Here is a 42017-nt window from a genome sequence, read left to right as displayed (position 1 = left end):
CGGCCCGGTGGGGGCCGGTCGGCGGTTTTCCCCACCCCGCCCCTTCCCGAAAGCCCTTGGCGGGCGGCCGGGTGCTTCGCCTGCGGGTGGATGGGAACTGCGCGAGCAACCCAGCACGGTCCGCAGACGAACCGCGGTGCAGGGGGCGCAGCCCCCGCAAAGGGGTCCGGGGGCCCCGTCCCCGGGAGACCGCCTCAACCCCCGCCCGCCCCCGGAGGGTTGCGCGGGGTGGGGGTTCTCACCGGGAGGGTGCGCATCGCAACCCGTAGCGCACCCGCGAACTCCTCGAACTCCTCCCCGCGCGCCGTACCCGTACGGACCGCGAGGGCGACGCGACGCGACGGCGCGGGGTCCGCGAAGTACCCCGTCGCCAGGCGGTCGTTGCGACCCGTCTCCACCTCCACGGCAGTACGCGGCAGCAGCGTCACCCCCAACCCCCCGGCCACCAGCTGGACCAGCGTGGAAAGACCCGCCGCCGTGGTGGTGACCGCCGCCCCCTCCTCCCGCCCCGCCTCCCGGCAGATGTCCAGCGCCTGGTCCCGCAGGCAGTGCCCCTCGTCGAGCAGCAGCAGATCCAGCTCGCGCAACGCCTCGCGCGGCACGTCGACGCGCCCGCCCAGCCAGTGCTCGCGCGGCATCACGAGCACGAAGTCCTCGTCGAAGAGGGGGAGTTCGGTGACCCCGGGCACCCCCAGCGGCACCGCGAGCAGCAGCACGTCCAGCCGCCCCGCCGCAAGACCGTCGAGCAGCGACGCCGTCTGCTCCTCGTGGACCTGGAGGTCGAGCGAGGGATACCGGTCGCGCACCAGCCGCAGCACGGTCGGCAGCAGATACGGCGCCACCGTCGGAATCACCCCGAGCCGCAGCACCCCGGTGAACGGGGCCCGTACCGCCTCGGCCTCCTCCAGGAGCTCACCCACCGCGTCCAGGACCACCTGCGCCCGGACCGCAAGCCGCTCCCCGGCCGGCGAGAGCAGCACCCGCCGGGTCGTACGCTCCAGGAGCTGCACCCCGAGCGTCTCCTCCAGGGCGGAGACGGCACCGGACAGCGCGGGCTGGCTCATCCCGATCGCGGCCGCCGCGTCCCGGAAGTGCAGATGCTCGGCCACGGCCGCGAACGCCCGCAGCTGCGCGAGGCTCGGCTGCTTGACGGGCCTGGCCACGGCCCGCACCCGATGGGCCCCGCCCACCGCGCCCCCACCGGCCGCGCCACCGCCGCCCACACCATTACTTACGGCCACTGATAACCACCTCCGATCACGATGACCGAGTCTAGCTATTTCACTGATCAATGCCTCCTGTGACACCATCCGTAATCCGTCCAACCCCCAGGGAAGACCCCAAAAGGGACCCTTCCCGATCGCAAGGAGTGCGCGTGCTCACTGTCGGTGACAAGTTCCCCGAGTTCGACCTGACCGCCTGCGTCTCACTGGAGAGCGGCCAGGAGTTCGAGCAGATCAACCACAAGACCTACGAGGGCAAGTGGAAGATCGTCTTCGCGTGGCCCAAGGACTTCACCTTCGTGTGCCCGACCGAGATCGCCGCGTTCGGCAAGCTGAACGAGGAGTTCGCCGACCGTGACGCCCAGGTCCTCGGCTTCTCCGGCGACTCCGAGTTCGTCCACCACGCCTGGCGCAAGGACCACGCCGACCTGCGTGACCTGCCCTTCCCGATGATGGCCGACTCGAAGCACGAGCTCATGCGCGACCTCGGCATCGAGGGCGAGGACGGCTTCGCCAAGCGCGCCGTCTTCATCGTCGACCAGAACAACGAGATCCAGTTCTCCATGGTGACCGCCGGTTCCGTCGGCCGTAACCCCAAGGAGGTCCTGCGGGTCCTCGACGCCCTGCAGACCGACGAGCTGTGCCCGTGCAACTGGTCCAAGGGCGACGACACCCTGGACCCGGTCAAGCTCCTCTCGGGCGAGTGAGCGGGAGCTGACCTGACATGGCTCTCGACGAACTCAAGTCCGCCCTGCCGGACTACGCCAAGGACCTCAAGCTGAACCTCGGCTCGGTGATCGGGAACAGCGAGCTCCCGGCCCAGCAGCTCTGGGGCACGGTCCTGGCCTGCGCGATCGCCTCGCGCTCGCCGAAGGTCCTGCGCGAGCTGGAGCCCGAGGCCAAGGCCAACCTCTCCGCCGAGGCGTACACCGCCGCCAAGGCCGCCGCGGCGATCATGGCGATGAACAACGTCTTCTACCGCACGCGCCACCTGCTCTCCGACCCGGAGTACGGGACGCTGCGCGCGGGTCTGCGGATGAACGTCATCGGCAACCCGGGTGTGGAGAAGATCGACTTCGAGCTGTGGTCGCTGGCCGTCTCCGCGGTCAACGGCTGCGGGCAGTGCCTCGACTCGCACGAGCAGGTGCTCCGCAAGGCGGACGTCTCCCGCGAGACGATCCAGGAGGCCGTCAAGATCGCCTCGGTCATCCAGGCGGTGGGCGTCACCCTGGACGCGGAAGCGGTGCTGGCCGAGTAGGTACGTGTTTGACTGCGGGCCGTCACTGGCTGGTCGCGCAGTTCCCCGCGCCCCTTAAAAAGCGGCACCACGTAGCACCGTACGTACGCAAAGGGCCCCGCCGACATCACCGTCGGCGGGGCCCTTTGCGTGCAAGCGAGCTACGTGATGCCCGCATTTAGGGGCGCGGGGAACTGCGCGAGCGACCCAGCACGGTCCGCAGCCGACAGAGCACCTACTCCGCCGGTGTCGTAGCCGCATCCGGTACTGGCTCCGGCGACAGCGGCGCCGCACTGCGCAGCGCGTTCTCCTTCGCGTACGCCCGCAGATAGCCCACCACCGTGTTCGTCACCGCGACCAGCGGGACCGCCACCACCGAGCCGCCGATGCCGCCGATCAGGCCGCCCGCGGCCACCGAGAGGACGACCGCCAGCGGGTGGACCCGTACCGCGCGGCCCAGGATGAAGGGCTGGAGCACATGGCCCTCTATCTGCTGCACGAGCAGCACCACGACCAGCACCATCACGGCCGTGAACACGCCCTCGGTGACCAGGGCGACCACCACCGCGAGCGCGCCCGAGATGACCGCGCCGACCAGCGGGATGAAGGCGAACAGGAAGATGAAGACGGAGAGCGGTACGGCCATCGGAACGTGCAGGAAGTAGATGCCGAGGCCGATGAAGATCGCGTCGATCATCGCCACTATCACCGTGCCCCGCACATACGCGGTGAGCGTGCGCCAGGCGCGCGGACCCGCTCCGGCCACACCCTCCCGGGCCTGGGCCGGGACCAGGTGCAGCACCCACTGCCAGATGCGCGGGCCGTCGTAGAGCAGGAACAGCGTCGAGAACATCGCGAGCAGGATGCCGGTGAGGACTTCCACCAGGACGGTCACGCCCTGGAGGCCCGCCGAGGTTATCTCGTTGGTGTTGTGGCCGATCGTGTCGCTGAGGTTCTTGGCGACCTGGTTGATCTGGTCCTCGGTCACATGGAACGGGCTGTTGAGCAGCCAGCGTTTGAGCTCCTCGATACCCGCTCTGACCTTGAGGGAGAGCAGGTCCAGGTTGTCCATGACCTGCCAGACCACGAACCAGCCGAGCAGGCCCATCACGATGAAGCCGGAGATCGCGGTCACGGCGGTCGCCAGACCGCGCGGCAGACCCATCCGCTTCAGACGGGACACCGTCGGCTGGAGCAGCGCGGTGATGAACAGCGCGGCCACGAACGCCAGGACCACCAGCCGTACGGCACTGATCACCCGCATCAGCACCCACAGCGTCCCCGCGAGCACCAGCAGCCGCCAGCCGATCTCGGCGGAGACCCGCATCCCCCACGGCACGGCGGCCACGGGGTCGGGGCGAGGGGCCACGGCGGGGGCGTAGGCGGGCGGCGCCGGGACGTGCTCGGGGACCGGCCGTCCGGGCGCGGCCCCGTTCGAGGAGGCCGCGGGGACGGCGCCGGCCGGTGTGGGTGTCGCGGCCCGGGCGGCCACGTCGTCGACCGCGGCCCGGGAGACGACGGCCGACACCCCGGCGGCGACGACCGGCGCCTCGGCCGGAACAGCCGCCTCCGGGACGGCGGACGCGGGCGTGGCGGACACGGTCACATCGGACACGGGAGCGGCGGACGTGGGGACTCCGGAAGCGGACACACCGGACACGCTCGTATCGGACGCGTCCGCGTCCTCGCGCGCCTCGGTCTCCGCCCGGCGCTCGTCCAGGCGTTGTCCCATCCTCGTGAGACTGGCGCCCAGCGCTCCGAGCAGTCCCGGCACTTTCGACATGATGCCGCCGCTTCCCTTTCCCCCGGCGATTCTCCCCACCACTCCCCCTGGAGTCGTCCCGCCTGACCGTACACGGGCGAAGCCCCTCACCGAAGGACGGTGAGGGGCTTCGAAAGGTTGACGTACACGAGGTAACGATCGTGACCGGAACCTCGCGCGCGGCCGCCTAGTACCAGCTGTTGGCCTGCCAGAACGACCAGGCACCACACGGGCTGTGGTAGCTGGAGTTCATGTAGTTCAGGCCCCACTTGATCTGGGTGGCCGGGTTGGTCCGCCAGTCCGAGCCGACGGACGACATCTTCGAGCCGGGGAGCGCCTGGACCAGGCCGTACGCGCCGGAGCTCGAATTGACCGCCAGGTAGTTCCAGGTCGACTCGTTGTTCACGATGTTGCTGAAGCACTGGAACTGGTCGGCGGGCACGATCTGCCGTGCGATCGCCTTGACCTGGTCCACCGTGTACGAGCTCTGGACGGGGAACGACGACGGGTCGCGGGTCGCGGAGCGGCTGGCGACCTGCTCCTGCTCGCGCGCCTTGGCCTTCTCGTCCGCCGATTCCTTCTTGGACTTGGCGTCCTTGGCGGCCTGGAGGCGTGCGGCCTCCTCGGCGGACTTCTTCGCCGCGGCGCTGGCCTGGGCCGACTGGGCGTCCGCCTGCTGCGTCAGGGACGCGGTCTGCACCTGGGCCTGCTGGCCCGCGGGGATGTCCGCAAGAAGCGTCGTGTCGGCAGCGGTCGCCTCGACGTTGTCGTTCGAAGCGGTCTGAGGCGCGCCCGAGGCAACACCGACGACGGCGCCGACAGTGGTGACCGCAGTGGCTGACGCCACCGCGAATCCCCGGACCGAGATCCGGCTCACACGGTTTCCTTCCAGCAGCGCCCGCACTGGTGACCTGACGGACGCAATCGTGCCCCTGGCTCTCTCCTCCCAACTGCTCAGGTCACGGGAGGAACTGACCCGGTGGGCAACTCCCTTGCGGGAGCGCCGCGTGGTGCTCGGGCGGCATACGGCGACGCTATTGAGTTACGAGGTACAGGTGTGCCGTATGCGGGGCCTGACGGATGCAAGACTCTGCCGGAGAGCGGCGCCGCAAGGCAATTATTCACCGGGTGTGAAACCTCACATCCCCTGCCACCCGGGTGTTTTGCCGAATCCCTCACACGAAGAGGCGCCGCCCGGCTAAGCTCAACAGCTTCGCGGGCGGCGCCAATTGGGACGTACAGGATCAGATCTGGCCGTCCTCCAGCATTTCGGTCACCAGTGCGGCGATCTGGGACCGCTCGGAGCGGGTCAGGGTGACGTGCGCGAAGAGCGGGTGGCCCTTCAGCTTCTCCACGACGGCCACCACGCCGTCGTACCGCCCGACCCGGAGGTTGTCCCGCTGGGCCACGTCATGCGTGAGCACCACGCGTGAGTTCGCCCCGATTCGGGACAACACGGTCAGCAGGACGTTCCGTTCGAGCGACTGGGCCTCGTCCACGATCACGAACGCGTCGTGCAGGGAGCGGCCGCGGATGTGGGTGAGCGGCAGGACCTCCAGCATGCCGCGCGACGTCACCTCCTCGATCACCTCGCGCGTGGTGACCGCCGACAGGGTGTCGAAGACCGCCTGCGCCCATGGGCCCATCTTCTCGGCCTCGGAGCCGGGCAGATAGCCGAGCTCCTGCCCGCCCACCGCGTACAGCGGGCGGAAGACCATCACCTTCTTGTGCTGGCGGCGCTCCAGGACGGCCTCCAGGCCCGCGCAGAGCGCGAGCGCGGACTTGCCGGTGCCGGCCCGGCCGCCCATCGACACGATGCCGACCTCGGGGTCGAGCAGCAGGTCGAGCGCGACGCGCTGCTCGGCGCTGCGGCCGCGCAGACCGAACGCCTCCCGGTCGCCGCGCACCAGACGGACGTTGCCGTCGGCGGTGACCCGGCCGAGCGCCTTGCCGCGCTCGGACTGGAGCACCAGGCCGTTGTGCACCGGGAGGTCGGCGGCCTCCGGCACGTACAGCGTCTCCTCCTCGAAGAGAAGGTCCACCTGCTCGCCCGAGAGCGACAGTTCGGACATTCCGGTGAAGCCCGAGTCGGTGATGGCCAGTTCCGCCCGGTACTCCTCGGCGAGCAGGCCGACCGACGACGCCTTGATCCGCAGCGGCAGGTCCTTGGAGACGACGGTGACGTCGTACCCCTCGGCCTGGAGATTGCGGGCGACGGCGAGGATCCTTGAGTCGTTGTCCCCCAACCTGTAGCCGGCGGGCAGCACGCCGGGATCGGAATGGTTGAGCTCGACGCGGAGCGTGCCGCCGAGGTCGCCCAGCGGGATGGGGGCGTCGAGGCGTCCGTACCGGACCCGGAAGTCGTCGAGCAGGCGCAGGGCCTGACGGGCGAAATAGCCGAGTTCCGGATGGTGCCTCTTGGCCTCCAGTTCCGTGACCACGACGATCGGGAGCACCACTTCGTGCTCGTCGAACCGGGTCATGGCGCTGGGGTCGGCCAGCAGGACGCTGGTGTCGAGGACGTAGGTGCGCCGGTCGGGCATGCGGCGCTTCGTGCTGGTCACCACGGAAGGACGTACCCCCTCAGAAGAGGTCGGGGTGCGACGGCGTCGCGGGGGTGGGGGCCGGGCTGTGGCCGCGGTGCGCGGGCCGAGCTCCGGCCCTCCGCTCCGTCCGTGCTCAGCGCACGTGCGTCGTGGTGCAAAGGGCCTCCCGGGTGAGTGGCCATTTCGAGCCGCTCAACTGGGAGTGGTATTCCCTCGAACAAGCGCAGCCATGCACGGGCATATGCGCTTGGTGGGGACCAAACGGGTTGACCCCAGGTCAGGACCGGTCGGCTCCGGTCAGGTTCCGTAACGCCGGTGGCGCGCCGCGTAGTCGCGCAGCGCACGCAGGAAGTCCACCTTGCGGAACGCGGGCCAGAAGACTTCACAGAAGTAGTACTCGGAGTGAGCGGACTGCCACAGCATGAAGCCGGACAGGCGCTGTTCGCCGCTGGTGCGGATCACCAGGTCCGGGTCGGGCTGGCCGCGCGTGTACAGGTGCTCCGAGATGTGGTCGACGTCGACGATTTCGGCCAGTTCCTCGAAGCTCGTCCCCTTGGACGCGGCGTCGAGGATCAGGGAGCGGACCGCGTCCGCGATCTCCTGGCGGCCGCCGTAGCCGACGGCGACGTTGACGAGTATGCCGCCGACGTCGTGGGTGGCCTGCTCGGCCTCCTTGAGCACCGACTGGGTGCGCCCGGGCAGCAGGTCCATCGTGCCGACGTGGTTGACGCGCCAGCGGCCGTCCGCCGCCAGATCGCGCACCACGCCCTCGATGATGCCGAGGAGCGGGACCAGCTCGTTGTCCGGCCGGTCCAGGTTGTCCGTGGACAGCATCCAGAGCGTCACGACCTCGACGTCCGTCTCGGCACACCAGCCGAGCAGCTCGTGGATCTTGCTGGCACCCGCCTGGTGCCCCTGCTCGGGGCTGCCGCCGGACGCCTTGGCCCAGCGCCGGTTGCCGTCCAGGATGACGCCGATGTGCTTGGGCACCTGGTCGTGGTCGAGGCGTCCTTCCACCCGGCGTGCGTAGAGCCCGTACACCAGGTCGCGCAAGTTCACCGATTCCACCCTCTCGTTGCCTTCCGGGGGCCGCCGCGGCGCCGTATACGGCCCGCCGCCGGCCTGCCCCAGGGAAGGCACAGTACTGCGGACGGGTCACAGCGGCCCAACTCGGTCGGTCACAAGTCCGTGATAAGCAGGGAAACGTGACTGAATCCCTCCCCCTGAACTACCTCGCCGCCACCGACCGGTACGACTCCATGGAGTACCGGCGGACCGGCCGCAGCGGCCTGAAGCTGCCCGCGCTCTCCCTCGGCCTGTGGCACAACTTCGGCGACGACCGGGCGCTGAACACCCAGCGCGCGATCCTGCGCCGCGCCTTCGACCTGGGCGTCACCCACTTCGATCTGGCCAACAACTACGGCCCCCCGCCCGGCTCCGCCGAGCTGAACTTCGGGAAGATTTTCGGCCAGGACTTCCGGGCATACCGGGACGAGCTGATCATCTCCACCAAGGCGGGCTACGAGATGCACCCCGGCCCGTACGGCGAGTGGGGCTCGCGCAAGTACCTGCTGTCGTCGCTGGACGCCTCGCTCGGCCGGATGGGCCTCGACTACGTCGACATCTTCTACTCGCACCGCTTCGACCCGCACACCCCCCTTGAGGAGACGATGGGCGCGCTGGCGTCCGCCGTCCAGCAGGGCAAGGCGCTGTACGTGGGTGTGTCGTCGTACAACAGCGAGCAGACGGACCAGGCGGCGCGGCTGCTGCGCGAGATGGGGGTGCCGGCCCTGATCCACCAGCCGTCGTACTCCATGATCAACCGCTGGACCGAGGACGACGGCCTGCTCGACACGCTGGAGACAGCCGGGATGGGCTGCATCTCCTTCGTGCCGCTGGCGCAGGGCCTGCTCACCGACAAGTACCTCAAGGGCATCCCGGAGGGCTCCCGGGCCACCCAGGGCAAGTCGCTCGACCCGAACCTGCTCAGCGACGAGGTGGTGCGGCGGCTCAACGGGCTGAACGGCATCGCCGCCCGGCGCGGCCAGTCGCTGGCCCAGCTGGCGATCTCCTGGGTGCTGCGCGACCCCCGGATGACCTCCGCGCTGATCGGCGCGTCCAGTGTGCGGCAGCTGGAGGAGAACGTGGCGGCGCTCGCCGGACCGCCGCTCACCGCCGAGGAGTTGAAGGAGATCGACACCTTCGCCGTGGACACCGCGGGCACCAACATCTGGGCCGGGCGCGGCTGATCACTTCGGTGATCGCCAACTCACGGCGCGCGCACAGAAACCGGGGCACAAAAAAACGGGCCGGTCCGTGGGGGGGATACGGACCGGCCCGAGGGGGGGTTTCCACCATAACCCTTCGTAAGTGATGGTGGGGCCCACGGCGTGCCGGAATTACGCTCCGAAACCGCCGGGACACTGCGACGGACCGCCCACCGGATACCCTCCAAGGGGTACCCGGTGGCCGAACGCTTCTTTGACCGTGCAGGTCAGGGGTGCACCGGCGCCGCCTCGGCCGGGCCGCGCTGCTGGATCTTGAGATCCAGAATGCGGTCCATATGTGCTTCACCCCACTCACCCAATGGTGCGAGTGCCGTGTTCAGGGCCTCACCCTGCGCGGTCAACGAGTACTCCACCCGGGGCGGCACCTCCCGGTAGACCTCGCGGTGGACGATCCCGTCCGCCTCCAGCTCGCGCAGCTGCTGGATGAGCACCTTCTCGGTGACCCCGCCCACCTGACGCCTGAGCTCGCCGAAGCGGTGCGTGCCGGCGTGCAGCGCCCACAGGATCAGCGGCTTCCACTTCCCGCCGACGACGTCGACCGCGGCGTCGAGCCCGCAGTTGTAGCTGATCCCGCCCTTGCTGTGCCTGGTCATGACCGAGCTCCCTCTCCCCATGTACGTACTTCAGGTCCGTGCTCTCAACGCCTGAGCAGGGTGATTCCCTCCCGCTGGGCGACGACCCGGTAGCCGTACGCCTGCTCCGCCTTGATCAGCTCGGCCTCCTGGCGCTCCTTGGGATACGGCCAGTAGCCCGGCGGGTAGGGCCAGGACTCCGCGGGCACCCGGTCGTACACGATCCACTGGGCGCTCGGCGGGGGCACGGGCGCGCCGGTGTCGTAGAGCCGCCAGTGGACGGGGTAGGTCGGGAAGAGCACCACGTCCGTACGCGAAGTGAGCTGCGGGACGAGGCGGTTGGAGGCGGCGACGGTCGCGCCGTCGGGGATGCGGCGCAGCAGGTCGCGGGCGGCGGCGACGTGCGCGGTGGAGCGCCAGGTGGAGCGGTGGGCGAGCTGGGCCAGTGGGAAGGACGGCAGCAGGACGGCCGTGACGGCGAGGGTGGTGGCGAGCGAGGCGCGCACATGGCGGCGGGCCAGCGGGTCGCCGGAGCGCCGGTAGGGGGCGAGCGCGTCGGTCAGGGCGGCGAAGACGATCGGCATCAGCACGGCCGTGTAGTGGAACGAGGTGCCCCAGTGGAACGGGTTCTGCGACAGCATCCGCCAGCCGAGCGTGGGCACGGCGAGCCAGGCGAGCGGTGAGCGCAGGGCGATGAGGGCGGCGGGCGCGAAGACCAGCACGAGGGTGGTGGCCTTCACCTCCGGGCGCACCGCGTCGAGCGGGGCGAGGGCGAGGGTGGTGAGCAGCGAGCCGTGGCCGGGCTCCAGGTTGGCGGCGTGGGCGTAGGTGCCGGCCGGGCTGAAGAACGGCATCAGCACCTTGAACTCCAGGGCGCTGCCCAGGAGTCCGGCGGCGGCGGTCGCGAGCCCGAGCCGGCGCCGCCCCTGCCAGGCGATGTACCCGCCGATCGCGGCGAGGGTCAGCCCCAGGTCCTCCTTGACCAGGAGCAGCGGCGCGGCCCACGCCACGGCGAGCCGCCACCTGCGCATCGCCAGCGCCTCCAGGGCGTACGAGATCAGCGGGACCGCGAAACACACCTCATGGAAGTCGAAGGCGACGGCCGAGGCGATGCCCCAGCTCAGCCCGTATCCGAAGGCGATGACGTGGGCGGCGCGGCGGCCCAGCGCCTGGTGCGCCCGGCGGGCGAGCGGCACGACGGCGACGGCGAGCAGCGCGGCCTGTGCGAAGAGCAGGGTGTACGGGGAGGGGGCGAGCCGGTAGGCAGGCGCGAGGACGGCGAGCACGGGGTGGAAGTGATCCCCGAGGAGGTTGAATCCGTCGCCGCGCAACGGGGCGATCGGGGCGCGGAGTTGGGCGTACTGCTTCACCGCCTGCTCGAAGATGCCGAGGTCGTAGCCGGTGGTACGGATCAGGGCCTGGCGGCGGGCGCCGACGGCGGCGTAGAGCAGGAAGAGCGCGGCGGCCCACCCCCACCACAGCAGGGCGGGCCGCCCCGCCCGGACCCGCGGCGCACGCGCGCGCAGGGGCACGACGGGTACGGTCCGCCGCACGGCGGCTTCCACTTCGCTGACAATTGTCCGCATCCGTTCCATATGGCCGGATGCTAAGCGCTCCGCTGGAATACGCGGCTCTTTGACCGCGGACCGTGCGTGGCTGGTCGCGCAGTTCCCCGCGCCCCTTGAGGCACGCGGTACCGCGATGGACTTCCACCCGTCCGCTCAGAGCCGGTCAGAAGGAACGCAGAGGCTTCCTGGCCTCGATGAGGAACCGTGTCGTGTGCGCGACGAAGGGGCCTTCGGTGCGGATCTGCTCGTCCAGCGCCTTGAGCCGGTCCCGGTGCTCCTCGACGGTGAAACCCGGCACCATCCACACGACCTTGCGCAGGAAGTACACGACGGCCCCGATGTCGTGGAACTCCGTACGCAGCTTCTCCAGTCGCAGATCGGCGACCTGAAGCCCGGCCGCCTCGGCCTCGGTGCGGGCCCGGCCCGGGTCGCGCCGGCCGCGTACGTCGGCGGACTGCGGCCCGAGGAAGTACTCGACCAGCTCGAACACGCTGGCGGGTCCGACCTGTTGGGAGAAGAAGGTGCCGCCGGGGGTGAGCACCCGGGCGATCTCCGACCACCACGTCTTCACCGGGTGCCTGCTGGTCACCAGGTCGAACGCGCCGTCCCCGAACGGCAGCGGCGGCTCGTCGGCGTCGGCCACCACCGCGACGCCGCGCGGGTGCAGCAGGGCGGTCGCGCGGGCGACGTTCGGCGGCCACCCCTCGGTCGCGACGGCGAGCGGCGGGAGCTGCGGCGCGGCGGCCAGCACCTCGCCGCCGCCGGTCTGCACGTCCAGGGCGGCGGTCGCCCGGGCCCAGCGCGCGGCCATGGCCTGGGCGTACCCCCAGGACGGCCGCTCCTCGGTGGCCCGGCCGTCCAGCCACGAGAAGTCCCAGCCGTCCACGGGGGCGGCCTCCGCCTCGGCGATCAGCTCTTCGAAGGTGCGGTTGTTGTGGTTCCGGATGGTATGCGCCATATCTCGGACCCTACGCGCCTTGTGCGGCCGGACGGCCGAGGAGGAGGCCGAACGCGATGACTGCTTTCGCGGCTCGCCCGGCGCGCGACACCACGCCTCAGCGCTTACGCGCCCTGCGCGGCGAGAGAGCCGATGAGCAGGCCGAGGAACGCGCCGCCGAGCATGAAGGGGCCGAACGGGATGGCGTCCTTGCGGCCCGCCCGGCGTACGACGACGAGGGCGAGGCCGTAGCCGCCACCGAGCAGGAATCCGGCGAAAGCGCCGGTGAACAGGGTCACCCAGCCGTACCACCCGAGCACCGTGCCCAGGCCCACGGCGAGCTTCACGTCGCCGAAGCCGAGGCCGCCGGGGTTGACGAGGAAGAGGGTGAAGTACGCGCCGCCGAGCGCGAGTCCGCCGAGGAGGGCGTGGCGCCAGGACCCGGCGTGGTCCGGGACGAGCGCGGCGGCCCCGAGGAGGGCGGCGGCGCCCGCCGCGAGGGGGACGGTGAGGACGTCCGGCAGCCGCTTGACACGCGTGTCGACGGCGGCGAGGAGGACGGCGGGCGGGATGAGGAGCAGCCAGACGGCGAGTTCGGGGTGCGGGCCGGTGGTGGCGGCGAGGGCGGCGGAGGTGGTGGCGGTGACGGTCGCGGTCGCGGTGGCCGTGCTGGTGGTGCGGCACGGTGGGCCGCCCAGCCAGCCCGTGAAAGGGTGCCCGGCGGGGCACTCGGCGCGCCAGGGCTCGTCCGGCTCCACGGCGAGCCGGTACGCGGCGCGCGGGAGCAGCCGGCCGAGGGCCAGGCCGTAGCCGGCGGCGAGGAGGACGAGCAGCAGACGCACCCCGGTCAGCTCCCCCACCCCGCCCCTTCCCTAAACCCTCCGGGGGTGGGTGGGGGTGAAGGAGGCTTTCCCGGGGGCTACGCCCCCGGACCCCTGGCGGGGCTCCGCCCCTGCACCCCTCGGGGGCTCCGCCCCCGGAACCCTCTTGCGGGGCTCCGCCCCTGCACCCCTGGGGCTTCGCCCCCGGACCCCGTTTTCTTCTGCGGACCGTGCTGGGTTGCTCGCGCAGTTCCCCGCGCCCCTTAGATGGGCCCTTCGGGCCCTCCTTCAGGGGCGCGGGGAACTGCGCGACCAGCCCCCACCGGGCCGTAGCCGACCGACAACCGCCGGAGGCTTTCGGGGAAGGGGCGGGGTGGGGGCCTATAGCCTGAGCCCATGGCTCGATGGGCGGATGGGGATGGGGAGTTGGGGGTCGAGGGCGGCGGCAGCCACGCCGTGCCGCTCATCGTCGCCGCCTCCTACCGCGCCCGCACCCGCGGCCTCCTGGGCCGGACCGGGATCGACGGCGCCATCCTCCTCACCCCCGCCGCCTCCGTACACACCTTCCGTATGCGGTTCGCCATCGACGTCGCCTACCTCGACCGCACGCTCCGCGTCATCGCGGTCCACACCGTCCCCCCCAACCGCCTCACCGCCCCCCGCCTGCGCGCCCGCCACATCCTGGAGGCGGAGGCGGGAGCCATGGAAGGGTGGGGGATCCGGCCCGGCGTGCAGCTATACGTACGCCCCAGGGCCTGACACACGGCCGGGAACCGTCCTTGCGAGCCCCGCTCGCGGCTGCCTACGATCACGGGACGGCATCGCGCGTTGGTCACCGGCCGGGTGAGCGTGGAGGTGCCCGTGAGATGCCCGTTGGAGGCATTCCACCGTGTCAGTCGAGTTGAATCACACCATCATCCATTCCCGGGACAACCGGGCTTCCGCCGAGTTCCTGGCGGACATCCTGGGGCTGCGGGTCGGCGACGAGTGGGGACCGTTCGTCCCCGTCGAGACGGCCAACGGCGTGACCCTGGACTTCGCCACCGGCGACCCGGACAAGATCGTGCCGCAGCACTACGCGTTCCTCATCTCCGAGGACGAGTTCGACGTCGGCTTCGAGAAGATCAAGCAGGCGGGCGTGCGGTACTTCGCGGACCCGTACATGAAACGCCCGAACGAGATCAACCACAACGACGGCGGCCGGGGCGTCTACTTCCTCGACCCCTCCGGTCACGCCATGGAGCTGATCACCCGCCCGTACGGTGGCGGCGGCCGCGAGGTCAGCGGCTCCTAGCGATCCCCGGGGTCGTACCAGTGCGCGGCGCGTGCGCTTTTTTCCAAGCCACGCGCCGCCCGCCCCCGGCAGTCTGTGTGGTGCGCGGGAGCGTCACAGCTGCGGACGTTGACGGGGGCCCGCGCGCATACGGGGCCCGGCCGACCGCACCTCCACCCGGCCGGCCGGGCCCACCCTCTCCACCGCGCGGCGGCCTACGGGGTCGCCCCGCGCGGGAACGAGACCTCCACGCGGCGGTTCTTGCGGCGGCCGTCCTCCGAGGAGTTGTCGGCGATCGGGTAGTCCTCCGCGTAACCCCGGATGTCGAACGTGACCGATCCCCCGCCGACCGCCTGCGACAGCACGCCCTGCACCGCGTCGGCCCGCTGCTTGGACAGCGTGACGCCGTGTTCGTGCGTACCGAGGTTGTCGGTGAAGCCGAACACCCGGACGTTCGTGGCCTTCTGCTTCTTGATCTCGTCCGCGATCGCCTGGATACGGCCGGTCGCCTCGGGCGAGAGCGCCGCGCTGTCCTTGCCGAAGAGGACTTCGGCCTGGAGCGCGAAGGAGATGTCGGCGTTGGTGTCGGAGCGGCGTTCCTCGCCGCCCATGTCCTCGACGACCGACTTGATGTCGACGACCCTGGGCGCCGCGAGCGTGGCTCCGTCGGAGAGCTTGAGGCCGGGCGCGTTCGCGTCGACCCGTACGGGCGGGGACGCGGACGGTACGGCGGTGGGGTTCGGGTCGTCGGCGAAGGCCGGGCCCGTCCCCGCGAACAGCAGCGCCCCGAGCGCCCCGACGGCGACCGCCGCCGCGAGCTTACGGGTGCGTGGCGTTTGCGCGTACGCCTGACTTCTGAGATCCCGCATCGTGTGCCTCAGCCGGAGATCTTGATGGTGGCGGTGGGCATGGTGGGGAGCTGGAAGTCGACTTCGGTGACGTTGGCGGGGGGTGCGGGGAACTGGGCGTAGAAGGGGATTTTCTGGCCTGCCGTCAGGCCGGTCGGGAAGCGCGTGCACAGGCAGCGGCCGTCGGTGTCGCGCAGGATCAAGTACCGCTTCTTGCCCGTCTTGTCCACCAGTGACGCGCCCGCCATCGACGCCCCGTTGTCCCGCAACTCCTGCTCGCTGCCCTGCCAGCCGGGGGCCGTGAACCCCTGCGACGAGTTGTTCGCCACCACACCCTCGACGGTGACGAAGCCGCCCGTGTCGCGCTTCGCGCTGTTGACCACGATCTGGATGCCGTCGCCGCCCGTGACGGTCGCCAGCACCTCGTTGCTCTGCGTCGTGGGCGCGTTGCTCTGGGACTGGGACTTCCCGCCGGACGCGGCCGCAGGGGTGGACGTCTTGTCGTCCGCCTTCTTGTCGCCGCCGCCGTCCCCGCCGCAGGCGGTCAAGGTGAGAGCCAGGGCGGCAGCGGCCGTCGCGGCGGCCACGCCTCTCCCCCACGCTCTGTTCTTGGCCCTATCCATCAGTCGGTCCCTCGCTTCTTCCTTCGCTTACTTCTTGGCCAGCTGGACGGAGAACAGGTCGGACGCCTTGGGCAGCAGATCGAGGTGTGCCGGGTCGACATCGAAGTCCCGCTTGTCGCAGACGAGTCGGTACGTCTTCGCATCGCCCCCGGGGCCGCCCGGCGCGGGCGACTCCCCGGGGGTCGCTGTCACCGTCGGCGTCGGCTCAGGCGACTGGCCCGGCTGGCCATCCTGGAGGCGGCAGCGCGGTACGACCACGGCGGTCGCCTTCGCGGCGCCCTTGTGGTCGCTCGTGGCGGCGATGACCGAGCTGCCCGCCGTCTTGTTGGTCCGCACGGCGACCTGGTAAGTGGGCTCGGGTGTGAAAGAGAGGTTGCAGCCGTCCGGATCGACCGTGGCGTCGTTGCGCCCCGCGAGGTCGTGTGCCGCCCCGCAGGAGTCGTGCGGGAGCAGCCCGCCCCGGTCGCCGTCGAGCAGCTGCTGCCAGCGGACGAGGTCGAAGGTGGCGAGCATCCCCTTGCGCAACTGGTCCCGGAAGTCCTGCGCGGCCGCGAGCGCCGCCGCGTCCGCCGCCGTCTGGGCCTCGTTGCGCTTCACCGCCGCCTGACCCACCGCGAAGTAGGCGAACGCGAGAAAGAGCAGGCCCGCCACCGCCGTGATGTAGAGGGGGAAGGCCTGCCCGCGGTCGCCTCGGGGGCGACGGGACGTACGGGATGTGGGGGATGTACGGGACGGACGTGTCGTCAGGGGTTGATCTTGTTGATCGCGGCGGTGATCTTCTGCGCGATGGCCGTGCCGAAATTCGTCTGCGTAAGCACCAGAATGATCGCCACCACCACGATGATGATCCCCATGTACTCCACCGCCCCCTGCCCCCGGTCCCCCCGGCGTCGCAGGGCCTCGGCCGTGGTGTTCAGCCAGCCGTGAACCCGGGTCCTGGCGGCGGTCGCGGGCTTGAGGAGTTTGTCGTTCATGGCGGGGGTCCCCTCCGGGTTCGACGGCGGTGCCGCATTCGACAGCGGCACCGTACCGGGGGGTTCCGGTGGGGGCACAGGGTCCCAGGGCCCAATTCCGCGCCCGGCGGGCGAGTTCGGGCAGGGTTCGAGGCCGTGGGGCCGACGCCGTCGTCCGCCGGGCGAGTCGGGAGGGCTTCCGGGGCCGGAGCGCCCGTTGCCGCCATCGCGATCGCCTCATCCCGCCACCCCCTGCCCCGCCCGCGTGCCCAGCCACGTCGCGACCGCCTGGGTGCGGCTGTTGCTGTGCAGCTTCGCGAAGATCCGGTTGATGTGGTTCTTCACCGTCTTCTCGCTGATGAAGCAGGCGTCGGCGATCTGCCGATTGCTCATGCCCACCGCGATCAGCTCCATCACCTCCACCTCCCTCCTGCTCAGCAGGTGCTCGCCAAGTCCCCTGGTGCGGGCCGGAGTTTGCCTCCGGAGTCTCGCGAACGACTGTCCCACATCCGGTTGCATCCGCGAAGCCTCTTCGTTCGGATTTAACGAAACGAACGGGTCCATGACACTTCCCGACGCCATCCCCGGCTCCGCCAGCGCCCTCGCCGCCGTCTCCGTGAACCGTGACCGCCCCGCCGTGATGTCCCGTACCGCTCCCACCAGTTGCTCCACGGTGAACTCGCCGTGCACCAGATAGCCGCCCGCGCCCAGCCGCAGCGCCTCGCGTACGGTCGCGCTCTCCCCGCTGTACGTCAGCATCAGCACCGGCGCCACCCGCACCAGGCGGGGCAGGGCCGTCAGTCCGTCCACACCCGGCATACGCACATCGAGCAGGACCACGTCCGGCCGATGCCGTACCGCCGCCTCGTACGCCGCACCCCCGTCCGCCGCCTCCGCGACCACCTCCATGCCGTCGCGACCGCACAGCAGCGCGGTGAGCCCGGCCCGTACGACCGGGTTGTCGTCCGCCACCACCACCCGCATGCCGGGCCTCCTCCCGTCGCTCATCACCGTGCTCAGCCCGCCGTCAGCGCCGTCAGCGGCAGGTCGAGGCGGACCTCCGTGCCCCGCGCCGCCTCGCCCCGGCCGATGCGGATCCGCGCGCCCAGGCCCGCCGCCCGCTCGACCATGCCGACCACCCCGAAGTGGCCCGCCCGCCTGAGCCCTTCGAGGGTCGTGCCCGGCGGCAGGCCGCGCCCGTCGTCGTACACGCTGATCCGGAACAGATCGCCGACCACCCCCGCCGACACGTCGACCCGGGACGGGCCCGCGTGGCGGTGGGCGTTCTCCAGGGCCTCCGCCGTGATCGTGAGCAGCTGGCGCGCGATCGGGTGCGGTACGGGCGGCAGCGTCGGGGAACCGTCGAGCGGCTGGTACGTGAACCAGATGTCCTCGCTGCGCAGGGCGAACTCCCGGACCCGCGCCGACAGTTCACGCATCACGTCGATTCCGCCGCCCTCGTCCTTCTCTCGCCGCAGGTCCGCCAGGAGTTCGCGCGACTGAGCCGCCGCCCGGCGGGCCGAGCGGGCGACAAGGAGGGCGCGGCGGCGGACCGCCGACGGGTCCTCGGCCGAGGCGGCCGTGGCCAGGCCCTCGGCGGCGAGTGCGACGCCGTGCAGCGTCTTCGCCACCGAGTCGTGCAATTCCCGGGCCAGATACGCCCGTTCCTCCTCCACCGCCAGCCGCTCGCGGGTCCGGGCGAGGGCCCGGGACGCCTCGCCGAACCGCAGCAGCAGGCCGCCCAGACCCACCCCGGCCGCCCCGGACAGGACGCAGAAGCCGGGCAGCAGGAGCGAGGAGGGGACGGCCTCGTGGTAGCGGCGCTCGGCCATGTACGCCAGCGCCAGGATCACGCACTGGAGCCCGGCGAAGACTCCCGCGCCCCGCCACCCGTACACCAGACCGGCGAGCAGCGGGGTGCAGACCACCACGTACGCCAGGGTCGAGTCGGGGGTCGCCGTGAACAGGAGCAGCGCGCCGAAGACCGTGTCCACGGCGAGCAGGGACGGGTGGCGCAGGAGCAGGGGGCCGAAGCGCTCCCAGTCGCGGTAGAGCGCGTACGAGCCCATGAAGGTGATCAGGACCGCCCCCGACACCAGCCAAGTCGGGCCGCCCGCCGCCGTGTTGGTCAGGGCGAAGGGGGTCGCCAGCCCTATCATCGCCAGCCTGAACAGGAACACCTGTCTGCACAGCGCCTGCAAGGCGTTCAGCTGGAGGGAGACCTCGGTCGTGTCGGGCATGGCCGCCGCCTCACTTCCCGGTCAGTGAGCCGAGGTCGGCGTCCGACCCGAGGAGCATCGCCGACGCCATCAGGATCATGGTGGCGGGCACCATGAACGTGGTGACCATCAGCGTCGCCTTCGGCACCGCCTTGGCGGCCTTGCGGCGGGCGTTCTGGGCGTCGGTGCGGCGCATGTCGGTGGCGATCGCTATCAGGGTGTCCACGATGGGCGCGCCCAGCTCCTCGCCCTGCTGGAGCGCGGTGACGAACATCGCGACCTGCTCGGAGTCGTTGCGCCGGCGCAGATCGTCGAAGGCCTGGCGGCGGCTCACGCCCATGTCCATCTGGCGCAGGGCGATGCGCACTTCGTCGGCCCAGGGGCCCTCGTACTTCTCGGCGACCCGCTCCAGCGCCTGGCGAAAGCCCAGTCCGGCCGAGACGACCACGGCCAGGACGTCGAGGAAGTCCGGCAGGGTGCGCTCGATGTCGTCGCGGCGCTGGCGCACGGCGACCCAGATGCCGACCTCGACCCAGTAGTAGGCGAAGGCGAGCATGAGCACGGCCAGCAGGTAGTTGCCACCGGTCAGCATCACCACCGCGCCGACCGCGCCCAGCGCCCCGTACACCGCGCGCCGGGCCGCGTACCGGTCGATGGTCAGGCCCCCGGGGTTGCCCGCCATGTCGATCCTGCGGCGCTTCTCGTTGACCCGCCTGGGGCCCATCAGGCGCAGGACGAACGGCGCGTAGCGGATGCCGAGGCGGTCGATGGCGCCGCCGGTGCGGGTGGTGCGGGTGGCGCCGACCTCCAGAGCGAGCCGCAGGTCGGTGGGGAGCTTGGTCTCGGCGCGGTACATCCGTACGCCCTGGAAGGCGCCCAGGACGCTGAGCGCCAGGACCAGTCCGAGGATCAGTTCCATGCCCGGCTCCTGATGTCCATGTCCCACTCCATCGCCGACTCCATGTCCGGCTCCGTCCCCGACTCCATGTCCGGCTCCTCCGTGGTCCTCAGACGTCGATCTTCGAGATACGGCGGATCGCCACGAAGCCGAGGGCGTAGAGGCCGAGGGCGACGACGACGGCGGCCTGACCGAGGAACGTGCCGGTCATCTTGGCGAGCGAGCCCGGCGCGATCTGGTTGACCAGCAGCATCGCGCCGACCCCGATCGCCGGGACCGCGTACGCCGTGGTGTTCACCTGGGACAGCTGGGTGCGCACCTCGCGGCGGGTCTCCTTGCGCTCCTCCAGGGTGGTGGTGAGGTTGCGCAGCGAGTTGACGACCGCGCCGCCCGCCCGGTTGGAGAGGATCAGCGTCGAGACCAGGACGACCAGTTCGCGGGACGGGAGCCTGCGGGCCAGCTCGTCCAGCGCGTCGTCCAGGGTGCGGCCCACCGCCAACTGGTCGGCCACCGCCTTCAGTTCGTCGCCCGCCGGGGCCTCCAGCTCGTCCGCCGCCATCGCGATCGCGGTGCGCAGGGCGAGTCCGGCCTGGGTGGCGTTGGCGATCACGCGGGAGATCTCGGGGAGCTGGTTGATGAACGCCTCGGTGCGCCGGGTGCGCTGCCAGGTGAGGAAGGTGTTGGCCGCCCACAGGCCCGCGAGCGCCGCGAGCGGGCCGAAGAAGGAGGCGAGGACGGAGGCCGCCACGATCCACAGGCCCACCACCGCCGCGAGTACGTAGACGGCGTACTCGCCGGGTGTCACGTTCAGGCCGGTCACCGCGAGCTTGCGCTCGATGCGCTTGCCCAGGTTCGTACGGCGCAGCCTGCGGTCCACGGCGGCGAACCGGCGGCGGCGCCCGGCGGGGGGCGGCTCGCCCGCGGCGGAGAGGCGTTCGACCAGGGCGCGGCGCTGGGCGCGGCCCGTGGCGTACGCGTGCGCGCCGGCGGCGGCCGCCGCGCAGGCGAGCAGCGTGCCCCCGATCGTCAGCTGGGCGAGTCCGTCCATGGCGCTGCTTACCTTGCCTCTCGGGTGGCGAGCTGTTCGTCGAAGGACGCGATGCCGAACGCCTGCGGGACGGGCTGCCCGGCGAGGTAGAGGCGGTCGGCGACGCGGCGCGGGATCGGGAAGTACTGGAACTCGCCGTGCACCCGCCCGTCGGCGCCCATCGGGCGGGCGGCGAACCGGGCGACGGTGGCGAGCCGGTAGGGGTCGCGGCCGTGCGAGTCGAGCAGGGCGATCTCGGTGACCCGGCGGGAGCCGTCGGCGTGCCGGGTGAGCTGGACCAGGACGTCGACCGCCGAGTTGATCTGGTCGTGCAGCGCCTCGAACGGGATCTTGATCTCGGACATGGAGGCGAGGGTCTGGAGCCGCATCAGCGCGTCCTCGGCGCTGTTGGCGTGGACGGTGGCGAGCGAGCCGTCGTGGCCGGTGGACATCGCCTGGAGCATGTCGAGCGACTCGCCGCCGCGCACCTCGCCGACCACGATCCGGTCGGGGCGCATGCGCAGCGAGTTGCGCACCAGGTCGCGGATCGAGATGTGCCCCTTGCCCTCGACGTTCGCCGGGCGGGCCTCCAGGCGGATCACATGGGACTGCTGGAGCTGGAGTTCGGCGGAGTCCTCGATGGTGATGATCCGCTCGTGTTCGGGGATCAGCCCGGACAGGGCGTTGAGCAGGGTCGTCTTGCCGGTGCCGGTGGCGCCCGAGACGATCACGTTGAACTTGGCCTGGATCAGCCCGGCGAGCAGCAGCAGCATGGGCTGGTCGAGCGAGCCGAAGCCGATCAGCTCGGGCAGCGTGAAGGAGCGCGGGAAGCGGCGGATGGTGAGGGTGGCGCCGGTGAGCGAGAGCGGCGGGATGATCACGTTGACGCGCTCGCCGGACGGCAGCCGGGCGTCCACCATCGGGTTGGACTCGTCGACCCGGCGGTTGACGGTCGACACGATCCGCTCGATGGTCTGCATCAGCTGCTCGTGCGAGGCGAACCGCATGGGCAGCCGCTCGACCCGGCCGCCGCGCTCGACGTAGATGTGGTCCGGGCCGTTGACCATGATCTCGGTGACGGAGGCGTCTTCGAGCAGCGGTTCCAGTACGCCCAGGCCCAGCGCCTCGTCGACGACCCGGCGGATCAGCTGGGCCCGCTCGCCGGTCGACAGGACCGGGCCCTCGCGGCTGAGGATGTGGCCGAGGACGCGTTCGAGCCGCGCCCGGCGCTCGGCGGCCGCCAGCGACGACATCTCCGCGAGGTCGATCTCCTCCAGGAGCTTGCCCCGGTAGGTGGCGACGAGATGGGCGTCGCCCTCGCTCCCCCGGGTCTCCTCGGGGGCGGTGATACGGGCCCGCAGGCTCATCTGGCGTGCCTCCTCGGTCAGTTCCGGTCGTCGCAGGGCATGGTGGCGGTCTTGGTGACGGGGCCGAAGTGGCCGACGAGGAAGACGGACGGGATGGGGACGGTGACCTTGGCCGTGACCGTGTCGCCGGGGCAGCCCGCCGCGCTGATGTCGCTGTCCTTGCCGACCCAGCCGCTCATGGCCGCCTTCGCCGCCTGTACGTATCCGGCGGCGCGCTCGTGCTGCGCGGCGGTGCGCGCGGCCGCCCGGGCCGCCGTGCCCGCCTGCTGGGCCGCGTACGCCGCGATGCCCAGCTGGACACCGGCGAGCGCGACCAGCAGGAGCAGCGGCAGGAAGCCCAGATACTCGACGGCGGCCGCGCCCCGGTCGCCCCGGGGGCGGCGGGTGCCGCGACCCCTGCGGGTGCGGCGGCTGTCCCGGTCACCACGGGCACGGGTGCGGCGGCTGTCCCGGTCACCACCGCCGCCGGGCACGACCGGCCCGCCGCCGTCGTGGTCGCCGCGCCTCACGGTGTCCCCTCCCGGGCCGCCCCGGCGTGCCCGTGCACCGTGAACCCGAAGTTCAGCGCGCCCGGGAACAGCACCGGCACCTTCAGCCCGACGTTGGCCGTGAAGACATCGGGGTCGCCTCCCCCGGAGCAGTCCGTATCGGCGCTCCACCCGTCGGGCACGGCCTTCGTCACCGCCGTCGCGCACGCGCCCGCCCCGCCGTCCTTCGCCGCCCCGGCCCGCGCCCCCTGGTCCGCGACGTTGCCCGCGACCGTGAACGTGTAGCCGGTGAGCACCAGTTGCCAGATCGCGGCGAGCGTCACCAGGATGATCGGCACCATCCCGGTGAACTCGACCACGACCTGGCCCCGGTCCCGCTCGGCCCGCGCTCGCATGCGCCGCGTCCGTATGCCCCGGCTCCGTGCGCGCGGGCTCATCCCCGCCCCCGGCTCATCCGTGCGCCCGCCGCCGCAGCACGAGCGCGCCCCGGCCGCTCTTCTCCGGGGAGGCGCCCGCCGCTGCCTTGACCAGGCCGAGCTCGCCCGCGAGCGTCCACAGCGCCTGCTTGACCGTGGACTTGGCGTCGAGGTCGTGCAGCCGCCCGGAGTCGACGACGGCTTGCAGCTCCTTGAAGTTCGCCGGTACGGACGTCCGGGTGATCCGGGTGCCGGTGACCTTCCGGATCAGATCGGGCTGTATCTCGGTGGTGCGCGTGTGCCGGTTGACGACCGTCGTGGTCTCCTCGGCCTTGCGGATCTGGAGCCGGTCCCACATCCGTACGATCCGCTTCGCCGCCCGTACGGACACCACGTCCGGGGTGGTGACGAGCAGCGCGATGTCCGCCATCTCCACGGCGGCCGCGTTGGCGCCGTTCATCTGGGTGCCGCAGTCGGCGATCACCACGTCGTGGCGGTTGCGCAGGGCGGAGAGGATCTGGCGGGCCGCGCGGTCGGTGACCTCCTCGGCGCGCTCGCCGTCGGCCGGGGCGAGCAGCAGGGCGACGCCGCTGGGGTGGGTGAACAGGGCGTCCTGGAGGACCCTCGGCGAGATGTCGGTGATGGCCGCGAGGTCGGCGACCGAGCGGCGGAACTGCACGTCGAGGTAGGAGGCCACGTCCCCGGCCTGGAGGTCCATGTCGACCAGCGCGGTGCTGTGCCCCGACGCCCGTGCCGCGAGCGCCAGTTGGACGGCGGTGACGGTGGTGCCGACGCCGCCCTTGGCGCCGGTGACCGTCACGACGGTACCGCCGGGCCCGCTGAGGACTTCGCCCGCGCCGCCCAGATGGCGGCGCACGCCGACCGACCACTGGGCCGCCACCTGCACCCGGCTGACCAGCTCCTCGTAGTGCAGCGGCAGGGTGACCAGGCCGCGCGCGCCGGAGTCCATGGCGGCGGCGAACAGGCCCGGCCCCGCGTCGGCGGTGATCAGGACGACGCCGACGGCCGGGAAGCGCAGCGCGACCTCGCGGACGAGGTCGAGCGCCGGGACCGGGCCGATCCGCTCGTGCACGAGGACCACCTCGGGCAGCTCGTCCAGCGACTCCCCGGCGAGCCGGGCGAGGGTGTCCAGGAGCTGGGTGGAGTCGCCGACGGGTGTCGCGGGCTCGGCGTCCGGGAGCTGGCTGAGCAGGGTGGTGACGGACCGGGCGGCGTCGGCGTCGCCGACGGCCGGGAGGATCCTGGTGGTCATCCGCTACCTCACTGGTCCTTTTCGAGGCGGTACGTACGGTCGCCCGGCCGGACCGTGGAGTCGCCGCCGGGCGCCACCAGCGCGAGCCGTACGTGCTGGGCGAAGGACTCCGCGTACGCGACGCGCTGGGCGTCGAGGGTGTTCAGGGCGAAGGTGATCGGGACCACCTCGGTGCTCTTGTTCCGGTCGTCGCGATTGGGGTCGAGCGAGGTCAGCTTGCCGACGTCGAGGACTTTGGCGCCGGAGACGATGATCTTCGACTGGGGGGTGTCGCCCTGCTTGCCCGCCGCGAAGGTGGCGAAGATGTTCACCGAGGAGCCCGCCTCGATCTTGCCGGCCACCCCGGTGGCCGCGTCGATCATGATCGCGATCTCCTGTTCGCCCGGCTGGAGCTGCGGGCGTTGGACGATCATGTCGGACTGGAGCAGCGAACCGGCCTTGAGCTGGGTGACGGCGATCCTCCCGTGGATCGCGGAGAGATCGGTGACCGCGTTGCCGGAGAGCCACTTCTTCGGCATCTTCGTCTGCTCGAACTGGCTGTCCTTCAGCTCCGTGTAGGGCGCCACGTCGGACTTCACCCGGTACGCCGTCACCTCGGGGCCGACCTTCGCGTTCGCGTCGTCGATCACCGAGATGACCCCGCCGAGCGCGCCGATGGCGCACAGGACCGAGACCAGGAGAAGGATGACGCCACGGCGCTGACGGGAGTTCATTGACCGTACGACCTCGTTCGATGACGTGGGACTTGGCGGACAAGGGCCATCCGGCTAGCGCGCGCCGCCCCCGGCGGGCAGCCGGAGTTCGGGGGCCGGGACCGGGGAGGAGCAGAACCCGCAGCGGTCGCCGATGAGTTCCATGCCGCACCACCGGCACGACTCCCGGCGTACGGAGGCCACGAGCTGGTAGAGCACGGAGAGGTCGGGCAGATAGGCGGCGAACTCGGTGAGCTTCGACGTCCCCCACCAGGTGGGCGAGTACGCGGGCAGCGCGCACTCCTCCACCGCCCCGACCTGCCAGCGGGCGGCAAGCGTCGCGGTGACCCAGTCGGCGGGCGCGGGGCTGCCCGCCGCCAGCAGACGGCAGGCGTAGTCGGGGCCCTCCAGCTCGCCCGCGCCCACTCTGACCAGCTGCGGGACCGGATGCGCGAGCACCGCGAACTGGCTGCCGGGCAGCCAGGACTTGGCGTGCGCCTTCAGGCCGACCGGGACCCGGTCGAGCTTGGTGACCGAGCCGAGCACAGCGCCCGCGTGCACATAGTGCGCGAGCAGCCGGGCGGCCGAGGCGAGCACGCCGGGGCTGAAGTCGCAGACCGAGAGCTGACGCAGCTGGCGCACCAGGACGGCGAGGCCGAGCGGCGGCAGCGCGGAGCCGATCAGGGTGATCCGGTCGCTCTCCAGGATCGAGCGGACGGTGTGCAGGCGCTGTTCATGGGCGGGCAGAAGGGACCGCGGATACAGGACGATCACGTAACCGTGCTGGTCAAGCAGGCGGTTCATGTCGGCGAGCGCCGCGTCCAGCGGCTGCGCCTCCGGGCTCTGGAGCAGCGCCGCCAGGGGGGTCTGCGGATCGGTCGGCGGCAGCACCAGGTCCGGGCTGGTGACGGCTATCGCAGTTGGCACATCAAGTCCCCCCGCTCATTCCGGTCTTGGCGGGGCCGGTCCCCACGGGCGCGTTCGATCACTGCTGTTCCCTGCTGCAACAGCACTGTATCCACGACATAGCTGCGGGTGAACAGTCTTCTCGTTTCTGTGATGCCCCAAGTGCCGCCAGAGGTCTTGACAACCAGATTGGTCTGGACCAACTTGTACCAGCAGCGGCGCGCGCCCACTCCCCACCGACCTCCCCACTCCCCCACCGGAGGCAGCACGTGAAACGAGCAAGCGGCAGAGTCGGCCTGGCCGTGGCCGCGGCCGCCGCCCTGTCCATAGCAGGGCTCACCGGCACCGCACACGCCGCCGATGTCAACAACGTCCACAACGCGGGCTTCGAGTCGGGCCTCGCGGGCTGGAGTTGTACGGCCGGGAGCGGCGCCACCGTCTCCTCGCCGGTGCACGGCGGGGCCGCCGCCCTCAAGGCGACCCCGACCGACTCCGACACCGGCCAGTGCACCCAGAGCGTCACCGTGAAGCCCGACTCGACGTACACGCTGAGCGCCTGGGTGCAGGGCAGTTACGTCTATCTGGGCGCCACCGGGACCGGCACCGGTGACGTCTCCACCTGGACGCCCGGCACCGGAAGCGGCTGGAGCCAGCTGTCGACCACCTTCACCACCGGCGCCTCCACCACCTCCGTGCAGATCTACACGCACGGGTGGTACGGCCAGAGCGCGTACTACGCCGACGACATCTCCGTCTTCGGCCCCGACGGCGGGGGCGGCGACCCCTCGCCCACCATCCCGGCGGCCCCCACCGGCCTCGCGGCGGGCGCGGCGACCTCCTCCTCCGTGGACCTGTCCTGGGGCGCGGTCTCCGGCGCGACCGGCTACAACGTCTACCGCGACGGTACGAAGGTGCAGTCCACCAGCGGCGGTTCGGCGACCGTGACCGGGCTGAGCGCGTCCACCTCGTACCAGTTCCAGGTGACCGCGACCAACGCGGCGGGCGAGTCGCCGAAGTCGGCGGCCGTCACCGCCACCACGTCCGCGACCGGCACCCCGGGCGGCGGCACGAGTGTGCCGAAGCACGCGGTGACCGGGTACTGGCAGAACTTCAACAACGGCGCGACGGTGCAGAAGATCAGCGACGTGCCGTCGAACTACGACATCATCGCGGTCGCCTTCGCCGACGCGACCGGCACACCGGGCCAGGTGACCTTCAACCTCGACACCAACGGCCTCGGCGGTTACACCGTCGACCAGTTCAAGGCGGACATCGCCGCCAAGCACGCCGCCGGGAAGGCGGTCGTGATCTCCATCGGCGGCCAGAACGGCACGGTCTCGATCAACGACTCGACGTCCGCGGCGAACTTCGCGAACTCGGTCTACTCGCTGATGCAGACGTACGGCTTCGACGGCGTCGACATCGACCTGGAGAACGGCCTCAACTCCACGTACATGACCCAGGCGTTGAAGTCCCTGTCCTCGAAGGCGGGCTCCAAGCTGGTCATCACGATGGCTCCGCAGACGATCGACATGCAGTCGACGTCGGGCGAGTACTTCAAAACGGCGCTCAACATCAAGGACATCCTGACCGTCGTCAACATGCAGTACTACAACAGCGGTTCGATGAACGGCTGTGACGGCAAGGTGTACTCGCAGGGCACGGTCGACTTCCTGACCGCGCTCGCCTGCATCCAGCTGGAGGGCGGCCTCGACCCGTCCCAGGTGGGCCTCGGCCTGCCGGCCTCCACCAGCGGCGCGGGCAGCGGCTATGTCTCCCCGTCGGTGGTGAACGCGGCGCTCGACTGCCTCACCCAGGGCACGAACTGCGGCTCGTTCAAGCCCTCGCGCACCTACCCGGGCCTGCGCGGCGCGATGACCTGGTCGACCAACTGGGATGCCAAGTCCGGCAACGCCTGGTCGAACGCGGTCGGGCCGCACGTCCACGCACTGCCGTAACTTCCCCGGCGGACGCTGTTCCCCGCGCCCCGGAGGAGGGGCGCGGGGAACAGCGCGTTTTACGGCTCGGGCTACGGCTTGGGCAGCGTGCAGCCCGGCCGGTTCAGGTCGAACTTGTTGCCCGCGCCTATGCACGGCACGATGATGTACGTCTCCTGGGCGTAATTGATCTTGTAGTGGACGCTGACGTTGCCGTTCTCGTCCACCTCGCACGGGTTGTTCTCGGTGCAGCTCTCGCCGTCCTCGTTACCGGTGTTGTTCACCGCGACGACCTTGCCGGTGGTCGTGTCGATGACCGGGGAGCCAGAGGTGCCGCCGATGGTCTGGCAGGCGGAGGTGTAGCGGACCGAGTCCTTCCAGGTCCAGTCGCCCTCCTTGAGGCGGTAGACGAACCCGTCGACGTTGCAGCTGTAGGTCCGCTTCCAGTAACCCGAGACCACCTTGATGGCGCTGCCCGCCGCCGGGTGGGCGTCGTTCAGCGTGAGCGCGCTGATCCCGTACCGACTCTGGATCTGGGCGTACGTGGTGTTCAGCTGGTAGACCGAGATGTCGGTGTCGGTCATCGTCGCGTACGCCACCTTGCTGGCCCGCAGGGTGGCGACCCTGCCCGCCGAGCCGTTGAGCAGCGAGAACGTACGGGACGACGCCTGGTCGGTGATGACCTCGCCCGGGCCCGGGAAGCCGGTCTCCAGGCAGTGGCCGTTGGAGAGGATCAGGGCGGGGTCGTTCGGCTGCGAGCTGGGCGTGCGGATCAGCGAGCCGGAGCAGTTGCTGAGCGCGACGGTGCCGGCGAAGTCGACCGCCTTGAGGGCCGGGGCAGGCTTGGCCGGAGCGGTTTTGGCCGTCGCGGTGGGCGTGCTGTCCGCGGGCTGCAGCGCGAGGGCCGGGGCGGCACCGGCTCCCACCAGGGTGAGGGAGAGCAGCGCGCCGACGAGAGGCTTGTTCATGTGGGGGTTCCCCTCTGAGGGATCCAGGAGTGGGTTCCTGGATTTGTCATGCGCATTGTTGATTGCGCCAACCCCCTTGGGCAACGGGTGAGTTCAGGCCGCGTCGATCAATCAGGCGGGGCGCGCGGGCGGCGCGGCGGGGCCGGGGCGGAGGGGTCGCGGACTCGGGGACCACGAAGCACCTGGTAGGCGCCTCACCGAACACCGCCCACCACGGGGGCATCCGATACGCCCGTACGGCCCACCGTGCCCACCCATGCGCTCTTTTCGGCCACCGCACAGATCACCATCGACGCATGACGCCCAGCGCTCAGCGCTCCGCGGGGAGCGCGGGCATTCGGCTGCGGACCGTGCGTGGCCGGTCGCTCCCCCAAGTTCTCGGCTCCGCTCGAACAGGGGGGGACCCCCATCGCGGCGGAGCCGCACATGTCACAGCCCCGCGCCCCTCAGTGGGCCCTTTGGGCCCTCCTGGAGGCGCGGAACCGCAGCGGTTCACCTCCCCCGACCAGGAGCATTCATGCGACTTCCCCGGCAACAAGGGCGACGCGGCACACGCGCGGGCGTCACCCGGCGGACCACGCGGACCGCGGGCCTGGCGGCCCTGCTGGCCCTGGCGCTGGCCGCGCCCGTGACCGCGCGGGCCACGGCACCCCCTTCGCCCGCACCCCGCGAACGCACGCGGGCGACGGCCGACGAGGCGACAGCCGACGAGGCGGCGGTCCAGTACGAGGTCCACGGCCCCTCCACCCCCGCCGCGCGCACGGTCATCGCCGCGACCGGGGTCTCCATCGACGAGGTGCGCGAGCATCTGGTCGTGGTGAGCGCGGACGCGGGCCAGGCGAACCGGCTGCGCACGCTGGGCTACACGCTCAAGGCGCTGCCCGGCCCCCCGTCCCGTACGAACGGCCTCGCCGCCAAGCCCTTCGACTTCCCGCCGGCGGACTCGGGGTACCACAACTACGCCGAGATGACGGCGGAGATCGACCAGCGGCTCGCCCAGTACCCCTCGATCATGAGCAAGCGGGTGATCGGCAAGTCGTACCAGGGCCGGGACATCGTCGCGATCAAGATCAGCGACAACGTCGGGGCGGACGAGGACGAGCCGGAGGTGCTGCTCACCTTCCACCAGCACGCGCGTGAGCATCTGACGGTGGAGATGGCGCTGTATCTGCTGCGCGAGTTCGGCGCGGGATACGGCAAGGACGCGCGGATCACCGCCATGGTGAACAGCCGCGAGATCTGGATCGTGCCGGATCTGAACCCGGACGGCGGCGAGTACGACATCGCGACCGGCCAGTACCGCAGCTGGCGCAAGAACCGCCGTCCCAACGGCGCCTCCTCGTCCGTCGGGACGGACCTGAACCGCAACTGGAACTACAAGTGGGGCTGCTGCGGCGGCTCTTCGGGCAGCAAGGGCTCCGAGACATACCGGGGTTCGGCGCCCGAGTCGGCCCCCGAGGTGAAGGTCGTCGCCGACTTCGCCCGCAGCCGGGTGGTGAACGGCAAGCAGCGGATCAAGGCGGGGATCGACTTCCACACGTACGGCGAACTGGTGCTGTGGCCGTTCGGCTGGACCTACGACGACACGGCACCCGGCCTCACCCAGGACGACCACGACGCGTTCGCTGCGGTCGGCCGCAAGCTGGCCGCGAGCAACGGCTACACGCCGGAGCACTCCAGCGACCTGTACCTCACGGACGGCACGATCGACGACTACCTCTGGGGCACCCAGAAGATCTTCGACTTCACCTTCGAGATGTACCCGGGCGCGTCGGGAGCGGGCGGCGGCTTCTACCCGCCCGACAAGATCATCGAACGGGAGACCTCCCGGAACAGGGACGCGGTGCTCCAACTCCTGGAGAACGCGGACTGCATGTACCGGTCGATCGGGAAGGCGTCGCGGTACTGCCCGGGGAGTTGACTCACTGGGTGCCGTGCCGGGGGCATCCTTGCCGGGGTGCCCCCTGGACATCGCCCGACTCGCCTAGATCACCAGGCTCAGCACCCCCGCCACCCCGAACCCCGCCACCGACAGCACCGTCTCCAGTACCGTCCACGACTTCAGTGTGTCGCGTTCCGTGATGCCGAAGTACTTCGACACCATCCAGAAGCCGCCGTCGTTCACATGGGACGCGAAGATCGAGCCCGCCGAGATGGCCATGATGATCAGGGCCAGGTGGGCCTGGGAGTACCCCCCGCCCTCGACCAGGGGGACCACGATGCCCGCCGTCGTCACGATGGCCACCGTCGCCGAGCCCTGCGCGACCCGCAGCGCCACCGCGATCAGCCAGGCCAGCACGATCACCGGGAGGCCGACGTCGTTGAAGGTCCTGGCCAGGGCGTCCGCGATGCCGGACGCCTTCAGGACCGCGCCGAAGACGCCGCCCGCGCCCACCACCAGAAGGATGTTGCCCACCGGTTTGAGCGATGCCGTGGACACCGTCTCCAGGGACTTGCGGGACCAACCCCGCCTGATCCCCAGCAAGTAGTACGCCAGCACCAGCGCGATCGTCAGCGCCACGAACGGGTTGCCGAAGAACTCGACCACCGAGCGGAACGTGGAGGGATCGAGCGCGATCGAGCCGAACGTCGCCGCCAGGATCAGGACCAGCGGGGTGCCGATGATCGTGAGGACCGTGGCAAGCGCCACCGGCCGCTCCTGCGGAGCCACCCCGGCCGCCCGCTGCTCGGCGGCCACCGCCGCCTTCGCCTCCTCGGCCGCCTCCACCATGTCCTGCGGTACGGCCACGAAGACACGCTTGCCGATCCAGGCCGCGTACGCCCACGCGGCGAGCACCGACGGGACGCCGACCAGCGCGCCCATCAGGATGAGCCAGCCCAGCGAGACATGGAAGAGACCGGCGGCCGCCACCGGGCCCGGGTGCGGCGGCAGGAACGCGTGCGTCATCGAGAGGCCCGCCAGGAGTGGCATGGCGTACAGCAGAATCGACTTGCCGGATCGCTTCGCGGCCGCGTACACGATCGGCGCCAGGACGAAGATGCCGACGTCGAAGAAGACCGGGATGCCGAAGATCAGGCCGGTCAGGCCCATCGCCAGCGGGGCACGGCGCTCGCCGAACAGCGTCAGCAGGCGGGTGCTCAACACCTCGGCGCCGCCGCTCACTTCGAGGATCGCGCCCAGCATCGTCCCGAGCCCGATGATGATCGCGACATGGCCGAGGATGCCGCCCATGCCCGTCTCGATCGTCGAGACGGCGGCGGACTTCTGGACCGTGCCGAAGAGCTCCGTCACCGACAGGCCCGCACCGAGGCCGACGGCTGTCGACACCGCGAGCAGCGCCACGAACGGCTGGAGTCTTGCCTTGATGATCAGGTAGAGCAGCAGACCTATGCCCAGGGCCGCCACCGTCAGCAGGCCCGTCGTGCCGCCGACCAGCGGGAGGATGCCGCCCGTGTGCGGCGGGGGTGGTGGCGTGGTGGAGGTGAGCGCGTACGACATCGACATACGGGAACTCCGTTGGCTCGCAGGGCTGTTCCGGGGCATGGGGGACCGCGGGGCGGCGCCCCGGCGGTCCGGGACGCCGCCCCGTGCGGCCTGTCGAGCGGTTGGGCTAAGGGCACGGGCAACGTCTTACGCGTCCAGTACGGCCAGTGCGTCGATCTCGATCAGCAGGCCCTTGGGCAGGCCCACGTACACCGTCGTACGGGCCGACGCCGGGGCCTTGAGGGCCTGCTCCTCGAAGTAGGCGTTGTAGATCTCGTTCATCTCGGCGAAGTGGGCCACATCGGTGAGGTAGACGCGCATCATCATCACGTCGTCCCAGCTCGCGCCGCCCTCTTCCAGGATCGCCTTGACGTTGGCGAAGGTCTGGAGGGTCTGCTCGCGCAGGGTCGGGCCGGCGACCGTCGGGGGCTCGCCCTCGACCGCCGGCCGGAAGCCGACCTGCCCGGCGACCTGGAGGATGTTCCCCTTGCGCACCCCGTGCGAGAACTTGGCCGGAGGTGCGGTGTGCGTCGCGGGGGTGAGCGCGACCTTCTCGTTCATCGTCATGGGCCTGCTTCCTTCTTCTGGGTCCTGCCGGAGTACTCCCGGCTGATGGCGTCCGCGGTGCGGCGCACCTGCGGGAGGAGGCCGAGGAGTTCCTCGGCGGTGACGACGACGTTCGGGGCGGAGACGGACATCGCGGCGACGACGCGGCCGTCCGTGCCGGTCACGGGCGCGGCGACGCAGTTGATGGACTCCTCGTGGCCGCCGAGGTCGTCGGCCCAGCCCTGTTCGCGTACGGCCGCGAGCTCCTTCAGGAACGCGGCGGCGTGCGGCGTCGAACGGGACGTGTACATGGGGTAGTCGAGCTTGTCGGCGACCGCGCGGCGCTCGGGCTCGGGCAGGTCCGCGAGGAGCAGTTTGGCGACGGCGGCGACCGTGATCGCGACCGGCTTGCCGACCCTTGAGTACATCCGCACCGGGTACCGGCTCTCGACCTTGTCGATGTAGAGGACCTCGCCGTCCTCGTACACCGCGAGGTGCACGGTGTGCCCGACCTGTTCGTTGAGCGCGACGAGGTGGGGGTGGGCGATCTCCCGTACGTCCAGGTTCTCCACGGCCTCCTGGGCGAGGGCGAACAGGCGCGCGCCGAGCCGGTAGCGCTGGTCCTCCTGCCGGTACACGAGCCCGTGCTCGTGCAGGGTGCGCAGCAGGCGCAGGGCGGTGGACTTGTGCACGCCGAGGTGGTCGGCGACCCGGCCGAGGTCGGCGGGGCCCTGTGCGAGGAGCGGCAGAATGCTCAGCGCCCGGTCGACGGTCTGGCTCATGGCGTACGTACCTCCTGTTCGTCCCCCGTCCACCCGGGGCCGAGACGAAGTCTCCCCCAGGCGTCGTCGTCGAGAGCGGCAAGTCGGTCGGCGTGCGCGCGGGACGGTGGGGACGTGTGGTCGCCGGGGACGGTGAGCACGGCGGCGGCCATGAGGTGGCCGTGGCGGGCCCGCTCCCGCGCGGTCAGTCCGCGCAGGGTGCCGTGCAGGAACCCGGCGGCGAAGGCGTCACCGGCGCCGACCGGGGCGACGACGCGTACGCGGGGTGCGGGGACGATGGTTGTCGTTCGGCCGTCCGCCGGTGGGGGCTGGTCGCGCAGTTCCCCGCGCCGCTTAGATGGGCCCTTCGGGCCCTCCTTCAGGGGCGCGGGGAACTGCGCGAGCAACCCAGCACGGTCCGCAGCCGACGAGACCCCTCGGAGCCACGCGGCGGAGCCGCTCATGTCACAGCCGGGAAGGGGTGGGGCGGGGGCCTCAAAGACAACGGCCCCCCGCTCGCCCCGCTTGACCACCACCACCCCCACCTCCGGCAGAGCCGCCCGCACAGCCGCAGGCCCCGCCAACCCCCACGCCGCCTCCGCCTCGTCCTCCCCCACGAACACCACATCCGCCCCCCGGGCCAGCTCCAGCAGCACCTCGGGGCCGGACGGAGAACCCGAACGCCACAGCCCCGCCCGGTAGTTGACGTCGAACGACACCAGCGGTCGCCCGGGCCGGCGCGCCAGCAGCGACCGCATCAGCTCCAGGCAGTCGGCCGACAGCGCCGCCGTGATCCCCGACAGATGCAGCACCCGCCCCGCCCACACCTCGCCCCACGGCACGTTCGCCACCGACATCGCCGACGCGGCCGACCCCGCCCGGTAGTACGCCACCTCATGCGACCCGGCGGACCGGTCGTCGGCGGTACGGAAGTACACGCCGGTCGGCCGTGCGGGGTCCCGCCGCACCCCGGCCACGTCCACCCCGTACCCGGACACCGTCGAGACCACGTGGTCCCCGAACGCGTCCGCCCCCACCCGGCTGACCCACTTCACCGCGTGCCCGGCGGCCGCCAGCGCGCACGCCGCGTTGGACTCGGCCCCGCCGATCCCGCGCTCGAAGGACGGCACATCGGCGAGGCGCCCGGGCCGCGACGGCACGAACGCGACCATGGACTCCCCGAGACAGACGACATCCACGTCCACCGGCCGACGCACCTCCCACCCCTGAGTCCCACCACCGGGTCCCACCATTGACCCGACGTTGGCCCGGATGTTAGACAGCGCCAAGCGAGATACGCAATGGCCGTTGCATATGCTGCAACGGTGTTCCAAGGAGGCTTCCATGGGGTTCCTGGCAGGACTGGCCGACGAGCGTGTGGACCACCGCTTCAAGGGGCTGCCCCCGGACGCCGACGGGCTGACCGTCGGCGAGCTCGCCGCCCAGCGCCGCAACCTCTTCACGGACGGCTTCACCACCCCCGTCCTCGCCCTCTCCGCCGAGCGCCTGGAGCACAACCTCGCACTGATGGAGCGGTACGCGACCCGCCACGGCCTCGCCTTCGCCCCGCACGGCAAGACGACCATGGCCCCCGAGCTCTTCGCCCGCCAGCTCGACCACGGCGCCTGGGGCATCACCCTCGCCGTGCCCCACCAGGTGCGCGTGGCACGGCAGTTCGACGTCAAGCGGATCTTCCTCGCCAACCAGCTCGTCGACGCCCCCGCCCTGAAGTGGGTCGCCGGGGAGTTGGCCCGCGACGCCGACTTCCGGTTCATCTGCTACGTCGACTCCGTACGCGGGGTCGAGCTGATGGACGCCGCGCTCACCGGCGCCACCCGCCCCCTCGACGTCGTCGTCGAGCTCGGCGCGGGCGACGGCGCCCGTACCGGCGTGCGCACCGAGGCCGACGCCGCGGCCGTCGCCGACGCGGTGGCGGCGACCCGGACCCTGCGGCTCGTCGGCGTCGCCGGGTACGAGGGTGAGGTCCCGAAGGCCACCCCGGAGAAGGTGGACGCCTGGCTGCGCCGGCTCACCGCGCTCGCCGGGGAGTTCGACAAGGCGGGCCGGTTCTTTGGCACGGACCTGGACGAGATCGTGGTCAGCGCGGGCGGCAGCGCCTGGTTCGACACGGTCGCGGACGTCTTCGCGGAGCTGCCCGAACTCTCGCTCCCCGTACTGAAGTTGCTCCGCTCCGGTGCGTACGTCTCGCACGACGACGGCCACTACAAGCGGCTCACCCCCTTCAACCGCGTCCCCGACGAAGGCGCCCTGCACCCCGCGTTCCGGCTGTGGGCGCAGGTCGTGTCGAAGCCCACCGCCGACCAGGCGTTCGTGAACGCGGGCAAGCGGGACGCGGCGTACGACCTGGATCTGCCCGAGGCGCAGGTGGTGCGGGACGCGGCAACGGGTGAGGTACGGCCCGCCGACGGCATCGAGGTCACCAAGCTGTCCGACCAGCACGCCTGGCTGGAGACGGGCCCGGACGCGGCCCTGGAGGTCGGCGACTGGGTGGGCCTGGGCCTCTCCCACCCCTGCACCAGCTTCGACAAGTGGCAGTTGATCCCCCTCGTCGAGGCGGACGGCACGGTCGTCGACTACATCCGTACGTACTTCTAGACCATGACCGGCATGGATCTCGTCATCCGCGACGCGCGCGTGATCGACGGCAGCGGCGGGGCCTCCTACCGCGCCGACGTCGGTATCCGCGACGGCCGCATCGCGGCCCTGCGCCGCCCGGGCGAGCCGAGGCCGTCCGGCGCCCGCACCCTGGACGCCGACGGCCTCGCCCTCGCCCCCGGCTTCATCGACATGCACGCCCACTCGGACCTGGCCCTGCTCCGCGACCCCGACCACAGCGCGAAGGCCGCGCAGGGGGTGACCCTTGAGGTCCTGGGCCAGGACGGCCTCTCGTACGCGCCCGTCGACGACCGCACCCTCGCCGAGGTCCGCCGGGCCGTCACCGGCTGGAACGGCGACGGTGGCGACATCGACTTCGACTGGCGGTCGGTGGGCGGCTATCTGGACCGGCTCGACCGGGGCATCGCGGTCAACGCCGCGTATCTGGTCCCGCAGGGCACGGTGCGGATGTACGCGCTGGGCTGGGAGGACCGCCCGGCCACGCGCCAGGAGCTGGACCGGATGCGGGAGTTGGTAGCCGAGGGGCTTGCGCAGGGCGCGGTGGGCATGTCGTCGGGGCTCACCTACACACCCGGCATGTACGCCCCCGACGCCGAGCTGGCCGAGCTCTGCGAGGTGGTGGCGCGGTACGGCGGGTACTACTGCCCCCATCACCGCTCGTACGGGGCCGGGGCGCTCGAAGCGTACGAGGAGATGGTCACCCTCGCCCGCGAGGCGGGCTGCGCGCTGCATCTGGCCCACGCCACCATGAACTTCGGCGTGAACAAGGGCCGCGCGCCCGAGCTGCTGACCCTGCTCGACGAGGCGCTGGAGGCCGGGGCGGACATCACCCTCGACACCTATCCGTACACCCCCGGCTGCACCACCCTCGTGGCGATGCTGCCCAGTTGGGCGGGCACGGGCGGCCCGGCGGCCGTCCTGGAGCGGCTGCGGCACGACGCCACGGCCGAGCGCATCCGCCACGACCTCGAAGTCACCGGCTCGGACGGCTGCCACGGCGTGCCGATCGAGTGGGACACCATCGAGATCTCCGGCGTGAGCGATCCGGGCCTCGCGTCGTACGTGGGCCGTACGGTGGCCGAGTCCGCGCAGCAGCGCGGTGAGGAGCCGTGGACCACCGCCCGCCGTCTGCTCGTCGACGACGGGCTCGGCTCGACGATCCTCCAGCACGTGGGCCACGAGGAGAACGTCCGGCGGATCATGCGCCACCGCGTCCACACGGGCGGCAGCGACGGCATCCTCCAGGGCGACAAACCGCACCCGCGCGCCTACGGCACGTTCCCCCACTACCTCGGCCACTACGCCCGTGACCTGGGCGTTCTCCCGCTGGAGGAGATGGTCGCGCATCTGACGTCCCGCCCGGCGGCCCGGCTGCGACTGCCGGACCGGGGCCTGGTCAAGGAGGGGTACCGCGCGGACATGGTCCTCTTCGATCCGGCCACGGTCGCGGCGGGCTCCTCCTTCGAGCACCCGCGCGCGCTCCCGGTCGGCATCCCGTACGTGCTGATCGACGGGAGGTTCGTCATCGAGGACGGGCGGCGCACGGACGTCCTGGCGGGCCGCTCGGTGCGGCGCACGCCCGTGCGCTGAGCCCGGGCTCAGTCCACCGCCGGGATCGCCGGGGACAGATAGCCGAAGACCGTGTCGGCGGCCGTGCGGTCGTCGTCGACGCGGGCACGTCCGGCCCGTACCGCCTCGTCGAAGTTGGCGAGGAAGTCCGGGCCGTCCACCAGGAGCCGGTCGAGCGCGGCACGGGTCAGCGCGATCGTCGCCTGGGGCTTGTCGACGCCGGGCGGCAGGGTGTCGCCTCGGGTGTCCGTGTAGACCAGGACGCCGTCGCGCAGCACGGTGACGCCCGACTGGGCGGTGTCCGTCAGGTTCCACAACAGCACGATGGGGACGCTCTGTTCGGCCGCCCGGGGGCCGTCCAGACGGGCCGCGACGGTGGCGAAGTACTGGGCGGGGTTGGCGTAGCGCACCAGGTCGCCGACGACCGGCCGTACGGCCGTCGGCTGCGGGCCTTCGGCGTGCAGGCTGCGCGCGGCCGTCAGATACACGTTGCGCAGCGGGCCGTACTCGGCGAGGTAGCCGAGCTGGGTCAGGGCGAGCGCCTGGAGCGTCTTCGCCGCGCCCAGGACACCGGCGGAGACCGTCGCCGGGTCACAGGCGGCGGCCACGACGTGGTCGAGGAGTTCGACGACCCGCTCGTACGACGGCGCCTCGGCCTCGTACTCGCGGCGCGCGACGCTCAGCACCTCGTGCGCGCCGCCGAGCGCGCGCACATACCGCTTGGCGGTGGCGCCCGTGGCGGGGGTCGCGGCGACCGCGTCGGTGGCCGCGACGAACTCGTGGCCGAGCAGCCGCAGCCAGGTCTGGCGGGCGGCCTGGGTCGCGGTGCCGACGTAACCCGACGCGTGGAACGGCCTGTTGGAGGGCTGGGTCTGGCGGCGGACCCAGGCGTCGCGGCGCGCGGCGAGGCGTGCGGTGACGTTCCCCCTGCCCCAGCCGGGCCACTCGTACGCCCCGGCCACGATCTGGGCGACCGGGCCGAAGGCGCGCAGCGTCTCGTCGAGATGGCGGGCCCGCACGTCCCCGAGCCCGCCGAGCAGACCGGGGGCCGTCAGGTACAGGAGCTCGCGGCCGGGCAGGTAGAGGTTCATCTCGGCCGGGGACTGCAACCCCGCGGCGGGCTGGAAGACGATCTGGACGCCGTCGACCTCGGCCCGACCGGCGACATGGTCGGTCGGCGGGATCAGCGTGGCCTCGCCCGCCGAGACGGTCAGGCCGGGGCCGCTGTCGATCAGCCCGTACGGGCCGGCCTCCAGGCGGGTGCCGTAGGTGTGGTCCACCAGGCACGCCGTGGCCATGCCCTCCACCACATGGCGGCGCACCGCGTCGTCGAGGAAGCCGTCGGGCGCGTACACCGACAGGTCCTCGGGGATCTCGTCGCCGCGCTCGGCGAACAGGCCGCGCGAGCCGCCGAAGTGGTCGACGCAGCTCGCGGTGTAGATCACGGCCTTGACCGGGCGGCGGTCGTCGGTCGTCCTGCGGTACAGGCGCAGCGCGTACTGCGCGGTCTCGTACGAGCCGAGCGGGTCGATCACGATCAGGCCGGTGGCGCCCTCGACGATCGTCATGTTGGCCAGGTCGTAGCCGCGCACCTGGTGGACGCCGCCGCCCCCGTCGCCGCCGGTCACCAGGTACAGGCCCGCCATCGCGTTCATCCGGCCCTGACGCCACACGCGCGCGTTGACCGAGACCGGGATCTCGTCCGCCTCGCGCAGGAAGTCGAAGCGGCCGTGGTGCCAGGCGTAGCCCGTGCCGTCGCCGGTCCCGTCGCGCGCGGGGATCGCCTCGACGTCCGGCCCGGCGATCAGCCCCTGGGAGGCGTTACGGAAGTCGGAGCCGTCGGCGGGGGCGCTCTGCTCGGCGGGGCGGTTGCTCCGGATCACGAACGGGGTCGGTGCGATGGGCTCGTGCTGCTTGCCGCTGATCATGGGGCTGCCTCCTGAAGGCTTCTCGGCGCGGCGTCGCGGCATGCTGCTCGGCATGGGGAAGCCGCACCTGAGAGGTGCGTACGGTGCACGAAGGGGTGCGTACGGCCGGGTGCAGGCGGGGAACGTAACTCCGGGCGGGCGGGAACGGTAGGGCGCGTTCCTCTTCGGCGGGCCCCGCTGGCCGACAACCGCCCGTACCGGACAGGAGTGGTACATCTCACCCGGTACGGCCCCCGGCGAAGCAATCCAAGCCGGGGTACGGCCCGGACCGGCGTTCCCACGGTTCACCGGCCGCCGCCGCATTCCGATGGAAGCCCGGCGTCCGCCGGTAGGGCCCCGGGCGGGGGTACCGGCGCGCAAACACCGCGCGTGGCCCGAAACGCGCCCGTAAGGTGACCGTCATGCAGGTGATCCAGTCGACCAAGCTCGCCAATGTCTGTTACGAGATCCGGGGCCCGGTTCTCGAAGAAGCCATGCGGCTGGAGGCGGCAGGACACCGCATCCTCAAGCTCAACACCGGCAACCCCGCGGCGTTCGGCTTCGAGTGCCCGCCGGAGATCCTGGAGGACATGCTCCGCAACCTCTCCGGGGCGCACGGCTACGGCGACGCCAAGGGCCTGCTCTCGGCCCGGCGCGCGGTGATGCAGCACTACCAGACCAAGGGCGTCGACCTCGACGTCGAGGACATCTACCTCGGCAACGGCGTCTCCGAGCTGATCCAGATGTCGATGCAGGCGCTGCTCGACGACGGCGACGAGGTGCTGGTCCCGGCGCCGGACTACCCGCTGTGGACCGCCGCCGTCTCGCTCGCCGGCGGCACGGCCGTGCACTACCGCTGCGACGAGCAGGCCGACTGGATGCCGGACCTCGCCGACATCGAGCGCAAGGTCACCGACCGCACCAAGGCGATCGTCATCATCAACCCGAACAATCCGACGGGTGCGGTGTACGACGAGGAGATGCTGCGCGGTCTCACCGAGATCGCCCGCCGCCACAACCTGATCGTCTGCTCGGACGAGATCTACGACCGGATCCTGTACGACGGCACCACGCACACGCCGACGGCGGTCGTCGCCCCGGACCTGATGGTGCTCACCTTCAACGGGCTCTCCAAGAACTACCGGGTGGCCGGTTTCCGCTCGGGATGGATGGCGGTCTGCGGCCCCAAGCAGCACGCGTCCTCGTACATCGAGGGCCTGACGATCCTCGCCAACATGCGGCTGTGCGCCAACATGCCGTCGCAGCACGCGGTGGCGACGGCGCTGGGCGGGCGGCAGTCGATCGAGGACCTGGTGCTGCCGGGCGGACGGCTGCTTGAGCAGCGCGACACGGCGTACGAGCTGCTGACCCGGATCCCGGGCGTGACCTGCGTGAAGCCCAAGGGCGCGCTGTATCTGTTCCCGCGTCTGGACCCGTCGGTCTACAAGGTCAAGGACGACCGGCAGATGGTCCTGGACCTGCTGCGGGCCGAGAAGATCATGGTGGTGCACGGGACGGGCTTCAACTGGCCCGAGCCGGACCACTTCCGGATCGTGACGCTGCCGTCGGCGAAGGACCTGGCCCAGGCGGTCACGCGGATCGGGGCGTTCCTGGACGGCTACAGCCAGATGTAGCGGGTGTTCCGGCCCGGGTGTTCTGGCCTTCGCTCAACTTTAGACAGAATCTAAGCTAGGATGGTCTCCTGTAACAGAAGGAGGCCATCTCATGTACGAGCCGATCCGGACCAAGTCGGTGCACAGCACGATGGCCGCCGCTGTTGCGGGCGTCCCGTACCGCTCCCGCGAGGAGGAGCTGGACATCCAGCTCGCCGGGCATCTCGCGGCGCTGCTCGCGGTGACCGACGAGCTCGGGCTCGCCGAGGCGGGAGACGCGATAGCCGCGCAGATCGCCCGGCTGCGGGGCGGGATGCCGCCGGTCCGGCACGCGGGCCTGAGCCGGGCCGGCTCGGCCGCGCTGCACGCCCGCGCGCATGCCCTGGCGGGCCGGGCCCTGGTCGTCGCGGCCTCCCGCGCCGACACGGCGGTGGCGATCCTCGCGGCGTCCCGGATGGACGCCCACTCCGCGGCGGGCGCCGCGGCCTCCTGAACGGCCCCGGTCCGCGAACCGCGGAGGCCCGCGGACCGGGTGCCACCCTTCTGGTGCCTCCGGCACCAGCCTGGGTGCGTCAAGAACGCGGCCTGCGCCGGTCCGTCGGGTGCGGGTTGTGTGTGGCTGGTCGCGGGGGGGGGGGGGGGGCGCCGCGGGCGGACACCACCACCAACACTAACACCCCCCCCACACCCCCAACAA

The 42017-nt window shown here is 71.3% G+C and carries 40 protein-coding genes; 11 read left to right on the top strand and 29 right to left on the bottom strand.

Going from position 1 to position 42017, the window contains the following annotated elements; genetic code table 11:
* Positions 1 to 194: 194 nt before the first annotated feature.
* The gene (locus tag ACGFRG_RS34935; RefSeq protein WP_361422836.1) at positions 195 to 1190 is read right to left on the bottom strand and encodes a LysR substrate-binding domain-containing protein; all 996 of its coding nucleotides are present in this window, start codon (positions 1188 to 1190) and stop codon (positions 195 to 197) included.
* Positions 1191 to 1375: 185 nt separating this feature from the next.
* On the opposite strand from ACGFRG_RS34935, the gene ACGFRG_RS34930 reads away from it, so the two are divergent.
* Positions 1376 to 1930 carry a peroxiredoxin gene (locus ACGFRG_RS34930; RefSeq protein WP_361422269.1) on the top strand — a complete coding sequence of 185 codons (555 nt, stop codon included), beginning with the start codon at positions 1376 to 1378 and terminating at the stop codon, positions 1928 to 1930.
* A gap of 17 nt (positions 1931 to 1947) precedes the next feature.
* Positions 1948 to 2481 (top strand): alkyl hydroperoxide reductase, encoded by a 534-nt coding sequence (locus ACGFRG_RS34925; protein WP_361422266.1) that lies wholly within the window; start codon positions 1948 to 1950, stop codon positions 2479 to 2481.
* 214 nt (positions 2482 to 2695) lie between these two features.
* On the opposite strand, the gene ACGFRG_RS34920 is transcribed toward ACGFRG_RS34925, so the two are convergent.
* The 4 genes from ACGFRG_RS34920 to ACGFRG_RS34905 all read right to left on the bottom strand — a co-directional run bounded on the left by ACGFRG_RS34920 (position 2696) and on the right by ACGFRG_RS34905 (position 7827).
* Positions 2696 to 4243 (bottom strand): AI-2E family transporter, encoded by a 1548-nt coding sequence (locus ACGFRG_RS34920; protein WP_361422263.1) that lies wholly within the window; start codon positions 4241 to 4243, stop codon positions 2696 to 2698.
* A gap of 166 nt (positions 4244 to 4409) precedes the next feature.
* Entirely contained in the window at positions 4410 to 5099 is a 690-nt protein-coding gene (locus ACGFRG_RS34915; protein ID WP_361422260.1) for a transglycosylase SLT domain-containing protein, read from the bottom strand.
* 367 nt (positions 5100 to 5466) lie between these two features.
* Positions 5467 to 6789 carry a PhoH family protein gene (locus ACGFRG_RS34910; protein WP_361422257.1) on the bottom strand — a complete coding sequence of 441 codons (1323 nt, stop codon included), beginning with the start codon at positions 6787 to 6789 and terminating at the stop codon, positions 5467 to 5469.
* Between the two features lie 276 nt (positions 6790 to 7065).
* Positions 7066 to 7827: an isoprenyl transferase gene (locus tag ACGFRG_RS34905; protein ID WP_188276137.1), complete on the bottom strand. Its 762-nt coding sequence runs from the start codon at positions 7825 to 7827 to the stop codon at positions 7066 to 7068.
* A gap of 146 nt (positions 7828 to 7973) precedes the next feature.
* On the opposite strand from ACGFRG_RS34905, the gene mgrA reads away from it, so the two are divergent.
* The gene (gene mgrA / locus ACGFRG_RS34900) at positions 7974 to 9017 is read left to right on the top strand and encodes an L-glyceraldehyde 3-phosphate reductase (RefSeq protein WP_361422254.1); all 1044 of its coding nucleotides are present in this window, start codon (positions 7974 to 7976) and stop codon (positions 9015 to 9017) included.
* 245 nt (positions 9018 to 9262) lie between these two features.
* On the opposite strand, the gene ACGFRG_RS34895 is transcribed toward mgrA, so the two are convergent.
* The 4 genes from ACGFRG_RS34895 to ACGFRG_RS34880 form a co-directional block, all read right to left on the bottom strand.
* The gene (locus ACGFRG_RS34895; RefSeq protein ID WP_393270544.1) at positions 9263 to 9649 is read right to left on the bottom strand and encodes a winged helix-turn-helix transcriptional regulator; all 387 of its coding nucleotides are present in this window, start codon (positions 9647 to 9649) and stop codon (positions 9263 to 9265) included.
* A gap of 44 nt (positions 9650 to 9693) precedes the next feature.
* Positions 9694 to 11160, bottom strand: coding sequence for a DUF2079 domain-containing protein (locus ACGFRG_RS34890; protein WP_361422248.1), 1467 nt, complete (start codon positions 11158 to 11160; stop codon positions 9694 to 9696).
* Between the two features lie 199 nt (positions 11161 to 11359).
* On the bottom strand, positions 11360 to 12154 hold the full coding sequence (locus ACGFRG_RS34885; RefSeq protein ID WP_361422245.1) for a methyltransferase domain-containing protein: 795 nt from the start codon (positions 12152 to 12154) through the stop codon (positions 11360 to 11362).
* Positions 12155 to 12258: 104 nt separating this feature from the next.
* Positions 12259 to 12993, bottom strand: a complete 735-nt coding sequence (locus ACGFRG_RS34880) for a prepilin peptidase (RefSeq protein ID WP_393270539.1) — start codon at positions 12991 to 12993, stop codon at positions 12259 to 12261.
* A gap of 357 nt (positions 12994 to 13350) precedes the next feature.
* On the opposite strand from ACGFRG_RS34880, the gene ACGFRG_RS34875 reads away from it, so the two are divergent.
* Positions 13351 to 13713, top strand: coding sequence for a DUF192 domain-containing protein (locus ACGFRG_RS34875; RefSeq protein ID WP_361422242.1), 363 nt, complete (start codon positions 13351 to 13353; stop codon positions 13711 to 13713).
* Between the two features lie 130 nt (positions 13714 to 13843).
* Positions 13844 to 14248 carry a VOC family protein gene (locus tag ACGFRG_RS34870; protein ID WP_361422239.1) on the top strand — a complete coding sequence of 135 codons (405 nt, stop codon included), beginning with the start codon at positions 13844 to 13846 and terminating at the stop codon, positions 14246 to 14248.
* A 194-nt stretch (positions 14249 to 14442) separates the two neighbouring features.
* Here ACGFRG_RS34870 and ACGFRG_RS34865 read toward each other — a convergent pair whose 3' ends face one another.
* The 14 genes from ACGFRG_RS34865 to ACGFRG_RS34800 form a co-directional block, all read right to left on the bottom strand.
* Positions 14443 to 15096, bottom strand: a complete 654-nt coding sequence (locus ACGFRG_RS34865) for an OmpA family protein (RefSeq protein ID WP_361422236.1) — start codon at positions 15094 to 15096, stop codon at positions 14443 to 14445.
* 8 nt (positions 15097 to 15104) lie between these two features.
* Positions 15105 to 15662, bottom strand: a complete 558-nt coding sequence (locus tag ACGFRG_RS34860; protein ID WP_393270534.1) for a hypothetical protein — start codon at positions 15660 to 15662, stop codon at positions 15105 to 15107.
* 63 nt (positions 15663 to 15725) lie between these two features.
* On the bottom strand, positions 15726 to 16445 hold the full coding sequence (locus tag ACGFRG_RS34855) for a pilus assembly protein TadG-related protein (RefSeq protein ID WP_393270553.1): 720 nt from the start codon (positions 16443 to 16445) through the stop codon (positions 15726 to 15728).
* Positions 16442 to 16672 (bottom strand): hypothetical protein, encoded by a 231-nt coding sequence (locus ACGFRG_RS34850; RefSeq protein ID WP_393270531.1) that lies wholly within the window; start codon positions 16670 to 16672, stop codon positions 16442 to 16444. The genes ACGFRG_RS34855 and ACGFRG_RS34850 overlap by 4 nt, the downstream gene beginning before the upstream one ends.
* Positions 16673 to 16888: 216 nt before the next feature.
* Positions 16889 to 17659, bottom strand: a complete 771-nt coding sequence (locus ACGFRG_RS34845) for a response regulator (RefSeq protein ID WP_393270528.1) — start codon at positions 17657 to 17659, stop codon at positions 16889 to 16891.
* A gap of 8 nt (positions 17660 to 17667) precedes the next feature.
* On the bottom strand, positions 17668 to 18891 hold the full coding sequence (locus ACGFRG_RS34840; RefSeq protein WP_393270526.1) for a sensor histidine kinase: 1224 nt from the start codon (positions 18889 to 18891) through the stop codon (positions 17668 to 17670).
* A gap of 10 nt (positions 18892 to 18901) precedes the next feature.
* Positions 18902 to 19789 (bottom strand): DUF5936 domain-containing protein, encoded by an 888-nt coding sequence (locus ACGFRG_RS34835; RefSeq protein ID WP_361422221.1) that lies wholly within the window; start codon positions 19787 to 19789, stop codon positions 18902 to 18904.
* Between the two features lie 88 nt (positions 19790 to 19877).
* Positions 19878 to 20816, bottom strand: a complete 939-nt coding sequence (locus ACGFRG_RS34830; protein ID WP_393270523.1) for a type II secretion system F family protein — start codon at positions 20814 to 20816, stop codon at positions 19878 to 19880.
* Positions 20817 to 20824: 8 nt separating this feature from the next.
* Complete coding sequence (locus tag ACGFRG_RS34825) at positions 20825 to 22162, bottom strand: CpaF family protein (protein ID WP_361422215.1); 1338 nt, start codon at positions 22160 to 22162, stop codon at positions 20825 to 20827.
* A 17-nt stretch (positions 22163 to 22179) separates the two neighbouring features.
* A complete protein-coding gene (locus ACGFRG_RS34820) occupies positions 22180 to 22671 on the bottom strand; it encodes a TadE/TadG family type IV pilus assembly protein (RefSeq protein ID WP_361422212.1) in 492 nt (163 codons plus the stop codon).
* Entirely contained in the window at positions 22668 to 23045 is a 378-nt protein-coding gene (locus ACGFRG_RS34815) for a TadE/TadG family type IV pilus assembly protein (RefSeq protein WP_361422209.1), read from the bottom strand. The genes ACGFRG_RS34820 and ACGFRG_RS34815 overlap by 4 nt, the downstream gene beginning before the upstream one ends.
* Before the next feature lie 55 nt (positions 23046 to 23100).
* Complete coding sequence (locus ACGFRG_RS34810) at positions 23101 to 24339, bottom strand: AAA family ATPase (RefSeq protein ID WP_361422206.1); 1239 nt, start codon at positions 24337 to 24339, stop codon at positions 23101 to 23103.
* A gap of 8 nt (positions 24340 to 24347) precedes the next feature.
* Positions 24348 to 25052 carry a Flp pilus assembly protein CpaB gene (gene cpaB / locus ACGFRG_RS34805; RefSeq protein ID WP_361422203.1) on the bottom strand — a complete coding sequence of 235 codons (705 nt, stop codon included), beginning with the start codon at positions 25050 to 25052 and terminating at the stop codon, positions 24348 to 24350.
* A 54-nt stretch (positions 25053 to 25106) separates the two neighbouring features.
* On the bottom strand, positions 25107 to 25958 hold the full coding sequence (locus tag ACGFRG_RS34800) for a hypothetical protein (RefSeq protein ID WP_361422201.1): 852 nt from the start codon (positions 25956 to 25958) through the stop codon (positions 25107 to 25109).
* 248 nt (positions 25959 to 26206) lie between these two features.
* Here ACGFRG_RS34800 and ACGFRG_RS34795 point away from each other — a divergent pair, with 248 nt between their 5' ends.
* On the top strand, positions 26207 to 27895 hold the full coding sequence (locus tag ACGFRG_RS34795) for a chitinase (protein ID WP_393270517.1): 1689 nt from the start codon (positions 26207 to 26209) through the stop codon (positions 27893 to 27895).
* Positions 27896 to 27966: 71 nt separating this feature from the next.
* On the opposite strand, the gene ACGFRG_RS34790 is transcribed toward ACGFRG_RS34795, so the two are convergent.
* Entirely contained in the window at positions 27967 to 28842 is an 876-nt protein-coding gene (locus ACGFRG_RS34790; protein WP_393270515.1) for a serine protease, read from the bottom strand.
* A 517-nt stretch (positions 28843 to 29359) separates the two neighbouring features.
* On the opposite strand from ACGFRG_RS34790, the gene ACGFRG_RS34785 reads away from it, so the two are divergent.
* Positions 29360 to 30763: a M14 family metallopeptidase gene (locus ACGFRG_RS34785; protein ID WP_393270512.1), complete on the top strand. Its 1404-nt coding sequence runs from the start codon at positions 29360 to 29362 to the stop codon at positions 30761 to 30763.
* Between the two features lie 63 nt (positions 30764 to 30826).
* Here the strand turns inward: ACGFRG_RS34785 and ACGFRG_RS34780 are convergent, their stop codons facing one another.
* From ACGFRG_RS34780 to ACGFRG_RS34765, 4 genes are all read right to left on the bottom strand, one after another.
* A complete protein-coding gene (locus ACGFRG_RS34780) occupies positions 30827 to 32302 on the bottom strand; it encodes a gluconate:H+ symporter (RefSeq protein ID WP_361422825.1) in 1476 nt (491 codons plus the stop codon).
* Positions 32303 to 32434: 132 nt separating this feature from the next.
* Positions 32435 to 32848: a RidA family protein gene (locus ACGFRG_RS34775; protein ID WP_361422822.1), complete on the bottom strand. Its 414-nt coding sequence runs from the start codon at positions 32846 to 32848 to the stop codon at positions 32435 to 32437.
* Positions 32849 to 32850: 2 nt separating this feature from the next.
* A complete protein-coding gene (locus tag ACGFRG_RS34770) occupies positions 32851 to 33615 on the bottom strand; it encodes an IclR family transcriptional regulator (protein WP_393270509.1) in 765 nt (254 codons plus the stop codon).
* The gene (locus ACGFRG_RS34765; protein ID WP_393270507.1) at positions 33612 to 34847 is read right to left on the bottom strand and encodes a sugar kinase; all 1236 of its coding nucleotides are present in this window, start codon (positions 34845 to 34847) and stop codon (positions 33612 to 33614) included. Before ACGFRG_RS34765 ends, ACGFRG_RS34770 begins: the two co-directional genes overlap by 4 nt.
* A gap of 91 nt (positions 34848 to 34938) precedes the next feature.
* Between ACGFRG_RS34765 and ACGFRG_RS34760 the strand changes: the two genes are divergently transcribed.
* Positions 34939 to 36210, top strand: a complete 1272-nt coding sequence (locus ACGFRG_RS34760; RefSeq protein WP_393270504.1) for an amino acid deaminase — start codon at positions 34939 to 34941, stop codon at positions 36208 to 36210.
* 12 nt (positions 36211 to 36222) lie between these two features.
* The gene (locus ACGFRG_RS34755) at positions 36223 to 37821 is read left to right on the top strand and encodes an amidohydrolase family protein (protein WP_393270501.1); all 1599 of its coding nucleotides are present in this window, start codon (positions 36223 to 36225) and stop codon (positions 37819 to 37821) included.
* 8 nt (positions 37822 to 37829) lie between these two features.
* Here the strand turns inward: ACGFRG_RS34755 and ACGFRG_RS34750 are convergent, their stop codons facing one another.
* A complete protein-coding gene (locus tag ACGFRG_RS34750; protein ID WP_361422180.1) occupies positions 37830 to 39728 on the bottom strand; it encodes an alkyl sulfatase dimerization domain-containing protein in 1899 nt (632 codons plus the stop codon).
* A 401-nt stretch (positions 39729 to 40129) separates the two neighbouring features.
* Between ACGFRG_RS34750 and ACGFRG_RS34745 the strand changes: the two genes are divergently transcribed.
* Positions 40130 to 41341, top strand: coding sequence for a pyridoxal phosphate-dependent aminotransferase (locus tag ACGFRG_RS34745; RefSeq protein WP_393270498.1), 1212 nt, complete (start codon positions 40130 to 40132; stop codon positions 41339 to 41341).
* A 91-nt stretch (positions 41342 to 41432) separates the two neighbouring features.
* Positions 41433 to 41813: a hypothetical protein gene (locus ACGFRG_RS34740; protein WP_361422174.1), complete on the top strand. Its 381-nt coding sequence runs from the start codon at positions 41433 to 41435 to the stop codon at positions 41811 to 41813.
* Positions 41814 to 42017 lie beyond the last annotated feature (204 nt).

This window comes from Streptomyces sp. NPDC048696, assembly GCF_043198895.1.
Taxonomy (GTDB): Bacteria; Actinomycetota; Actinomycetes; order Streptomycetales; family Streptomycetaceae; genus Streptomyces.
This window is presented reverse-complemented; position numbering and strand designations above follow the sequence as displayed.

Excerpts from the sequence above, each read along its gene's own strand:
- ACGFRG_RS34925 (WP_361422266.1), top strand. The coding sequence starts at position 1,948 with ATGGCTCTCGACGAACTCAAGTCCGCCCTGCCGGACTACGCCAAGGAC.
- ACGFRG_RS34920 (WP_361422263.1), bottom strand. The coding sequence starts at position 4,243 with ATGTCGAAAGTGCCGGGACTGCTCGGAGCGCTGGGCGCCAGTCTCACG.
- ACGFRG_RS34895 (WP_393270544.1), bottom strand. The coding sequence starts at position 9,649 with ATGACCAGGCACAGCAAGGGCGGGATCAGCTACAACTGCGGGCTCGAC.
- ACGFRG_RS34885 (WP_361422245.1), bottom strand. The coding sequence starts at position 12,154 with ATGGCGCATACCATCCGGAACCACAACAACCGCACCTTCGAAGAGCTG.
- ACGFRG_RS34875 (WP_361422242.1), top strand. The coding sequence starts at position 13,351 with ATGGCTCGATGGGCGGATGGGGATGGGGAGTTGGGGGTCGAGGGCGGC.
- ACGFRG_RS34865 (WP_361422236.1), bottom strand. The coding sequence starts at position 15,096 with ATGCGGGATCTCAGAAGTCAGGCGTACGCGCAAACGCCACGCACCCGT.
- ACGFRG_RS34850 (WP_393270531.1), bottom strand. The coding sequence starts at position 16,672 with ATGAACGACAAACTCCTCAAGCCCGCGACCGCCGCCAGGACCCGGGTT.
- ACGFRG_RS34845 (WP_393270528.1), bottom strand. The coding sequence starts at position 17,659 with ATGAGCGACGGGAGGAGGCCCGGCATGCGGGTGGTGGTGGCGGACGAC.
- ACGFRG_RS34840 (WP_393270526.1), bottom strand. The coding sequence starts at position 18,891 with ATGCCCGACACGACCGAGGTCTCCCTCCAGCTGAACGCCTTGCAGGCG.
- ACGFRG_RS34835 (WP_361422221.1), bottom strand. The coding sequence starts at position 19,789 with ATGGAACTGATCCTCGGACTGGTCCTGGCGCTCAGCGTCCTGGGCGCC.
- ACGFRG_RS34830 (WP_393270523.1), bottom strand. The coding sequence starts at position 20,816 with ATGGACGGACTCGCCCAGCTGACGATCGGGGGCACGCTGCTCGCCTGC.
- ACGFRG_RS34825 (WP_361422215.1), bottom strand. The coding sequence starts at position 22,162 with ATGAGCCTGCGGGCCCGTATCACCGCCCCCGAGGAGACCCGGGGGAGC.
- ACGFRG_RS34815 (WP_361422209.1), bottom strand. The coding sequence starts at position 23,045 with ATGCGAGCGCGGGCCGAGCGGGACCGGGGCCAGGTCGTGGTCGAGTTC.
- ACGFRG_RS34810 (WP_361422206.1), bottom strand. The coding sequence starts at position 24,339 with ATGACCACCAGGATCCTCCCGGCCGTCGGCGACGCCGACGCCGCCCGG.
- cpaB (WP_361422203.1), bottom strand. The coding sequence starts at position 25,052 with ATGAACTCCCGTCAGCGCCGTGGCGTCATCCTTCTCCTGGTCTCGGTC.
- ACGFRG_RS34790 (WP_393270515.1), bottom strand. The coding sequence starts at position 28,842 with ATGAACAAGCCTCTCGTCGGCGCGCTGCTCTCCCTCACCCTGGTGGGA.
- ACGFRG_RS34785 (WP_393270512.1), top strand. The coding sequence starts at position 29,360 with ATGCGACTTCCCCGGCAACAAGGGCGACGCGGCACACGCGCGGGCGTC.
- ACGFRG_RS34780 (WP_361422825.1), bottom strand. The coding sequence starts at position 32,302 with ATGTCGTACGCGCTCACCTCCACCACGCCACCACCCCCGCCGCACACG.
- ACGFRG_RS34775 (WP_361422822.1), bottom strand. The coding sequence starts at position 32,848 with ATGAACGAGAAGGTCGCGCTCACCCCCGCGACGCACACCGCACCTCCG.
- ACGFRG_RS34770 (WP_393270509.1), bottom strand. The coding sequence starts at position 33,615 with ATGAGCCAGACCGTCGACCGGGCGCTGAGCATTCTGCCGCTCCTCGCA.
- ACGFRG_RS34765 (WP_393270507.1), bottom strand. The coding sequence starts at position 34,847 with ATGGTGGGACCCGGTGGTGGGACTCAGGGGTGGGAGGTGCGTCGGCCG.
- ACGFRG_RS34760 (WP_393270504.1), top strand. The coding sequence starts at position 34,939 with ATGGGGTTCCTGGCAGGACTGGCCGACGAGCGTGTGGACCACCGCTTC.
- ACGFRG_RS34755 (WP_393270501.1), top strand. The coding sequence starts at position 36,223 with ATGGATCTCGTCATCCGCGACGCGCGCGTGATCGACGGCAGCGGCGGG.
- ACGFRG_RS34750 (WP_361422180.1), bottom strand. The coding sequence starts at position 39,728 with ATGATCAGCGGCAAGCAGCACGAGCCCATCGCACCGACCCCGTTCGTG.
- ACGFRG_RS34745 (WP_393270498.1), top strand. The coding sequence starts at position 40,130 with ATGCAGGTGATCCAGTCGACCAAGCTCGCCAATGTCTGTTACGAGATC.
- ACGFRG_RS34740 (WP_361422174.1), top strand. The coding sequence starts at position 41,433 with ATGTACGAGCCGATCCGGACCAAGTCGGTGCACAGCACGATGGCCGCC.